Annotated in this window: 56 protein-coding genes, 1 tRNA gene and 1 rRNA gene (1 of these 58 cut by a window edge); 24 read left to right on the top strand and 34 right to left on the bottom strand. The window is 74.2% G+C overall.

The window, feature by feature from the left end; all coding sequences use genetic code 11:
- Together ACFSBI_RS03995 and ACFSBI_RS03990 are read left to right on the top strand one after the other, a co-directional pair.
- Window positions 1-33: the end of an alpha/beta fold hydrolase gene (locus ACFSBI_RS03995; RefSeq protein WP_377932273.1), read on the top strand. Its footprint begins 2,673 nt before the window's first position; only the last 33 of its 2,706 coding nucleotides appear in the window; its start codon lies beyond the left edge, outside the window; its stop codon occupies window positions 31-33.
- Window positions 30-878, top strand: coding sequence for an ABC transporter permease (locus ACFSBI_RS03990; RefSeq protein ID WP_377932271.1), 849 nt, complete (start codon window positions 30-32; stop codon window positions 876-878). The genes ACFSBI_RS03995 and ACFSBI_RS03990 overlap by 4 nt, the downstream gene beginning before the upstream one ends.
- A gap of 6 nt (window positions 879-884) precedes the next feature.
- Here the strand turns inward: ACFSBI_RS03990 and ACFSBI_RS03985 are convergent, their stop codons facing one another.
- Together ACFSBI_RS03985 and ACFSBI_RS03980 are read right to left on the bottom strand one after the other, a co-directional pair.
- On the bottom strand, window positions 885-1,898 hold the full coding sequence (locus tag ACFSBI_RS03985) for an AAA family ATPase (RefSeq protein WP_377932269.1): 1,014 nt from the start codon (window positions 1,896-1,898) through the stop codon (window positions 885-887).
- 37 nt (window positions 1,899-1,935) lie between these two features.
- Window positions 1,936-2,226: a hypothetical protein gene (locus tag ACFSBI_RS03980; RefSeq protein ID WP_377932267.1), complete on the bottom strand. Its 291-nt coding sequence runs from the start codon at window positions 2,224-2,226 to the stop codon at window positions 1,936-1,938.
- 148 nt (window positions 2,227-2,374) lie between these two features.
- On the opposite strand from ACFSBI_RS03980, the gene ACFSBI_RS03975 reads away from it, so the two are divergent.
- The 4 genes from ACFSBI_RS03975 (at window position 2,375) to ACFSBI_RS03960 (ending at window position 7,050) form a co-directional block, all read left to right on the top strand.
- Window positions 2,375-3,205, top strand: coding sequence for an oxidoreductase (locus ACFSBI_RS03975; RefSeq protein ID WP_377932265.1), 831 nt, complete (start codon window positions 2,375-2,377; stop codon window positions 3,203-3,205).
- Window positions 3,206-3,288: 83 nt separating this feature from the next.
- Entirely contained in the window at window positions 3,289-3,861 is a 573-nt protein-coding gene (locus tag ACFSBI_RS03970; RefSeq protein WP_377932263.1) for a PadR family transcriptional regulator, read from the top strand.
- Window positions 3,862-3,920: 59 nt separating this feature from the next.
- The gene (locus ACFSBI_RS03965) at window positions 3,921-5,555 is read left to right on the top strand and encodes an ABC1 kinase family protein (RefSeq protein WP_377932479.1); all 1,635 of its coding nucleotides are present in this window, start codon (window positions 3,921-3,923) and stop codon (window positions 5,553-5,555) included.
- 145 nt (window positions 5,556-5,700) lie between these two features.
- The gene (locus tag ACFSBI_RS03960) at window positions 5,701-7,050 is read left to right on the top strand and encodes a serine hydrolase domain-containing protein (RefSeq protein WP_377932261.1); all 1,350 of its coding nucleotides are present in this window, start codon (window positions 5,701-5,703) and stop codon (window positions 7,048-7,050) included.
- Window positions 7,051-7,397: 347 nt separating this feature from the next.
- On the opposite strand, the gene ACFSBI_RS03955 is transcribed toward ACFSBI_RS03960, so the two are convergent.
- Window positions 7,398-8,102, bottom strand: a complete 705-nt coding sequence (locus ACFSBI_RS03955) for a hypothetical protein (RefSeq protein WP_377932259.1) — start codon at window positions 8,100-8,102, stop codon at window positions 7,398-7,400.
- A gap of 1,117 nt (window positions 8,103-9,219) precedes the next feature.
- Window positions 9,220-9,296: transfer RNA gene (locus tag ACFSBI_RS03950), tRNA-Pro, on the bottom strand.
- A gap of 169 nt (window positions 9,297-9,465) precedes the next feature.
- Here ACFSBI_RS03950 and ACFSBI_RS03945 point away from each other — a divergent pair.
- Window positions 9,466-10,341 carry a hypothetical protein gene (locus tag ACFSBI_RS03945; protein ID WP_377932257.1) on the top strand — a complete coding sequence of 292 codons (876 nt, stop codon included), beginning with the start codon at window positions 9,466-9,468 and terminating at the stop codon, window positions 10,339-10,341.
- A 582-nt stretch (window positions 10,342-10,923) separates the two neighbouring features.
- Complete coding sequence (locus ACFSBI_RS03940; protein ID WP_377932255.1) at window positions 10,924-11,517, top strand: transglycosylase family protein; 594 nt, start codon at window positions 10,924-10,926, stop codon at window positions 11,515-11,517.
- 119 nt (window positions 11,518-11,636) lie between these two features.
- On the opposite strand, the gene ACFSBI_RS03935 is transcribed toward ACFSBI_RS03940, so the two are convergent.
- The 3 genes from ACFSBI_RS03935 to trxA form a co-directional block, all read right to left on the bottom strand.
- On the bottom strand, window positions 11,637-12,389 hold the full coding sequence (locus ACFSBI_RS03935; RefSeq protein WP_377932253.1) for a hypothetical protein: 753 nt from the start codon (window positions 12,387-12,389) through the stop codon (window positions 11,637-11,639).
- Between the two features lie 116 nt (window positions 12,390-12,505).
- The gene (locus tag ACFSBI_RS03930; protein WP_377932251.1) at window positions 12,506-13,360 is read right to left on the bottom strand and encodes an aldo/keto reductase; all 855 of its coding nucleotides are present in this window, start codon (window positions 13,358-13,360) and stop codon (window positions 12,506-12,508) included.
- Window positions 13,361-13,460: 100 nt separating this feature from the next.
- Window positions 13,461-13,841 (bottom strand): thioredoxin, encoded by a 381-nt coding sequence (gene trxA, locus ACFSBI_RS03925; protein WP_377932249.1) that lies wholly within the window; start codon window positions 13,839-13,841, stop codon window positions 13,461-13,463.
- Between the two features lie 56 nt (window positions 13,842-13,897).
- On the opposite strand from trxA, the gene ACFSBI_RS03920 reads away from it, so the two are divergent.
- Together ACFSBI_RS03920 and ACFSBI_RS03915 are read left to right on the top strand one after the other, a co-directional pair.
- On the top strand, window positions 13,898-14,554 hold the full coding sequence (locus ACFSBI_RS03920; protein ID WP_377932247.1) for an SDR family oxidoreductase: 657 nt from the start codon (window positions 13,898-13,900) through the stop codon (window positions 14,552-14,554).
- The gene (locus ACFSBI_RS03915; RefSeq protein WP_377932245.1) at window positions 14,551-15,429 is read left to right on the top strand and encodes an aldo/keto reductase; all 879 of its coding nucleotides are present in this window, start codon (window positions 14,551-14,553) and stop codon (window positions 15,427-15,429) included. The genes ACFSBI_RS03920 and ACFSBI_RS03915 overlap by 4 nt, the downstream gene beginning before the upstream one ends.
- A gap of 42 nt (window positions 15,430-15,471) precedes the next feature.
- Here ACFSBI_RS03915 and ACFSBI_RS03910 read toward each other — a convergent pair whose 3' ends face one another.
- Together ACFSBI_RS03910 and ACFSBI_RS03905 are read right to left on the bottom strand one after the other, a co-directional pair.
- Complete coding sequence (locus tag ACFSBI_RS03910; protein ID WP_377932244.1) at window positions 15,472-16,359, bottom strand: manganese catalase; 888 nt, start codon at window positions 16,357-16,359, stop codon at window positions 15,472-15,474.
- Window positions 16,360-16,503: 144 nt separating this feature from the next.
- Complete coding sequence (locus ACFSBI_RS03905) at window positions 16,504-17,499, bottom strand: EamA family transporter (RefSeq protein ID WP_377932242.1); 996 nt, start codon at window positions 17,497-17,499, stop codon at window positions 16,504-16,506.
- Between the two features lie 84 nt (window positions 17,500-17,583).
- Between ACFSBI_RS03905 and ACFSBI_RS03900 the strand changes: the two genes are divergently transcribed.
- Complete coding sequence (locus ACFSBI_RS03900; RefSeq protein WP_377932240.1) at window positions 17,584-18,138, top strand: CGNR zinc finger domain-containing protein; 555 nt, start codon at window positions 17,584-17,586, stop codon at window positions 18,136-18,138.
- Between the two features lie 14 nt (window positions 18,139-18,152).
- On the opposite strand, the gene ACFSBI_RS03895 is transcribed toward ACFSBI_RS03900, so the two are convergent.
- Window positions 18,153-19,841: an alpha-glucosidase gene (locus ACFSBI_RS03895; RefSeq protein ID WP_377932238.1), complete on the bottom strand. Its 1,689-nt coding sequence runs from the start codon at window positions 19,839-19,841 to the stop codon at window positions 18,153-18,155.
- A 35-nt stretch (window positions 19,842-19,876) separates the two neighbouring features.
- Between ACFSBI_RS03895 and ACFSBI_RS03890 the strand changes: the two genes are divergently transcribed.
- A complete protein-coding gene (locus ACFSBI_RS03890; protein WP_377932236.1) occupies window positions 19,877-20,431 on the top strand; it encodes a GNAT family N-acetyltransferase in 555 nt (184 codons plus the stop codon).
- Window positions 20,432-20,520: 89 nt separating this feature from the next.
- On the opposite strand, the gene ACFSBI_RS03885 is transcribed toward ACFSBI_RS03890, so the two are convergent.
- Together ACFSBI_RS03885 and ACFSBI_RS03880 are read right to left on the bottom strand one after the other, a co-directional pair.
- Window positions 20,521-21,048, bottom strand: coding sequence for a GNAT family N-acetyltransferase (locus tag ACFSBI_RS03885; protein ID WP_377932234.1), 528 nt, complete (start codon window positions 21,046-21,048; stop codon window positions 20,521-20,523).
- Window positions 21,045-21,617, bottom strand: a complete 573-nt coding sequence (locus ACFSBI_RS03880; RefSeq protein ID WP_377932232.1) for a GNAT family N-acetyltransferase — start codon at window positions 21,615-21,617, stop codon at window positions 21,045-21,047. The genes ACFSBI_RS03885 and ACFSBI_RS03880 overlap by 4 nt, the downstream gene beginning before the upstream one ends.
- A gap of 84 nt (window positions 21,618-21,701) precedes the next feature.
- Between ACFSBI_RS03880 and ACFSBI_RS03875 the strand changes: the two genes are divergently transcribed.
- Complete coding sequence (locus ACFSBI_RS03875) at window positions 21,702-22,448, top strand: hypothetical protein (protein WP_377932230.1); 747 nt, start codon at window positions 21,702-21,704, stop codon at window positions 22,446-22,448.
- Between the two features lie 31 nt (window positions 22,449-22,479).
- Here ACFSBI_RS03875 and ACFSBI_RS03870 read toward each other — a convergent pair whose 3' ends face one another.
- Window positions 22,480-23,970 (bottom strand): aspartate ammonia-lyase, encoded by a 1,491-nt coding sequence (locus ACFSBI_RS03870; protein WP_377932228.1) that lies wholly within the window; start codon window positions 23,968-23,970, stop codon window positions 22,480-22,482.
- Window positions 23,971-24,004: 34 nt separating this feature from the next.
- A complete protein-coding gene (locus ACFSBI_RS03865) occupies window positions 24,005-24,934 on the bottom strand; it encodes an NADP-dependent oxidoreductase (protein ID WP_377932227.1) in 930 nt (309 codons plus the stop codon).
- A gap of 73 nt (window positions 24,935-25,007) precedes the next feature.
- Here ACFSBI_RS03865 and ACFSBI_RS03860 point away from each other — a divergent pair, with 73 nt between their 5' ends.
- The 4 genes from ACFSBI_RS03860 to ACFSBI_RS03845 are packed head-to-tail and all read left to right on the top strand — an operon-like array spanning window position 25,008 to window position 28,284.
- The gene (locus ACFSBI_RS03860) at window positions 25,008-25,874 is read left to right on the top strand and encodes an LLM class F420-dependent oxidoreductase (protein WP_377932225.1); all 867 of its coding nucleotides are present in this window, start codon (window positions 25,008-25,010) and stop codon (window positions 25,872-25,874) included.
- A gap of 60 nt (window positions 25,875-25,934) precedes the next feature.
- Window positions 25,935-27,053: an alcohol dehydrogenase catalytic domain-containing protein gene (locus tag ACFSBI_RS03855; RefSeq protein ID WP_377932223.1), complete on the top strand. Its 1,119-nt coding sequence runs from the start codon at window positions 25,935-25,937 to the stop codon at window positions 27,051-27,053.
- Window positions 27,050-27,829 carry a 3-oxoacyl-ACP reductase FabG gene (gene fabG, locus ACFSBI_RS03850; protein WP_377932221.1) on the top strand — a complete coding sequence of 260 codons (780 nt, stop codon included), beginning with the start codon at window positions 27,050-27,052 and terminating at the stop codon, window positions 27,827-27,829. The genes ACFSBI_RS03855 and fabG overlap by 4 nt, the downstream gene beginning before the upstream one ends.
- Window positions 27,826-28,284 carry a MaoC family dehydratase gene (locus ACFSBI_RS03845; RefSeq protein WP_377932219.1) on the top strand — a complete coding sequence of 153 codons (459 nt, stop codon included), beginning with the start codon at window positions 27,826-27,828 and terminating at the stop codon, window positions 28,282-28,284. Before fabG ends, ACFSBI_RS03845 begins: the two co-directional genes overlap by 4 nt.
- 19 nt (window positions 28,285-28,303) lie before the next feature.
- Here ACFSBI_RS03845 and ACFSBI_RS03840 read toward each other — a convergent pair whose 3' ends face one another.
- On the bottom strand, window positions 28,304-29,536 hold the full coding sequence (locus ACFSBI_RS03840; protein ID WP_377932217.1) for an acetyl-CoA C-acetyltransferase: 1,233 nt from the start codon (window positions 29,534-29,536) through the stop codon (window positions 28,304-28,306).
- Between the two features lie 94 nt (window positions 29,537-29,630).
- Window positions 29,631-30,848 carry an acyl-CoA dehydrogenase family protein gene (locus ACFSBI_RS03835; protein WP_377932215.1) on the bottom strand — a complete coding sequence of 406 codons (1,218 nt, stop codon included), beginning with the start codon at window positions 30,846-30,848 and terminating at the stop codon, window positions 29,631-29,633.
- Between the two features lie 73 nt (window positions 30,849-30,921).
- Between ACFSBI_RS03835 and ACFSBI_RS03830 the strand changes: the two genes are divergently transcribed.
- Genes ACFSBI_RS03830 through ACFSBI_RS03820 form a run of 3 tightly spaced genes read left to right on the top strand, consistent with a single transcriptional unit; the run spans window position 30,922 to window position 33,675 of the window.
- Window positions 30,922-31,575 carry a QsdR family transcriptional regulator gene (locus ACFSBI_RS03830; RefSeq protein WP_377932213.1) on the top strand — a complete coding sequence of 218 codons (654 nt, stop codon included), beginning with the start codon at window positions 30,922-30,924 and terminating at the stop codon, window positions 31,573-31,575.
- Window positions 31,572-32,018 carry an acyl-CoA thioesterase gene (locus tag ACFSBI_RS03825; protein WP_377932211.1) on the top strand — a complete coding sequence of 149 codons (447 nt, stop codon included), beginning with the start codon at window positions 31,572-31,574 and terminating at the stop codon, window positions 32,016-32,018. Before ACFSBI_RS03830 ends, ACFSBI_RS03825 begins: the two co-directional genes overlap by 4 nt.
- Window positions 32,019-32,067: 49 nt before the next feature.
- Complete coding sequence (locus tag ACFSBI_RS03820; protein WP_377932209.1) at window positions 32,068-33,675, top strand: long-chain-fatty-acid--CoA ligase; 1,608 nt, start codon at window positions 32,068-32,070, stop codon at window positions 33,673-33,675.
- Window positions 33,676-33,721: 46 nt separating this feature from the next.
- Here the strand turns inward: ACFSBI_RS03820 and ACFSBI_RS03815 are convergent, their stop codons facing one another.
- Entirely contained in the window at window positions 33,722-34,348 is a 627-nt protein-coding gene (locus ACFSBI_RS03815; RefSeq protein WP_377932207.1) for a TetR/AcrR family transcriptional regulator, read from the bottom strand.
- A gap of 69 nt (window positions 34,349-34,417) precedes the next feature.
- Between ACFSBI_RS03815 and ACFSBI_RS03810 the strand changes: the two genes are divergently transcribed.
- From ACFSBI_RS03810 to ACFSBI_RS03795, 4 genes are all read left to right on the top strand, one after another.
- Complete coding sequence (locus ACFSBI_RS03810; protein ID WP_377932205.1) at window positions 34,418-35,917, top strand: flavin-containing monooxygenase; 1,500 nt, start codon at window positions 34,418-34,420, stop codon at window positions 35,915-35,917.
- Window positions 35,918-35,928: 11 nt separating this feature from the next.
- Complete coding sequence (locus ACFSBI_RS03805; protein ID WP_377932203.1) at window positions 35,929-36,783, top strand: 3-hydroxyacyl-CoA dehydrogenase; 855 nt, start codon at window positions 35,929-35,931, stop codon at window positions 36,781-36,783.
- A gap of 57 nt (window positions 36,784-36,840) precedes the next feature.
- Window positions 36,841-37,782 (top strand): alpha/beta hydrolase, encoded by a 942-nt coding sequence (locus ACFSBI_RS03800; RefSeq protein WP_377932201.1) that lies wholly within the window; start codon window positions 36,841-36,843, stop codon window positions 37,780-37,782.
- Window positions 37,783-37,879: 97 nt separating this feature from the next.
- Window positions 37,880-38,752, top strand: a complete 873-nt coding sequence (locus tag ACFSBI_RS03795; protein WP_377932199.1) for a Rieske (2Fe-2S) protein — start codon at window positions 37,880-37,882, stop codon at window positions 38,750-38,752.
- Window positions 38,753-38,824: 72 nt separating this feature from the next.
- On the opposite strand, the gene der is transcribed toward ACFSBI_RS03795, so the two are convergent.
- The 17 genes from der to rrf form a co-directional block, all read right to left on the bottom strand.
- Window positions 38,825-40,327: a ribosome biogenesis GTPase Der gene (gene der, locus ACFSBI_RS03790; protein WP_377932197.1), complete on the bottom strand. Its 1,503-nt coding sequence runs from the start codon at window positions 40,325-40,327 to the stop codon at window positions 38,825-38,827.
- Window positions 40,324-41,004 carry a (d)CMP kinase gene (gene cmk, locus ACFSBI_RS03785; protein WP_377932195.1) on the bottom strand — a complete coding sequence of 227 codons (681 nt, stop codon included), beginning with the start codon at window positions 41,002-41,004 and terminating at the stop codon, window positions 40,324-40,326. The genes der and cmk overlap by 4 nt, the downstream gene beginning before the upstream one ends.
- The gene (locus ACFSBI_RS03780; RefSeq protein WP_377932193.1) at window positions 41,004-42,080 is read right to left on the bottom strand and encodes a prephenate dehydrogenase; all 1,077 of its coding nucleotides are present in this window, start codon (window positions 42,078-42,080) and stop codon (window positions 41,004-41,006) included. Before ACFSBI_RS03780 ends, cmk begins: the two co-directional genes overlap by 1 nt.
- A gap of 11 nt (window positions 42,081-42,091) precedes the next feature.
- The gene (locus ACFSBI_RS03775; protein WP_377932191.1) at window positions 42,092-42,886 is read right to left on the bottom strand and encodes a pseudouridine synthase; all 795 of its coding nucleotides are present in this window, start codon (window positions 42,884-42,886) and stop codon (window positions 42,092-42,094) included.
- Entirely contained in the window at window positions 42,870-43,628 is a 759-nt protein-coding gene (gene scpB, locus ACFSBI_RS03770) for an SMC-Scp complex subunit ScpB (protein WP_377932189.1), read from the bottom strand. The genes ACFSBI_RS03775 and scpB overlap by 17 nt, the downstream gene beginning before the upstream one ends.
- Entirely contained in the window at window positions 43,618-44,436 is an 819-nt protein-coding gene (locus tag ACFSBI_RS03765; RefSeq protein WP_377932186.1) for a segregation and condensation protein A, read from the bottom strand. Before ACFSBI_RS03765 ends, scpB begins: the two co-directional genes overlap by 11 nt.
- 77 nt (window positions 44,437-44,513) lie before the next feature.
- Entirely contained in the window at window positions 44,514-45,401 is an 888-nt protein-coding gene (locus tag ACFSBI_RS03760; RefSeq protein WP_377932184.1) for a ParA family protein, read from the bottom strand.
- Between the two features lie 124 nt (window positions 45,402-45,525).
- On the bottom strand, window positions 45,526-45,924 hold the full coding sequence (locus ACFSBI_RS03755) for a RidA family protein (protein WP_377932182.1): 399 nt from the start codon (window positions 45,922-45,924) through the stop codon (window positions 45,526-45,528).
- Between the two features lie 40 nt (window positions 45,925-45,964).
- Window positions 45,965-46,888, bottom strand: a complete 924-nt coding sequence (xerD, locus tag ACFSBI_RS03750; protein WP_377932180.1) for a site-specific tyrosine recombinase XerD — start codon at window positions 46,886-46,888, stop codon at window positions 45,965-45,967.
- Between the two features lie 54 nt (window positions 46,889-46,942).
- Entirely contained in the window at window positions 46,943-47,608 is a 666-nt protein-coding gene (locus ACFSBI_RS03745) for an NUDIX domain-containing protein (protein WP_377932178.1), read from the bottom strand.
- Window positions 47,601-49,304 (bottom strand): CTP synthase, encoded by a 1,704-nt coding sequence (locus ACFSBI_RS03740; RefSeq protein WP_377932477.1) that lies wholly within the window; start codon window positions 49,302-49,304, stop codon window positions 47,601-47,603. Before ACFSBI_RS03740 ends, ACFSBI_RS03745 begins: the two co-directional genes overlap by 8 nt.
- A gap of 61 nt (window positions 49,305-49,365) precedes the next feature.
- Complete coding sequence (recN, locus tag ACFSBI_RS03735; RefSeq protein ID WP_377932176.1) at window positions 49,366-51,081, bottom strand: DNA repair protein RecN; 1,716 nt, start codon at window positions 51,079-51,081, stop codon at window positions 49,366-49,368.
- Window positions 51,078-51,992 (bottom strand): NAD kinase, encoded by a 915-nt coding sequence (locus ACFSBI_RS03730; RefSeq protein ID WP_377932174.1) that lies wholly within the window; start codon window positions 51,990-51,992, stop codon window positions 51,078-51,080. The genes recN and ACFSBI_RS03730 overlap by 4 nt, the downstream gene beginning before the upstream one ends.
- A complete protein-coding gene (locus ACFSBI_RS03725) occupies window positions 51,989-52,801 on the bottom strand; it encodes a TlyA family RNA methyltransferase (protein WP_377932172.1) in 813 nt (270 codons plus the stop codon). The genes ACFSBI_RS03730 and ACFSBI_RS03725 overlap by 4 nt, the downstream gene beginning before the upstream one ends.
- Window positions 52,802-52,919: 118 nt before the next feature.
- Entirely contained in the window at window positions 52,920-53,927 is a 1,008-nt protein-coding gene (locus ACFSBI_RS03720) for an HAD-IIA family hydrolase (protein ID WP_377932170.1), read from the bottom strand.
- Window positions 53,927-54,802, bottom strand: a complete 876-nt coding sequence (locus ACFSBI_RS03715; RefSeq protein WP_377932168.1) for a hypothetical protein — start codon at window positions 54,800-54,802, stop codon at window positions 53,927-53,929. Before ACFSBI_RS03715 ends, ACFSBI_RS03720 begins: the two co-directional genes overlap by 1 nt.
- Window positions 54,803-55,441: 639 nt before the next feature.
- Window positions 55,442-55,516: ribosomal RNA gene (gene rrf / locus ACFSBI_RS03710) — 5S ribosomal RNA — on the bottom strand; the annotation flags it as partial.

Here is a 55,516-nt window from a genome sequence, read left to right as displayed (position 1 = left end):
CTCGACCTGATCGCCGAGCCGGAGCCCGCATGACCGCCATCGCCCCGCCTCCCGCCCCGAGGCACCGCACGACGCTGCCGCTGCGGGTCGAGCTGCTGCGCCAGCTGAGCCAGTGGCGGGTGCTGGCCGCGGTCGGCGTGCTCGTGCTGCTGCCCGTCATCGTGCGGGTCGCCTTCCTGCTGGGCGGCGCCCAGCCTTCCGACACCGGCACCGACCTCGGCGCCCTCGCGCAGTCGTCGGGCGGCGGCTTCGCCGCCTTCGTGCTGCTCGTGTCCGGCGGCTACCTCGTCACGATCGTCACCGCGGTCCTGTTCGGCGACCTGATCGCCGGGGAGGCGTCGCGCTCGACGCTGAAGTACCTGCTCGCGATCCCCGTGCCGCGGCTGCGCCTGCTCGGCGTCAAGGCCGCGGCCGCCGCCGTCATCCTCGTCGGCGGCCTGGTCGGGATGGCGGCGGTCGCGCTGCTCGTCGGCGTGCTGTCCTACGGCCCGGGCGGCATGCAGGTGCCGAACGGTCCCCGGCTCGACCTGCCGGAGACCGTGCTGCGGCTCGCCCTCGCCACCGCCGTGACCCCGTTCGGGCTGCTGTGGGCCGCCTCGCTCGGGCTGCTGCTCACGGTGCTGACCGACTCGCCGCTCGCGGCCGCGGGCGGCGTGGTGGTCGTCGCGATCGTGACCCGCACCCTCGACCAGGTCGAGGCCCTCATGGACTTCCGGCTGTGGCTGCCGACCCACTACGCGTTCGCGTACCAGCAGTTCCTGCTGCAGCCGATCTCGCTCGCCACGGTCGCCGACGCGCTGATCAACGGCCTGCTCTGGGTCCTGGTCGCCGGGACGCTCGCCGCCTGGCGCTTCCAGCGCAAGGACGTCACCGGCTGACGCGCGTCAGCCCCACCAGCGGCGTCGGGGCGGCGTGTCCGAGCCGGCGTCCTCGCCGAGCAGGCGGGCGGCCTCCGTCAGGTCCTCGGCGGTCAGGCTCGTGACGGCGGGGCGGTCGAGCGCCGCGGGGTCGCCCTCCCCCGTCAGCCGCACGGCCTGCTGGTTCACCGTCTGCTCGAACAGGGTCCGGACGAAGCGCGCGTTGCCGGCGTCCTCGCCCCGCCGCGCGTTCGCGAGGATGCGGCGCAGCGTGCGGTCGGCGCCCGGGCGCAGCGTGTACTCGTGCTGCTCCGCGGTCGTGACGAAGATCGACTCCAGCTCGTCCGCGGAGTAGTCGGGGAAGCGGATCTCGCGCGCGAAGCGCGACCTGAGGCCCGGGTTCGAGGCGAGGAACGCCTCCATCAGCCGCGGGTACCCGGCGACGATCACGACGAGGCGGTGGCGGTGGTCCTCCATCCGCTTCAGCAGCACCTCGATCGCCTCGGGCCCGAAGTCCTGCCGCATCGGGCCCTCCGGCGCCAGCGCGTAGGCCTCGTCGATGAAGAGCACCCCGCCGAGCGCGCGCCGGATCACGCGGTCGGTCTTGATGGCGGTCTGGCCGACGTACTGCCCGACGAGGCCCGCCCGGTCGACCTCGACCAGGTGCCCCCGCTGCAGCAGCCCGACCGCCCGGTACATCTCGGCCAGCAGGCGGGCGACGGTCGTCTTGCCGGTGCCCGGGTTGCCGAGGAAGACGAGGTGCTGGCTCGTCGCCACCTCCGGCAGCCCGTGCTGCTGGCGCCGCGCCTGCACCTGCAGGAACGCGACGAGGGCGCGGACCTGCGCCTTCACCGTCTCGAGGCCGACCAGGGCGTCGAGGTCCGCCTGGATCTCCGGCAGCGGCCGCGCGGGCCCCGGCCGCGCCGCGAGCAGGTCGCCGACCAGGCGCTCGGCGCCCTCGAGGCCCGGCCGCTGCAGCTGCTCGCCGATGCGCCTGCCGACCTGGTCGCGCAGCTCGTGCAGCGGGTTGCGTGCGGCCATGGCTGGAGCCTAGGCGCGCGCGGCCGCGTGCCGGACCTCAGTCGAGCATGCCGACGACGCTCATCACCATCGTCGTCTGCCGCACCACCGGGTCCGGGTCGTCCTCCATCGGGTCGAGGATCATGCGCAGCTGCGTGCCGATCTCCGGCGGCAGCGGCGACAGCACGTTCACGCGGTACCAGGTGTCCTCGCGCATCGGCTTGTTGGTGCCCGACGGGTCGTCGGGACCGCCGTGGCGGAGCACGCCGAGGCGCCGGCCGGTGTCGTCGAAGTCGCGGTACTCGATGGAGTAGACGGCGCCGCCCTGCGTCCGCACGGTCATCGTCATGGAACGAGGATCACGGGCGGTTGCTGAGCGGTTGCCCGAAGTCAACCGGTTTCGCGATCCGGACGTCCCTCGTGCGCGACCCGTCCACCGGCGGCGGTCGGCCGCGCCGACTACGGTGCTGGCGCCCGACGCCCCACGAGGAGGCCCCATGTCCACCTGGTTCATCACCGGCTGCTCGACCGGCCTCGGCCGCGCCTTCGCCGAGGCCGTCCTCGCCCGCGGCCACCGCGCGGTCGTCACGGCCCGCGACGCCTCCTCGGTGCAGGACCTGGTCGACGCGCACCCGGAGACGGCGCTCGCCGCAGCGCTCGACGTCACCGACGACTGGCAGGTCGCCGCGGCGGTCGCGGCCGCGGAGGAGCGGTTCGGCGGGGTGGACGTCCTCGTGAACAACGCCGGGTACGGCTACCGCGCCGCCGTCGAGGAGGGCGAGGACGACGCCGTGCAGCGACTCTTCGACACCCAGCTCTTCGGGAGCGTCCGCCTGATCAAGGCCGTCCTGCCCGGGATGCGCGCCCGCCGCTCCGGCACGATCGTGAACCTGTCGTCGATCGGCGCCCGCCAGTCGCCCGCGGGCTCCGGGTACTACGCGGCCGTGAAGGCCGCCATCGAGGCGCTGACGCTGTCGCTGCGCCGCGAGGTCGCGCCGCTCGGGATCACCGCGATGGCCGTCGAGCCGGGCGGCTTCCGCACCGACTTCGCGGGCCGCTCCCTGACCCAGTCCGCGGAGCCGATCGCGGACTACGCGGACACGGCCGGCAAGCGGCGCATCGAGGCCGGCACGGGCCACGGGCAGCAGCCGGGCGACCCGGCCAAGGCGGCCGAGGTGCTGATCGAGGCGGTCGAGTCGAGCGACCCGCCCTTCATGCTGCTGCTCGGCGACGACGCCTCCGACGCCTTCCGCACCGCGCTCGACGACCTCCGCGCCGACGCGGACGCGTGGGAGGAGCGGAGCCGGAGCACCGGCTTCGACGAGTGAGACGCCCCCGGGGGCTTCGCACGGGCGGCCCCTGTATCGTCCGAGCCCGCTCGTAGGCAGCAGCGGGCGGAGGCGGGGAGCACGTGGTGGACGGGACGAGCGGCAACTCCGTGGTGGAGCGCGGCCTGCAGACCGCGCGCGAGGTGCTGGACCGGTTCCGGGCGGGCGCCGACGAGCGGGTGGTCGGCGACGCGCAGCGCGACGTCCGCGGCGACGTGCTGACCGTGCTCGCGGAGCAGCCGAGCAACGGCTACCGGGTCGTCCGGGTGCTCGCCGACCGCGCCGACGGCGGCTCCGCGCCCGGCGCGGGCGACGTCTACCCGGTGCTGCAGCTGCTCGCCGACGAGGGCCTCGCGACGGCCGAGGAGCTCGACGGCCGCCGCGTCTGGACCCTCACCGACGCCGGCCGGGCCGCGGCCGACGCTGCCCGCGACCGCGCCGCGGCGGGACCCGCGACCGGGACGTCGACCCGTCGGGGGCCCTTCGACGGCGCCGGCGCGGTCGCCGGCGCCGGCTCCACGGCGCGCGCCGTCGCGCAGCTCGGGCAGGCGGCCGCGCTCGCGGCGCAGACCGGCAGCCGCGACCAGGTCGCCGAGGTCGTCGCCGTGATCGACGAGGCACGACGCAGGATCGTGTCGATCCTCGCCCGGGGCTGAGCGTGGCCGACCTGCGCCGCGATCCGGATCGCGCCGGCCGGGCGCGGTACCGCCGCATCATGCGGTTCGCGACCCGGTACATGGTCGAGAACTGGTGGTTCGAGCTGGTCCTGCCGCGGTTCGGCCTCACCGCCCTCGCGCGCCGCGGCCGGACCCGGCGCTGGCGGCGGATGGCCGCGCGGTTCTTCGTGCTCGCGTCGGACCTCGGCGGCCTGATGATCAAGGTCGGCCAGTTCCTGTCGTCCCGCCTGGACGTGCTGCCGCCGGAGGTCACGAAGGAGCTGGAGGGGCTGCAGGACGCCGTCGCGCCGGAGGACTTCGCCGACATCGAGGCGCTCGCGGAGCGGGAGCTGGGCATGCCGCTCGAGGCGGCGTTCGCGGCGTTCGACCGCGAGCCGCTGGCGGCGGCGTCGCTCGGGCAGGCGCACCGGGCCCGGCTCAAGCCGGCGGGCGCGGAGGACGCGGGCTTCACCGACGTCGTGGTGAAGATCCAGCGACCCGGCATCGAGCGCATCGTCGACGTCGACCTCGCCGCGCTGCGCACGGTCGCTGCCCGCCTGAACCGGGTGCAGCTGGTCCGTCGCCGCGTCGACCTGCCCGGGCTCGCCGAGGAGTTCGCCGAGACGAGCCTCGAGGAGGTCGACTACCTGCACGAGGCCGGCAACGCGGAGCGCTTCACCGCGCAGTTCGCGGGCGACGACCGGGTGCGCACCCCGGGTGTCGCGTGGGAGCGGGCGACCCGCCGGGTGCTGACGCTCGAGGACGTGACCGCGATCAAGGTGAACGACCTGGCCGCGCTCCGCGCCGCTGGCATCGACCCGGCCGAGGTCGCCGTCGAGTTCGCGAACGTGATGTTCGACCAGCTGTTCGTCGACGGCTTCTTCCACGGCGACGCCCACCCCGGCAACATCTTCGTCACCCCGACGCCCGGCGGAGAGCGCGACTGGGTGCTCACCTTCGTCGACTTCGGGATGATGGGCTCGATCCCGGACGGCCTGCGCCGCGACCTGCGCGCGTTCCTGATCGCGGTCGCCTCCCGTGACGGCCGGCGGCTCGTCGGCAGCATGCGGGACCTCGGCGTGCTGCTGCCGAACGCCGACACCCGGGAGCTCGAGCGCGTGATGTCCGCGCTGTTCGCCCGCTTCGGCGGCATCTCCTTCACCGACCTGCAGGACGTCGACCCGCGCGAGCTGCAGGCGTTCGCCCGCGAGTTCGGCGAGACGATCCGGGTGCTGCCGTTCCAGCTGCCGGAGCACTTCCTGCTCGTCATCCGCGCCGTCTCGCTGATCTCCGGGCTCTGCAGCACGCTCGACCCCGACTTCAACATCTGGAACTCGGTCGAGCCGTACGCGGACCGGCTGCTGCGCGAGGAGCAGGGCGGGCTCGCGCGCTCCTTCGCGAACGAGGCCGTCTCGACCGTCGCGGTCGCGGCCCGGCTCCCCCGCCGGCTCGACGGCCTCGTCACGCGGCTCGAGGACGGCGAGGTCGCGGTCGAGACCCCGCGCCTCGACCGGCAGATCCGTCTGCTGGAGCGCTCCGTGCAGCGCCTGGTCTCCGCGCTGCTGTTCTTCGGCCTGCTCGTCGGCGGCGTCCTGCTGCGCCCGACGGACGCGGTGACCGGGCTGGTCCTGATGATCGCGTCCGCCGTCCCGCTGCTCCACGCCCTCGTCTCCGGATTCCGCGCCCGCCGCTGACGCCCCGCAGGTCTCGCGGATCCGCAGTTCTCCCGCCGATCCGCACCTCTGCCGCGACACGCCGCGATCGGAGCGCGAGGCGCGGCGTGTCGGGCAGGAGCTGCGGATCCGCGAACCCGGAAGGGCGGGCTCCTAGCATCGGCGGGTGCGTCACCAGCTGCTCGACTCCACCGTCCGCCGCCTCGACCGGATGGCGGTGGAGCGGCAGCGCGAGAGCCGCACGCCCGCCCTCGCGGCCGGCGTCGCGCACCGGGGCGACCTGCTCTGGTCCGCCGGCGTCGGCACCGCCGACCTGGCGGACCCGACCGTGCCGCTCGACGAGCGGACGCAGTTCCTGATCGCCTCGAATACCAAGACGTTCACCGCGGTGATGGTGCTGCAGCTGCGCGACGAGGGGCGGCTGCGGCTCGATGACCCGATCGACGACCACCTGCCCGGCAGCCGGCAGCCCGGCGTGACGATCCGGCAGCTGCTCGCGCACGCGAGCGGGATGCAGCGCGAGCCGGTGCGGCCGGAGTTCTGGGACACCCTCGCGGTGCCGCCGGCGGACCGCTTCGTCGAGGACTGGAACGCGAGCGAGCGGGTGCTCCCGCCCCACGCCGCGTGGCACTACAGCAACCTCGCGTTCATCGCGCTCGGCGAGGTGGTCGCGCACGCCGACGGCCGCTCCTGGGCGGAGAGCCTGCAGGCGCGGCTGCTCGACCCGCTCGGGCTGACCCGGACCACGCTCGCGCTGCAGCCGCCCGCTGCCGGGCTGTACTTCGTCCCGCCGTACTCCGACGTGCCGGTCGACGAGCCCGTGCTCTTCACGGGCATCCTCGCCGCGGCAGGCGGGCTCGCCAGCACCGTCGCCGACCTCGCGACCTGGCACGGCTTCCTGCTCGACCCCGACGAGTCGGTGCTGCGCCGCGACACCGCGCTCGAGATGCGGGAGCCCCACGCGGCCCGGGATCCGCGCAGCGGCACCATGCAGGGGCTCGGCCTCGCGCTCGTGCACCGCGAGGGCCGCACCTGGTTCGGCCACACGGGCGGCGCGCCGGGCGGCATCACGGGCGCGTACTCCGACCCGGAGTCGGGCCTGACCGGCGTCGTGCTCATGAACAACAGCGTCGCGAGGACCCCGGAGTCGACGGCGATCGGCTTCGCGGAGCAGGTGGCGGAGCACGATGCGCCGCTGCCCGAGCCGTGGACGCCGGGCACCGAGGCGCCCGAGGACCTGGTGCCGCTCACGGGCCTCTGGTTCTCGGAGGGCTCCGCGTTCGTGTTCCGCATCCGCGGCGGCCGCCTGGAGGCGGTGCAGCAGGGGGCGGACGACGACGCGCCGCCCGCGGTCTTCGAGCCGGAGGGCCGGGACGCGCTCCGCACGGTGTCCGGTCGCGAGCGCGGGGAGCGGCTGCTGGTCGACCGCCGCGACGACGGCTCGATCCGCCTGCTCAGCTGGGCGACCTACCGCTGCACCCGCGAGCCGCTCGGCTTCGGCGAGCCCGCGGTCTGATCCGATCGGGCGAGGTGCCGGATCGCCGCCCTCCGGTCGTTCCGCTCCATCCGGCTGCCGGTGGCTCCGGGGGCCGCGTCGCCTCCCCACCGGTCGCGTCGAGCGCTAGGCGACACGTCCTCACGGCCGCTCGGCAAGGGGCAACGGCCCCCGCCGCTGACCGTGCAGAACGGCGGGGTCGATGTGACTGAGCGTCCGAAAGGCGACCCTGTGCGGATCAGAACTTCTGCGGATCCGGCAGGCTCGAGCGGGATGGTGTACGGGGAAGAGGCCTGATCTCTACGGGGCCAAGCAGCAGGGGCCGGTCGCGGTCATCGCGACCAGCCACCTGCTGCATCACCCGGTCGCTAGTCGCCGACGGCGATGCCAGCCTTCTGGCACAGCTTCAGCGCGACCCTTTTCGCGCCCGGAGCCGCGTAGTTGTTCGGGTCAGCACTACGGAAGCACGTTGCACGCGCCTTCTTGGCGTCCGCGAGGCGGATGAAGTTGAAGTACAACTGGTAGGTCAGGTCGCTCTTCTTGTTCGACCATTTGCCGTCTATCATCGACGTCGAACCCGTGTTGACCACGACGATGTACTTCCCGTTGTGATACACGGCCGCGTAGAAGCCCTTCAGCGAACTCCATTTGAGGCCAGACTTCTTGGACAACTTCTTGTTGAAGGCCGCAGATGCGAGCGTGTAGTGGTTCTTCTCAAGCGTCTTGGAAGCGAGCGCGATTGCACTCTTGTAACTCTTCGCTTTGGTGTCTTGATTGACGAACCACATGGAGTAATCGCGGTGCACAATCAAGCCTTTGTTGAAGACCATGTTGTCGTCAGAGCTGGTCCACACTGGTGGCGTCGCACCAGTCTTCTTCTGCAACGCGGCGACGATCTTCGGCACCGGCAGCTTGGTCGGGAGCCTCCACGTTGGCGCGGTCGAACCGCTCGTCGATGAGTCCACCGATGAAGCCGACGCACTCGTCAGCGGAGCCATTGCGAGGGCAGCTGCCAGCACAGCGGCTGCGGCGACCCGTGCGCTCGAGCCACGGACCGATGTTAAGAAGTTCATAGGAGCAGGATTTCGGCGGCCGAACCCATCACGTAGTCCCCGTGCGAGTGTCCGCATGAATGAGGACAACGGCGGGCACACGATCTCCAGCTTCCCAAGGCAGGTCTCCTCGCTGACCGCAGGACGCCAAGGCGGTAACGGCTAGCGCGGTTGAGTGCAGGAACCCGACGTCGAAGTACGACGCGTGCTCGAACACGTCCTCCCCGAAATCGAGCTCGCGTGGGGTCTCATCCGGAGATCCGGTTGAGTGGCAGCAGCCCGCTTCCTCGAAGTCGCCGAGGTCGCGGCGTTGATCATGCGCGACGCAGGGGCACGCGAACGCGCCCCATCTCGTCGCGGAAACCGGGCGGCGGAGAAGCGAAGCGTCGGCCCTGCATCGGTACGACATCGACGCCGACCGAGGTCTACTCCGCGACCGGCAGACCGTCGGCCCTCGCACGAAAGGCTGACCTCCGCAGCCCCAGGTCCGCGCAACTCCTATCGTAGCTGTCATTGGTGCGCGCTGAGACCGAAGGCGTTCTGCACACGCTCAAGCAGCAGAGTGAGCACCTGCTTCAGGCCTTTCACGCGGATGCAATCGCGGTAGACCAGCTCAAGCACGAGCACTTCCGCATCAGCGTCCTCGCACTGAGGCCGAAGCGGACCTGGAACGCTCACATGCGAACCGCGAACTGGTCGTCGAGAAGCTCCACGACTTCTGCACTCTGCTGCGGAAGGCGCAGGCCTACTACCTCAGCGCACCAGACCTGATGCGCCGCGAAGTTAACCAGAGCGTCTCCACGTGGCTCTACGTCGAGGACGACGAGATTGTGGCGAGCGACCTGGACTAGGTCTACGCGAACCTGCTGTCGTCGGAGTTGGAGACGAAGCTCGCGAGCGAGCGGAAGTCGACTCAAACGGCTGGTTTGAGAACCAGCCGGCTCTACGCGGTCCCCCAGCCCGAAGAACACTCCACTTTGGCGCTGCAGAAGAGCGGCGACCTTCGGCCGCGCGCTGTTCGGAAGCAGGATCAGGCGCGGATCAAGAGCCTGCTGACGATCGAGCGCCCGAGGGTCGGTCCCCTGGGAACAGAAGAACCCCGAACCTTGTGCGGTCCGGGGTTCTAATGAACAACTTCTGGTCGGGCTGACAGGATTTGAACCTGCGACCCCCTGACCCCCAGTCAGGTGCGCTACCAAGCTGCGCCACAGCCCGTGGCGACACGCGGCGGGTGGAGCCGCCGCGAGCCGTCGGCAAGTGTAGCGGGAGCGAGCACCCCCTGTTCGAGGTGCACCCGGAGTGGGAGACGCGCGGCCGATGCCGGTGGGCCTTTGATCGGGCGACCCTCCGTCGGCGCACGCGCGCCCCGTTGCTCTGGAGCCCCGTGAACCTCGTCCCGCTGCGCGCCGCCGCCGTCGCCGGCACCTGCGCGATCGCGCTCTCGTTCGTCTCGCTGCCCGCGCAGGCGGCTCCCCTGGTCGCCGCCCCGGCCAGCGGCTCCGCGGCCGCGCAGATGTCGTCCTCGGGCGGCGACGACCACGCCGACGAGCAGGGCGACGACAGCACCTCCGAGGAGAGCGGCGACAGCCCCTCGGAGCAGGAGTCCGACGACGCCTCGGAGCAGGAGTCGGACGATTCCGCCGACGAGACCCCCGCGACGCTGCCCGCGGAGCAGGGCACGCCGAAGCAGGACTTCCGCTCGACGGTACTGCTGCCGAAGGAGGTCGCGACCCGCGGCATCAAGGTCCGCTACTCCGGCCTGACCCCGAAGGCCAATTACCAGCCGTACTGGTCCGGCGGCGAGATGGGCGGCGAGCTGACCAAGCTGAAGAAGGCGAACGGGAAGGGCGTCATCGTCCTCACGATCCGTCCCGGCAAGGACCTCGTCTGGATGAAGCAGCTCGGCTCGGAGTTCACCGTCGGTCTGATCGGGCAGGACACGGAGTTGAACCTGTCGCAGCAGATCCAGATCAAGTACGACTCCGACGTCGCGCTGACCACGAAGCGCCACGGCAAGAAGGTCCTCCTCGCGGTCACGGCCGAGCGCGAGACCACCTCGGGCCACCAGGCGCCCTGGAAGAAGGTCCGCGTCCTCCTGCAGAAGAAGACCGATGCGGGCTGGAAGACCGTCAGGACGCTCCGGACGAACAGCCACGGCCTCGCAACCGCGAAGGTGAAGTCGGGCAAGACGCTGTGGCGCGCCGTCGCGGCCTCGACGAAGCACATCGCAGGCGCGACCACCAAGGGGCACCGCCGCTGACGTCCGCTCCCCATCGCCTCGAGGGCGTCGCCGGTCCGCCGGCGGCGCCCTCGTCGTCTTCGCGGGCTGAGGAGTGGTCTCGAGGCTCCTCCGTCGCACCTCGACCAGCGGATCTGCGGAGGCAGAGTGGTCTCGAGGCTCCTCCGTCGCACCTCGACCGGCGGGTGCGCGGGTGCGAAGTGGTCTCGAGGCTCGCTGCGCTCGCACCTCGACCGGCGGGTGCGCGACCGGCGGGTGCGCGGGACGGAGCGCGTCCCATGACGCGGCGGTGGGGACCGCGGGGATCAATGGTCCGCCCGCTCCGCACGGCGGGCGCGGGGGCGCGCCGCCGACACGCGCGGTCTCGGGGACGCGGTTGACCGCTCCCCCGAGGCATGGCACCGTCGCTGCCGCCTCGGCGGGCGGTCGCGATCAGGAACGGCGACCGATGAGATCCCCGCCCTCGGCATGCCGGGTCCGGACACGCCATGCGTCGCCCCCAGACCGGACCGACATCGAACCCTTCGAACCACTTCAGGGCGGGCGACGACGTGTCGAGCCTCGAGGCAACGGGCGAGCGGCGGCGGTCCGTGGAGCAGTGCATTGACGATCCTGAACCGAACCCGCGCCGTCCTCGCCGGGGTCACCACCGCCGGTCTCGCCGCGGCGGGCCTCGCCTTCGGCGCCGCCCCCGCGCAGGCCGCCTCCGACAGCACCTGGGACGCCATCGCCCAGTGCGAGTCCAGCGGCAACTGGCACATCAACACCGGCAACGGCTACTACGGCGGCCTCCAGTTCCTGCCCGCCACCTGGCGCGCCTACGGCGGCACGGGCAACCCGGCGAACGCCAGCCGCGCCACCCAGATCGCGGTCGCCGAGCGCGTGCTCGCCGGCCAGGGCTGGGGCGCCTGGCCCGAGTGCTCCGCGCGGCTCGGCCTGCACGGCAAGGTCGGCGCGTCGGTCTCCTCCGGCTCCTCCGCCCCGGTGTCCTCCTCGCACTCGTCGGGCTCCTCGTCGCACCGCTCCTCGAGCAGCGCGACCAGCGGCGGCTACACCGTGCGCTCCGGTGACACGCTCGTGAAGCTCGCGGCGCGCCACGGCGTCTCCGGCGGCTGGCGGGCCATCGCCTCGGCGAACCCGGCCATCGGGAACCCGAACCTGATCTACGTCGGGCAGCACCTCACGATCCCGTCCTGATCGCGTGACACCGCAGAGGGCCCGCTCCGATCCGTCGGGGCGGGCCCTCTGCGGTCCTCAGGTGCAGTTGCGGGGCACCGTGCCGCCGCAACTGCACCTGGAAGCCGCAGGAGCGGCGGTCAGGCGCGGCGCTCGAGCCACTCGTCGAACGTCGGGCCCGTCCCCGGGACGTCGGCGGGCGGCAGCAGCTCGCCCGCCTCGAACAGCCGTCCGGCGCCGGGGACGCGGAACGCGACGACGACGCGGGGTGCGCCCCGCCGGGCCGCGATCCGCTTCGCGAGGTCGGCGAGGTCGTGCTCCGCAGGGCCCGCGAGCCGGCGCTCCTCGCCGCCGCGGAACCCGTCCTCGACCGCGTCCGCCAGCTCCCGCGCGGCCTCGGCCGCCGCGATCGGCCGCGAGCGCATCCGGGGCACCAGCGCGACCGGCCCGACGCGACCGGTGAGGAAGGTCTCCGCCAGCTCGAACCACTGCGGCGTGCGCACCAGGGTGACCGGGGCCGCGGAGTCGGCGAGCACGCGCTCCTGCTCCGCCTTGCCGCGGTAGTAGCCGTTGCGGCGCTGCATCGCCTCGCCGTGGACGCCGTACATCGTCACCGCGACGAGGTGCGGCACCGCCGCCGACAGGACCGCGCCCGTCAGGTGCCGGGCGATCGCCCCGAAGCCGGCGACGGCGCGGCCCCCGCTCGCGGTCTGCACGTTGGTGGCGTCGACCACGGCGTCCGCGCCGCGCACCGCGGGCAGCACGCCCGCGCCGGTGACCGCGTCGACGCCGGTGGACAGGGAGGCGACCACCACGTCGTGGGCCCCCCGCTGCAGCTCGCCGACCACCAGTCGGCCGAGCACTCCCCCACCGCCGAACACGACCACCCGCATGCGGACACTCTGCCGCGCGGACGCCCGCGTGCACGACCCCGCGGGGCCGGCTCGGCCGGTGTCCTGCACGGCGCCATCCCACCTGCGCAGCGCCGGACACCGGCCGAGGTCGATGGTCAGACGGCGCGCTCGAGCTCCGCGACCTCGTCGTCCGACAGCTCGAGCGCCGCCGCCCTCATGTTGTCCTCGAGGTGCGCGACGGAGGAGGTCCCCGGAATCGGCAGCATGACCGGCGAGCGCTTCAGCAGCCAGGCGAGGGCCAGCTGGGACGGGGAGGCGTCGTGCTCCTTCGCGAGCTCGTCCAGCTTGCCGCCGGGCTTCGCGAGGCCGCCCGTGGCGAGCGGGAACCACGGGATGAAGGCGATGCCCTCGTCCGTGGCGACGTCGAGCAGGTCCTCCGCGTCGCGCTTCGCCAGGTTGTAGAGGTTCTGCACGCTCACGATCTCGGCGATCTGCTGCGCCTGCCGCAGCTGGTCGACGGAGACCTCGGACAGGCCGATGTGCCGGATCTTGCCCTCGTCCTGCAGCTTCTTGAACTCGCCGACCTGGTCCTCGAGCGGCACCTTCTCGTCGATGCGGTGCAGCTGGAACAGGTCGATCGTCTCGAGCTTCAGGCGGCGGAGGCTCATCTCGCACTCCTGCCGCAGGTACTCCGGGCGGCCGACCGGCGGCCAGACGCCCGGGCCGGTGCGGGTCAGGCCGGCCTTCGTCGCGATCACGAGGTCCTCGGCATACGGGTGCAGCGCCTCCGCGATCAGGTCCTCGGCGACGTAGGGGCCGTAGCTGTCGGCGGTGTCGATGAAGTCGACGCCCAGCTCGACTGCGCGCTTCAGCACCCGGATCGCCTCGTCGTGGTCCTTCGGCGGCCCCCACACGCCCTCCCCGGTCAGCTGCATGCTGCCGAAGCCGAGGCGGTGGACGGTGCGGTCGCCCAGGGTGAAGGTGTCGGAGGTGGTCGTCGTGTCGGTCACGGGTGAGGAGCGTGCGCGCGCTGCCTGAACGCCGCCCCCAGGAACGACGCGAGGGCCCGCTCCCCCTGTAGGAACGGGCCCTCGCGGAGGGGATTCGAGATCAGGCCTGCGCGGGCGCCTGCTGGGCCTGCTGCGCGGCCCACTGCTTGCGGACGTCGTCCATGTCGAGGCCCTGCACCTGCTCGATGAGGGACTCGAGCGCCTGCCCGGGCAGCGCGCCCGGCTGGCCGAAGACCGGGATGCCGTCGCGGTAGACGACGAGGGTCGGGATGGAGGTGATGCCGTACATGCCGGCGAGCTGCTGCTGGTCCTCCGTGTCCACCTTCGCGTAGGTGATGTCGGGGTGCTGCTCGCTCGACTGCTCGAAGACGGGCGCGAACTGCTTGCAGGGGCCGCACCAGTCGGCCCAGAAGTCGATGAGGACGGTGCCGCTCTCGACCGTCTCGTTGTGGTTCTCGATGGTGAGGGTCTTGGTCGCCATGTCGTCATCCAACCGCGTTCGGCCCGCGTCCATTCCCGCCCGCCTACGGTCGGGGCATGAGCACCGTCGTGATCGTCGGCGGCCACGGGAAGGTCGCGCTGCTGGCAGCGCAGGCCCTCTCGGGGCAGGGACACGCCGTCCGCAGCACCATCCGGGACGAGGCGCAGGGCGCGGACGTGGAGGCCGCCGGAGCGGTCCCCTGGACGCTCGACCTCGAGGCCGCGGACACCGGCGACGTCGCCGAGGCGCTGCGCGGCGCCGACGCCGTCGTCTTCAGCGCCGGCGCGGGCGGCAAGGGCGGGCCGGAGCGCACGCGCGCCGTCGACCTCGAGGGCGCGCGGAGGACGATCGCGGCCGCGGAGCAGGCGGGCGTGCGGCGCTTCGTCATGGTGTCGGCGATCGGCGTCGACGAGCCGCTGCCGGACGACACCGCCGACGGCTGGCGCGCCTACGTCGAGTCGAAGCGGGAGGCGGACGCGACGCTCCGCGGCTCCGGGCTCGACTACACGATCGTGCGGCCCGGCCGGCTGACCGACGGCCCGGCGACGAACTCGGTGCGGATCGGCCGCGGGATCGAGGGCGGCGAGGTGCCGCGCGCGGACGTCGCCGCGGTGATCGCCGCCGTGCTGGCGGACGACTCGACGATCGGTGCGCAGTTCGACCTGGTGAGCGGCGACGCCGCGATCTCCGACGCGCTGGCGGCGCTTCAGTGAACGCCGTCCCGACCACCCCGGTGACGATCGGCGCGGCGTCGCTCGGCACCCGCCCCGGCGCTTCCGAGCTGGCCGCGGCGCTCGTCGCGTCGCCCGTCGGCGGCGTCGACACCAGCAACGCCTACGCGAAGGGCGAGAGCGAGCGGCTGCTCGGCGAGGCGCTCCGCGACACCGAAGGGGTCCTCGCGGGCGGGGCGCTGTACTCGAAGGCCGACGCCGACCCGGAGACGGGCGCGTTCGACGGCGAGCGGGTGCGGCGGTCGCTGGACGAGTCGCTGACGCGGCTCGGGGTCGACCACCTGGCGCTGTACCAGCTGCACGACCCGTACGGGATCACCTTCGAGGAGGCGATGGGCGACGGCGGGGCCGTCCCGGCCCTCCTCGCCCTGCGCGACGAGGGCATGATCGACGCGATCGGCATCGCGTCGGGCACGATCAGCCAGGTGCACCGGTACGTCGAGACCGGCGTCTTCGACGTCGTGCTGTCGCACAACCGCCTCACGCTCGTCGACCGGTCCGCCCTGCCGACCTTCGAGCTCGCGCGGTCGCTCGAGATGACCGTGTTCAACGCCGCGCCCTTCGGCGGCGGGACGCTCGCCAACGGCTCCTCCGCCTACGGGTACCAGGGGATGCCGGCCGACTTCGCCGCGCACGTCGAGCGCGTGCGCGCCCTCGCCCGCGAGCACGGGGTCGACCTCGCCGCGGCGGCGCTGCAGTTCTCGCTGCGGCACCCGCTCGTCGACACGACGGTCGTCGGCATCAGCTCGATCGAGCGGCTCGAGGCGCTGCCGGGCCTCGTTGCCGCGAGGGTGCCCGAGGAGTTCTTCGCCGCGGTCGAGGACCTCGGCGCACCGCCCGCGAGCGGCATCGACTGAGCCGTACCCCGGTCCGCCCCGTCGGGCGGACCGGGTGTCGCCCTACTTCCGCGAGACCGCGTCCTTCACCGCGCCCGCCGCCTTCTCGACCAGGTTCGGCTTCTCCGACGTGCCGAAGAAGCGCGGGTCCGGCTGCGTCGGCGGCGGGAACACGGCCGGCGAGGTGGGGAAGGGCGCCTCCTCGTAGGAGAACTCCCCCTCGCCGTCGGGCGTCGGGCCCTTCGCCCATGCGCCGTCCTTCGCCTCCGCGCCGTCGGAGAAGTTGATGAACTGGTACTCGACGTCCCGGTTCTCCCGCGAGCGCGGGAAGTTCGACGGCACCGGCAGCTGCTCGACGCCCTCCGCCTGCAGCTCGGCGGCCGCGGCGGTCCACTGCTGCTGGTGGACGGTGTCGCGGGCGATCAGGAACGAGAGCATGTCGCGCACGCCCGGGTCGTCGGTCATCTCGTAGATGCGGGCGACCTGCACGCGGCCCTGCATCTCGGCGTTCGCGTTCGCGGTGAAGTCGGCGAGCAGGTTGCCGCTCGCGGTGATGTACGAGGCCTGCCACGGGTTGCCGTTGCTGTCGACGGGACGGACCCCCGCGCCGGCGACGATCGCCGACTGCACGTCCGTGCCGCCGAGTATCGCCCCGACCGTCGGGTCAGCCTGGATCGCGGCCTCCGACTGCTCCACGGGCAGCTTCTCGAGCAGCTGGGCGATCATCGTCGCGATCATCTCGACGTGGCTGAACTCCTCCGCCGCGATGCCGAACAGCAGGTCCCGGTACTTGCCCGGCAGGTGCGCGTTCCAGGCCTGGAAGCTGTACTGCATCGCCACGGTGATCTCGCCGTACTGGCCGCCCAGGATCTCCTGCATGCGCCGGGCGTAGACGGCGTCCGGCTGCTTCGGCTTCGCGGTGTACTGCAGCTCCTGCTTGTGGAAGAACACGTCGCATCCCCTCGTCGCCACGACCGGCGTGCCCGGCCGTGGCGGGCGACGCTAGGCACGGCCCCTGGAGGGCGACCTGGTCGCGGGAGGGGGTTGACGTCGGCAGCCCGGCCGGCGCACCATGCGCGCGCCGGGCGACGCTCGTCAGCGCGCTCCGGCCCCCGTGCGACGCCTCGCGACCGGCCAGCGGCGCCGCCGGACGGGCACGACGTGCGGGTCGGCGGCGAGCGCCGGGGAGTCGCGCTGCAGCTTGACGAGCACGACCCCGGCGAGGATCAGCGTGCCGCCGGCGAGCTGCACCGGGGTCGGCAGGTCGCCGAGCAGCACCCAGGCCGCCAGCACGGCGAACAGCACCTCGAAGAGGCCGACGAACGAGCCGACGCGGCTGCCGAGCCGGCGCCCGCCGGCGATCCCCAGCAGGTAGGCGGCGAGCGTCGACACGAGCACCATGACCCCGGCGCTCAGCCACCAGGGCACGGTGGCGCCGGCGAGCGCCACCGGGGTGAACGCCACCCGCAGCGGCATCGCCCCGACCGCGCCGAGCACGAGCAGCAGCACGCTGCCGGCCGCCATCGACGCCGCCAGCAGCACGATCGGGTGCAGCTCGGGGTCGAGCCGGGCGTTGATGACGTAGTAGACGGCCACGCCGATCGCCGCGAGCAGGGCCATCCCGGGGCCCAGCAGGTCGGCGCCGCCGATGCCCGCGAGGTCGACGACGAGCAGGAGACCTGCGACGGCGAGCGCCGCGCCCGTCAGGGTGAGCCCGCCCGGGCGGCGGCGCGTACGGGCCCAGCCCCACAGCACGAGCAGCACCGGTGCCAGGTACTCGATGAGCAGGGCGACGCCGACGGGGATGCGCTGGATGGCGGAGTAGAAGAGCAGCTGCACGCCGACGACGGCGAAGAGCCCGTACGCGGCGATCGTGCCGGCGTTGCGGGCGAGCACGTGCCAGCGGCCGCGGAGCAGGAGCGCCGCGGGGATCGCGAGCGCGACGGCGGTGCCGGCGCAGCGGGCGAGCACCGCCGCCGACGGGCTCCAACCGGCGTCGAGCAGCGGCCGCACGAAGGGGCCGCCGATGCCGAAGGCGAAGGCGGCGCCGATGGCCAGCGGCAGCCCGACCGCTGTGCTCCGAGCCTGCACGACCCCTCCCCTCGTCATGAGTCAAATGACGTACACTCATGACAACGGAGCAGAGCCTAGCGGTCCGAGGTCAGGAGTCAACACGTGTTCACCCATGACGTCGAGCTCAGCCTGCAGGCCGCCACGACGCTCGTGAACACGCTGCCGGACGCGTCCCCGAGCGGCGAGGACGAGCTGACGACCGTCGAGCAGCTGAGCACCTGGTTCGAGCGCGAGGGCTTCACCGGGGACCGGCAGGGCAGCACCGCCGAGCTCGAGTCGCTGCGGGCGCTGCGGCTGCCGCTGCGAGCGCTCTGGGCGGCGCCCACCGACCGGGACGCCGTCGCGCTCGTGAACGCGATGCTCGCCGACGGCGGCGCGCTGCCCCGGCTGGTCGACCACGACGGGCTCGGCTGGCACATCCACGCGAACGCGCCGGACGCGCCGCTCGCCGACCGGGTCATGGTCGAGATCGCGATGGCGTGGGTCGACGTGCTGCGGCAGCGCGAGCGGGAGCGCATGAAGACCTGCGCCGCGGACGACTGCGGCGCCGTGCTCGTCGACTTCAGCCGCAACCGCTCCAAGCGGTTCTGCGACACCGGCAACTGCGGCAACCGCATGCACGTGCGCGCGTTCCGCGCGCGGCAGGCCGACGCCTGATCCGCGGCCCGCGTCTACTCCGCGAGGTAGACGCGGCTCTCCCACCCCGCGAGCGTCAGCCGGCCGGAGCCGAGGCGCTCGGCCCGGTCCGGCTCGTTCGACAGCAGCAGGCGGGTACCGGCCCAGCCGTCGCCGAGCTCCAGCTCGCGCGGGCTGCGGCCGCAGTTCGCGACGACCAGCAGGCGCTTCGCGCCGAGGGTGCGGACGTACGCCCATACATCCGGGTCGTTCTCCATCACGGCCGTGAAGTCACCGTCCGCGATCACCTCGTGCTCGTGCCGCAGGCGGATCAGGGCGCGGTGGTGCTCGAACACGCTGCCCTCGACGCCGACCTGCGCGGCCGCGTTCAGCCAGGACCGGTTCGGGTTCACCGGCAGCCACGGCTCCCCCGTCGTGAAGCCCGCGGTCGGCCCCGCGTCCCACTGCACCGGCGTGCGGGCGTTGTCCCGGCCCACCTTCGCCATCCCGGTCAGCGCCGCCTGCTGGTCGAGCCCCTCCGCGAGCACGCGCTTCCAGTGGTTCACGGCCTCGACGTCGCGGTGCTCGGAGGCGTCGCGGAAGGGGTAGTTCGTCATCCCGAGCTCCTCCCCCTGGTACACGTACGGGGTGCCGCGCATGCAGTGGAGGATCGTCGCGAGCGCCTTCGCGGACGCGGCCCAGTAGGCGGGGTCGTCGTCGCCGAAGCGGCTGACCGCGCGGGGCTGGTCGTGGTTGTCCCAGTACAGCGAGTTCCAGCCGCGCTCGGCGAGCGCGACCTGCCACCGGTGCAGCGACCGCTTCAGCGCCACCCGGTCGACGCCGATCCAGTCCCACTTGGAGGCCGGCCCCTGGTCGATCGACACGTGCTCGAACTGGAACACCATGTCGACCTCGGCGCGCTCCGGGTCCGTGTACCGGATCGCCTCGTCCGTCGTGACGCCCGGCATCTCGCCGACCGTCAGGAACGCGCCGTCGCGGCCGGCGAAGACCTGCTCGTGCATCTCGGCGAGGAACTCGTGGATTCGCGGGCCGTCCGCGAACATCGAGAACGCGTTCACGTACGGCTGGCCCGCGACCGGCGGCGCGTCCGCGAACGACTGCTCCTTCGAGATGAAGTTGATGACGTCCATGCGGAAGCCGTCGACCCCCCGGTCGAGCCACCAGCGCATCATGGCGTGGACGGCCTCGCGCACCTCCTCGTTCTCCCAGTTCAGGTCCGGCTGCTTCCGGTCGAACAGGTGCAGGTAGTACTGGTCGGTCGCCTCGTCCCGCTGCCACGCGCTGCCGGAGAAGAAGGAGCCCCAGTTGTTCGGCTCCGCGCCGTCCTTCCCGTCGCGCCAGACGTACCAGTCGCGCTTCGGGGAGTCCTTCGACGTGCGGCTCTCCACGAACCAGGGGTGCTCGTCGCTCGTGTGGTTCACGACGAGGTCCATCACCAGCTTGATGCCGCGCTCGTGCAGCCCGGCGATCAGCTCGTCCAGCTGCTCGAGCGTGCCGAAGAGCGGGTCGACGTCCTGGTAGTCGCTGATGTCGTAGCCGTTGTCCGCCTGCGGCGAGCGGTAGATCGGCGACAGCCAGACGACGTCGACGCCGAGCGCCTCGAAGTGGTCGAGATGCGCGAGGATCCCGCCCAGGTCGCCGATGCCGTCGCCGTCCGAGTCCGCGAAGCTGCGCGGGTAGACCTGGTAGACGACGGCGCTCTTGAACCACTCGCGATCCTGCACGGCGCCATCCTGCCGCGCCCCGCCAGGATGGGCACGTGGAGGTGCGCGCGGCGACCGAGGTGCCCTGGTCGGACGTCGAGGGCCTCTTCGCGGACGGCGGCGACCCCTCGACGTGCTCCTGCCAGTGGTTCCGGATGAGCGGACCGGCGTTCGAGGCGCTGTCGGACAGCGAGCGCCGGGATCGGCTGCGGGCCGAGTGCGCCGGTCCGGAGCCCGGGCCGGGCGTCGTGGCGCTGCGGGACGACGTCCCGGTCGGCTGGTGCGGCGTCGGCCCCATGAGCGGCTACCCGCGGCTGGGGCGCTCCCCGCTGCTGCGCGGGACCTCGGCGGACTGGGCCGTCACCTGCTTCGTCGTGCCGGAGCGCTTCCGGCGGCAGGGCATCGCCCGGGCGCTGATCGCCGGCGCGGTGGACCACGCGCGAGCATCCGGCGCTGACTCGCTCGTGGCGGTGCCGGTCGACGTCGCGGCGCGTCCCGCGGCGACGGCGGCCGAGCTCTACCACGGCCCGCTCGCCCTCTTCCTCGAGGCGGGCTTCACCGAGGTCGCCCGTCCCTCCGCGGCGCGGGCGGTCGTCCGGCTCGACCTCTGAGCGCTTCCGCTTCCCGAGACGTGCGGGGCTCAGGTGCAGTTGCGGCGCGCCGGGGCACCGCAACTGCACCTCGGGACCGCACGGCGCGATCAGAGCGCGCGCTCGTAGACGAAGTCGTCCTCGTCGCGGTCGCCGAGGCGGAAGCGCTTGACGCCGACCCGCTCGAACCCGTGCTTCGCGTAGAAGCGCTGCGCCCGCAGGTTCTCCTGGTTCGTGCCGAGCCAGACCCCTGCCGCCCCGCGGTCCCGCGCCGCCTCGAGCGTGCGCTCCAGCAGCGCCGCCGCCGCACCGCGCCCGTGCCGGCCCGGCCGCACGTAGATCTTCGACAGCTCCGCCGTGGGCCGGATCCGCACGGCCCGCGCGACGCCCGGGTCGCCCGGCTCGGCGACCACGAGCATCGTGTAGCCGTCGAGCGGGCCGTCCGCCGGGTCGTCGACCAGCAGGACCCGGTCCGGGTCGGCGAGGTGGCGGCCGAACGCCGCGGGCGACAGGGCCGTGGCGATGAAGTCCGCGATCGCCGCCTGCGTGGTGCTCGGCGGGCACGCGAGCGGGAAGGTGAGGGCCGCGACCTCGGCGAGCGCGTCGGCGTCGGCGGGCAGCGCCGGGCGGACGGTCACGGCGTCCACTCCCGACGCAGGATCGACATGATCACCTCGTCGGCGAAGCCGCCGTCGATCCACACCGCCTCGCGGCGCACGCCCTCCTCGACGAAGCCGGCCCGCGCATAGGCGCGTCGCGCGCGGTCGTTGAACGAGAAGGTCTCGAGCTGGATCCGGTTCAGCCCCATCGCGAGGAAGCCGTAGCGGACCATCAGGCGCACGGCCTCGGTGCCGTACCCGCGCCCCTGGTGGCCGGCCCCGATCAGCGCGCCCAGGTGCGCGTCCCGCTCCGGCAGCTTCGCGCCCCACAGCGCCATGTGCCCGACGAGGAGCCCGTCGTGCGTCTCGACGCTGAACCCGGCCGCCGACGCATCGGCGTTCGCGCTCCATCGGCGGTGCGTCTCCGCGTTCGAGCCCGCCGGCCGCGGCCGGACGGCGAGCTGCTGCAGCGCCTGCTGCTCCGGGTCCTCCCACCACGCGTCGAGCAGCGGCAGGTCGTCGTCGCGCAGGGCGCGCAGCCGCACCCGGTCGCCGACCAGCAGCGTCCTCCCGTAGGCGTGCGCCTGATCGGCGGTCTCGACGGTCACCGCGACATCATCGCGCGCTGTCGGAGGCCCGCGCTTCACTGCCCCGCGATCGCCCGTGCCGCTGGATCGATCGGAGGGGCCTTCATGGCCGAGAGCATGACGGTGGAGGCGCGCATCGCGCACTTCCTGAGGGTGTCGGAGGACGCGGGGGCGACGCAGGCGGAGCGGGACACCGCGGGGCGGGAGGCGGAGCGGCTGCTCGCGAAGCACGCGATCGACCGCCTGACGCTGCCCGCGGACGGCGCGACCCGCGCCGCGCGGGAGACGATCGAGCGCCGCACCCTGCTCGCGCGCGGCGGGAAGGGCACGATCGCCCTCGACGTCGTGGTCGGGCTGATCGCGGCGGCGGAGGCGCTGGGCCTCGTCGCGCACTACCGGGACCGGCGCATCCCGATCTGGGACGCACCGGCGGAGGAGCCCGGCGTCGAGCTGGTCGTCACCGGCTTCGCGAGCGACCTCGACCTGGCGCTGCCGCTGCTCGAGTCGCTGCGGACGCAGGCGACCGTCGCGATGTGGGCGTGGTGGCGGGCCGAGCCGATGCACCGCCGCATCCCCCGCTACGACGCGCTGCTCGCCCGGTGCGACTTCGCCCGATCGTTCGGGCTCGGCGCCGCGGAGCGCCTGCGCACCACCCGGGCGGCGGCCGTCGAATCGACCGGCACCGCCCTCGTCGTGGCCTCCCGCGAGTCGGCCGTGCGCGACTGGGTCGCCGCCAACCTCCGCACCCGGCGGGTCACCGACCGGCGGTCGTTCTCCGGCTACGGGCGCGGCCAGGGCTTCACGGCCGGGCTGCGCTCGACCGGGACCGCGCAGCGTGCGCTCGGCCGCTGAGCCGTCGACGTCGCGCGGTCGTCCCGGCCGGTCAGATCGAGTCGGCCTCGGTCGGCTGGGCGAGCGCGATCGCCGCCGTGTCCGGCCCGACCACGGGCACGGATCCGGTCACGGGGGCCGCACCGGTGAGGCGCTCGGGCGAGGTCAGCTGCCGCACGCGCTCGCGGTCCATCAGCCCGGCCTCCACGACGAGGTCCGCGACGTCGCGCCCGGTCAGCAGCGCCGCCTTCGCGAGCGCGGAGGCGGCGGCGTAGCCGATGTAGGGCGTCAGCGCCGTCACGACGCCGACGGAGGTGCGCACCATCGAGTCGAGGCGGTCGACGTTCGCGCGGATGCCCTCGACGCAGTGGACGCGGAGGGTGCGGCAGGCGGCGGCGAGCCAGCCGACGTTCGTGAGGATCGAGTGGACGATGATCGGCTCGAAGGCGTTCAGCTGCAGCTGCCCCGCCTCCGCCGCCATCGTGACGGTGACGTCGTGCCCGACCACCGCGAAGGCCACCTGGTTCACGACCTCGGGGATGACGGGGTTGACCTTGCCCGGCATGATCGAGGAGCCCGCCTGGCGCGGCGGCAGCACGATCTCGCCGAGGCCCGCCTGCGGCCCGGACGACAGCAGCCGCAGGTCGTTGCAGATCTTCGACAGCTTCACGGCGGCGCGCTTCAGCACCCCGGACATCTGCATGAAGACGCCGGTGTCGCTCGTGGCCTCGATCAGGTCGCCGGCCGTCACGTACTGCTCGCCCCGCAGGTCGGACAGGTGCGCGGCGACCGTCGCCGCGTACCGCGGGTCGGCGGTGATCCCGGTGCCGATCGCCGTGGCGCCGAGGTTGATCTCCCGCAGCAGCGGCAGCACCTCGCGGATCCGGTCCTCGTCCTCCCCCAGCGTCGTCGCGAAGCCGTGGAACTCCTGGCCGAGCGTCATCGGCACCGCGTCCTGCAGCTGGGTGCGCCCGACCTTCAGCACGTCGTGGAACTCGCGGCCCTTGTCCGCGAACGCGCGCTTCAGGGCGACGTGCTCGACGAGCAGGTCCTCGAGCGCCATCGCGATCGCGACCTTCGCCGCGGTCGGGTAGACGTCGTTCGTGCTCTGGCTGCGGTTGACGTCGTCGATCGGGTTCAGGAGCGCGTAGTCGCCGAGCCCGTGCCCCGCGAGGTGCAGCGCCACGTTCGCGACGACCTCGTTCGCGTTCATGTTCGTCGAGGTGCCGGCCCCGCCCTGGATCACGTCGACGACGAACTGGTCGTGGTACTCGCCCTCGCGGATCGCGACGCACGCGCGCTCGATCAGCGCGGCCTTGTGCGGCTCGATGCTGCCGAGCTCGCGGTTCGTCCGCGCCGCCGCCTGCTTCACGATCGCCAGGGCGTCGACGAGCCGGGGGTGGGAGGAGATCGGCCGTCCCGAGATCGGGAAGTTCTCGAGCGCCCGCGCGGTGTGCGCGCCCCAGAACGCGCCGGCCGGGATCTCGACCTCGCCGAGGCTGTCGGTCTCCGTGCGGAAGGGGGCGTGCGCGCCGTCGGTCACGGAGCCCGAGGCTACGCCCGGTCCACCCACGCGCTCAGAAGGCGAGCACGAGGCGTCCGCGCACCCCGCCCGCCTCCATCCGGCGATGCGCGTCGGCAGCCCGCTCGGCCGGCAGCACCTCGGCCACGCGGGGCACGAGCACGCCCTGCTCCGCGAGCCGCCCCAGCCGGTCGAGGTCGTCGTGCGACCGGTACTCGCTGAACACCCGTGCGGCCACGAACTCCACGTCGCGGCCCGGCTCGCCCTGCCAGCCGCGCACCGATGCGAAGCGACCGCCGTCGCGCACGGCGGGGAGGACCTCCGCCTGCTGCACCGAGAGGTCCGCGAGGCCGTCGACGCCGTCCGGGTATGCCGCGCGCACGCGGTCCGCGAAGCCCGAACCGCGCTCGAGCACGAGGTCCGCGCCGAGACCCGTCACGAGCGCCCGGTCCTCGGCCTTCGCGTCCGCCACGACGATCAGCCCGTCCCGCTTCGCGAGGGGCACGAGCAGGTTGCCGAGCCATCCGGCCGCCCCGGTCACGGCGAGCACGGCCCCCTCGGGCAGGGCGAGCAGCCGCAGCAGCTGCACCGCCGTGAGCCCGTTCATCGGCAGCGTCGACGCCTCCTCGAGCGATGCCCCCGCCGGGACCCGCGCCATGGACTCCCAGGGCCCGACCAGCAGCTCGACGTCCGCGCCGCCGTGCTCGGACAGCGGCAGCGCGATCGCCATCAGGCGATCGCCGACCTCGTAGGGAGCGCCCTCGCCGACCTCGTCGACGACGCCGGCCGCGTCCATCCCCGCCACCCACGGCGGCGGCGCGTCCCCGGCGTCCCGCATGCCCCCGCGCACGCCCGCGTCGGTCGGGTTCACCGCCGCGGCGGCGACCCGGATCCGCACCTCCCCGGGCCCGGCGTGCGGATCCCGCACCTCGTGCACCCCCAGCCGCTCCGGCCCGCCGAACTCCGTCACTCCCACCACGCGCATGCGCCCGACGCTGCCACCGAAGACCTGGGTCGCGGCTCGGCGACCGCTCAGCGCACGGGCGGACGATCGCGCCATGCGGCTCGCGGTGCACTACTGGAACTTCTCGACCCCCGGCGGCGCGGCGGGCATCGCGGCGCACCTGCGCGACACCGCGCGGGCCGCCGACGACGGCGGCGTGACCGCGATGACGGTCATGGACCACTGGTTCCAGATGGAGGCGCGGGCGCCCGCGGAGGAGCCGATGCTCGAGGCGTACACGACGCTCGGCTTCCTCGCCGCCGCGACCGAGCGGCTGCGCCTCGGCACGCTGGTCACCGGCGTCACCTACCGGCACCCGGGGCTGCTCGCGAAGACGGTCGCCACCCTCGACGTGCTGAGCGGCGGCCGCGCCTTCCTCGGGATCGGCGCCGCCTGGTACGAGCGGGAGCACCGGGGGCTCGGCGTGCCCTTCCCGCCGCTCAAGGAGCGCTTCGATCGGCTCGAGGAGACGCTCCGGATCTGCCGGCAGGTGTGGGGCGACGACGACGGAGCGTTCGAGGGCCGGCACTTCCGCCTCGAGGAGACGCTCGGCCGGCCCCGGCCGATCCAGCCGCACCTGCCGATCCTGATCGGCGGCGGAGGCGAGAAGCGGACGCTGCGCCTCGTCGCGGAGCACGGCGACGCGTGCAACCTCTTCGACCTCGGCCCCGACGAGGTCGCGCGCAAGCTCGACGTGCTGCGGGGGCACTGCGCCGACGTGGGGCGCGACCCCGCCGGGATCGACGTGACGATCACCTCCGCGGCCGACCCGCTGGCGGACCCGGACGGCTTCCTCGACCGGATGCGCGCCTACGCCGCGGTCGGGGTGCAGCAGGTGTGGCTCAGCCTGCCGCCCGAGGACCCGGCGGGCTTCGTCGGTCGCATGTGCGCGGAGGTGCTGCCGGCGCTGTCGGAGCTCTGAGCGCCTGCAACACCTCGGGAAGTGTTGCGTAGGCTGCCTCCGACGACGAGGAGGTCGCACGTGCGGATCACCGGGGCGGTGCTCGAGGAGTCCGGTCGGCCGGCGCCGTTCGGGGCGAGCCGCCCGCTGCGCGTCGGCCCGCTCGAGCTCGCGCCGCCGGGCCCGACCGAGCTGCTCGTGCGGATCGAGGTCGCCGGCGTGTGCCACTCCGACCTCTCCGTGGTGAACGGCGACCGGCCGCGACCGACGCCGATGCTGCTCGGCCACGAGGCCGCGGGCGTCGTCGAGGTCGTCGGCGACGCCGTGGACGACGTCGCGGTCGGCGACCGGGTCGTGCTCACCTTCCTGCCGCGGTGCGGGGTCTGCGCCGCCTGCGCCACCGACGGGCGGCTGCCCTGCGAGCGCGGCGGCGCCGCGAACGCCGCCGGCGAGCTGCTGGCCGGCGGGTCGCGGCTGCACCGCGACGGCGCGTCCGTCGCGCACCACCTGGGCGCGTCCGCGTTCGCCGACCACGCGGTCGTCGACCGCCGCTCGGTCGTGCCCGTGACCGCGGACGTGCCGCCCGAGGTCGCCGCGCTGCTCGGCTGCGCGGTGCTCACGGGCGGCGGCGCGGTGCTGAACGCCTCCGGCGTGCGCGACGGGGAGCCCGTGCTCATGGTCGGGCTCGGCGGCGTCGGCTTCGTGGCGCTCCTCGTCGCGAAGGCGACCGGGCACCCGGTGATCGCGGTGGACGCCGTGGCGTCGAAGCGGGACGCCGCCCTCGCGAACGGCGCCGACGAGGCGTGGAGCCCGGAGGAGGCCGCGTCGACCGGGGTGCGCGCACCCGTCGTGATCGAGGCGGCCGGGCACCCGGCCGCCTTCGAGACCGCGTTCGCGGCGACCGCGCCGGGCGGCACGACCGTCACGGTGGGCCTGCCCCGCGCGGACGCGGTGAGCCGGATCCCGCCGCTGACCCTCACTGCCGAGGCCCGCACGGTCGTCGGCAGCTACCTCGGCTCGTCCGTGCCCGCCCGCGACGTGCCGCGGTACGTCGACCTGTGGCGGGACGGCCGGCTGCCGGTGGAGCGGCTCGTGTCCGGGCGGGTGCCGCTCGCCCGCGTGAACGAGGCGATGGACGCGCTCGCCGGGGGCGGCGCGCTGCGACAGCTGATCGTGTTCGACGGAGAGGAGCAGGGATGACGGACGGGGCAGCAGGCGGGGGCGCGCAGGAGCGGGTCGCGATCGTGACCGGTGGCGCGCGGGGCATCGGCGCCGCGATCGCGCGTCGCCTCGCGGCCCAGGGCCGCGCGGTCGCGGTCGTGGACCTCGACGAGGCGTCGACCGCCGAGACGGTGCAGGCGGTGCGCGACGCCGGCGGCCGGGCGACCGGCATCGGCGCGGACGTCTCGCGGACCGAGGATGTGGAGGCCGCGGTGGCCCGCACCGCCGACGAGCTCGGCGCGCCGACGATCCTCGTGAACAACGCCGGGATCCTCCGCGACAACCTGCTGTTCAAGATGACCGACGACGACTGGGACGCGGTCGTCGCGGTGCACCTGCGCGGCGCGTTCCTCATGAGCCGCGCGGTGCAGCGGCACCAGGTCGAGGCGGGCTGGGGCCGGATCGTCTCCCTGTCGTCCACGAGCGCCCTCGGCAACCGGGGTCAGGCGAACTACGCCGCGGTGAAGGCGGGGCTGCAGGGCTTCACGAAGACGCTCGCGATCGAGCTCGGCCGCTACGGCGTGACCGCGAACGCCATCGCGCCGGGCTTCATCGCGACCGACATGCTGCGCGCGACGGCTGCGCGGATGAAGGTGTCCTACGAGGACTTCCTCGCGGGCGCCGCGAAGGAGATCCCGGTCGCGCGCGTCGGGCAGCCCGAGGACGTCGCGGCCGCGGCCGCGTTCTTCACCTCCGACGAAGCGGCCTTCGTCTCCGGCCAGGTGCTCTACGTGGCGGGCGGGCCGAAGGCGTGACCACGACGTTCCCCTCCCCGGAGGCGCTGCTGGACGCGGCGGGCACGGACCTCGGCGCGAGCGACTGGCTCGTCGTCGACCAGGCGCGGATCGACGGGTTCGCGGACGCGACCGGCGACCACCAGTGGATCCACGTCGACCCCGACCGCGCCGCGAGCGGGCCGTTCGGCGGCACGATCGCGCACGGCTACCTGTCGCTGTCGCTGCTCGCGCCGCTGATGTTCGACGCGCTGCACGTCGAGGCGTGCGCCCTCGTGGTGAACGCCGGCTCGGAGCGGGTGCGCTTCCTGACCCCGGTGCGCGCCGGGTCGCGGGTGCGTGCGCACGCCGTGCTCGTGTCCGCGGAGCGCATCCCGACCGGGGTCCGCGCGCGGACCGCGGTGACCCTGGAGCTCGAGGGCGCCGAGAAGCCGGCGCTGGTGGCGGAGACGCTGACGGTCTTCGTCCCCGCCTGAGCCGGCCCCGCGGCGCGTCTCAGGCGAGGCGCTCGACGACCATCGCCATGCCCTGGCCGCCGCCGACGCACATCGTCTCGAGCCCGATCGTCCTGTCGCGGGTGGTCAGCGCGTTCAGCAGCGTCGTCGTGATGCGGGCGCCGGTCATGCCGAAGGGGTGGCCGAGCGCGATCGCGCCGCCGTGCACGTTCAGGCGGTCCCACTCGACGCCGAGCTCGTCGGCGGACGGGATCACCTGCGCGGCGAACGCCTCGTTGATCTCGACGAGGTCGACGTCGTCGATCGTCATCCCGGCCCGGGCGAGGGCCCGGCGGCTCGCCTCGACGGGCCCGAGCCCCATGATCTCCGGCGACAGCGCCGACACCCCGGTGGCCACGATGCGGGCGAGCGGCGTCAGCCCGAGGTCCGCCGCGAGCGCGTCGGAGACCACGACGAGCGCGGCGGCGCCGTCGTTCAGCGGGCAGGCGTTGCCGGCGGTGACGGTGCCGTCCGGCCGGAACACCGGCTGCAGCCCGGCGAGGGTCTCGACCGTGACGCCCGGACGCGGCCCGTCGTCCGCCGACACCACCCGCCCGTCCGGCATCGTGACGGGCGTGATCTCGCGCGCGAAGACCCCGGCGGCGATCGCCGCCTCCGCCCGGTTCTGGCTGAGCGCGGCGTACTCGTCCTGCCGCTGCCTGCTCACGCCCTTCAGACCAGCCACGTTCTCCGCGGTCTGCCCCATCGCGATGTAGGCGTCGGGCAGCAGCCCGTCCTCGCGGGGGTCGTGCCACTGCCCGCCCTGCTCCGCCCGAAGCCTCGTCCGCGCGGCCGCGTCCGCGAAGCGCGGGTTCAGGATGCGGGCCGGGTCCTGCCCGGGGATGAAGTCGCTGCTGCCGTTCGCGAAGTGCGTCACGGACTCGACCCCGGCGGAGACGAACGCGTCGCCCTCCCCCGCCTTGATCGCGTGGAACGCCATCCGGGTCGACTGCACGCTGGAGGCGCAGTAGCGGGTCACCGTGGTGCCCGGCAGGCCGTCGTGCCCGAGCGCGACGGCGACGATCCGCGCCATGTTCATGCCCTGCTCGCCGCCCGGCAGCCCGCAGCCGAGGATCAGGTCGTCGAGGCGGGCCGGGTCCAGCTCGGGCACCGCGGCGAGCGCCTCGCCGACGATGAACGCGGCCAGCTCGTCGGGCCGCATCCCGATCAGCGAGCCCTTGTTCGCGCGCCCGATCGGCGTGCGCTTCGCGGCGACGATGACGGCTTCGGGCACGGCTGCTCCTTTGCAGGTGGTGGGGATGCGACGGGGATCTTCCGTTTTGAAGGTGATTCTGCTGCGCGAAATCACCTTCAAAACGGAAAGGCGATCAGACGAAGGCCTGCTGGCCCGTGATCGCGCGACCCACGATGAGCGTGTTCATCTCGCGCGTGCCCTCGTAGGAGTAGATGGCCTCGGCGTCGGCGAAGAACCGGGCGACGCCCTTGTCGAGCACGATGCCGTTGCCGCCCATGATCTCCCGCGCGTGCGCGACCGTCTCGCGCATGCGGGCGGTCGCGAACGCCTTCGCGAGCGCCGAGTGCTCGTCCGCCTGCAGGCCCTGGTCCTGCAGCTGCGAGGCGCGGACGCACATCGCGATGGATGCGGTGATGTTGCCGAGTCCGCGCACGAGCAGGTCCTGGATCAGCTGGTGGCTCGCGATCGGCTTGCCGAACTGCTGCCGCTCCTTCGCGTAGGCCAGCGCCGCCTCCCACGCGCCGACCGCGACGCCGACGGCCTGCCACGCGACCTCGCAGCGGGTGAGGCGCAGCACCGTCGCGACGTCCTTGAACGAGCGGATGCCGGGCAGCCGCGACGACTCCGCCACGCGCACGTCGACCATGGTGATGTCGGCGTTCTGCACGCTGCGCAGCGCGATCTTGTCCTCGATCTTGTCGGCGCGGAAGCCGGCGGCGTCCGTCGGCACGACGAAGCCCTTCACCTGCCCGTCGGCCTCGTCCTTCGCGAAGATCACGACGACGTCGGAGAACGTCGCGTTGCCGATCCAGCGCTTCGCGCCGTTCAGCACCCACTCGTCGCCCTCGCGGCGGGCGGTGGTGCGCAGGCCGCGCGCCGAGTCGGAGCCGGACAGCGGCTCCGTCAGGCCGAAGGCGCCGAGCAGCTCGCCGCGCGCCATCCGCGGCAGCAGGTCCGCCTGCTGCTGAATCGAGCCCCCGACGTGGATCGCGCCCATCGCGAGGCCCGACTGGACCCCGACGAAGGTGGCGACGGAGGCGTCGACGCGCCCCATCTCGAGCGCGACCCAGCCCCGGTAGAGGGCGCTGTTCTCGAACTGGCGGACCTCGGGCACGAACGGGCCGAGCGTGCCCAGCTCGGCGAGCCACGGGATCACCTGCTTCGGGAACTCCGCCCGCGCCCAGTACTCGTTCGCGATCGGCTTCACGCGCGTCTCGAACATCTCCCGGATCCGGCCGACCTGCTCGGCCTCCCGGGGCGTCAGCAGGTCCTGGTACCGGTAGAAGTCGCTGACCAGGTGGTCGAGCGTCGGCTCCGCCGCGTCCGCGCGGGTCTCGTCGGTGATCGTCATCGCATCCCTCTTACGCCGTCGATCGCAGTGTACGCATCACTTCTCGAAGTGTTGCAGGCCTACGATCCTCAGCATGTCGACGACGGCGACGCCGCTGCCGGCGACGGGGCTCGGCGGCCTCGGCGCCCGGCTCGTGCCGAGCGCGCTCGCGGAGCGGCTCGAGGTGCACGAGGACGCCGCGCGCGCCTTCCGCGCCGCGCGGCACCGCTTCATCGCCGGGGACCGGATCGACATGTCGGCCCTGGCGGCGGACCTCGGCGTCGACCGCACCTCGCTGTTCCGCTGGGTCGGCAACCGCGACGCGCTGCTCGGCGAGATCCTCTGGAGCCTCGCCGTGCCGACCTTCGACGCCGCCGACGCGGCGACGGCCGGCAGCGGAGCCGACCGCGTCGAGGGCGCCCTCACCCGGTTCGTGCGCGACCTCATCTCGGCCGAGTACTTCCGCGGCTGGCTGACCCGTGAGCCCTCGCGCGCACTCCGGATCCTCACTGGCGGGGCCTCCCCCGTGCACCGGCGGTTCGTCGCGGTCGTCGAGCGGCTGCTGCAGGAGGAGCTGGCCGCCGGCGCGATGACGACCCCGCTGCCGCCGCACGACCTCGCGACGGTGCTCGTGCGGGTCGCGGAGTCGTACGCCTACGCCGACCTGATCGCCGGCGAGCGCCCGGACGCGGACCGTGCGGCCGGCGCCTTCGCGCTGGTCCTCGCCGCGACGAGGACGCCGCGATGACGAAGGAGCGGCCGAGCCTCGGCGACTACCGGTTCCGGCGCGCCTTCCCGACCCGCTGGAACGACGACGACGTCTTCGGGCACGTGAACAACTCCGTCCACTACTCCGCGATGGACACCACCGTCACGGCCTGGCTGCTCGGCGACGGCGGCCAGGGGTACGCGATGCGCGGCGACGCGGACCCGGCGTTCGTCGTCGCGTCCTCCTGCCGCTACTTCGCGTCCGCCGCCTTCCCGGACGTGCTCGTGGTCGGGCTGCGCGCGGACCGGATCGGCACGACCAGCGTCGCGTGGGGCCTCGGCATCTTCCGCGAGGCGGATCAGGCCCTGATCGCCACCGGCACCTTCGTGCACGTCTTCGTCGACCGGGACGACCACCGGCCGATCCCCGTGCCGGCGGAGCTCCGCGAGCGGATCGATCACGAGCTCGGAGCGCCCGCATAGCGCGGACGCGGCATCCTGCAACTACGACTTCGAAGGAGAAGCACCCGACATGGACGACGACGTTCTCACCGGCCCCGGCTACGCGACGCTCTCGGTCGCCACGATCCTCGCGGAGGCCGCGCACCGCTACCCGGACAAGACCGCGGTGATCTGGGCCGGCCAGACCGGCCCTCAGGCCCGCGCGACCTACGCGGAGCTGTGGCGGGACGCGAAGGCGATGGCCGGGGCGCTCAAGGCGCGGGGCGTGGGGCGCGGCGACCGCGTCGCGATGCTCGTGCCGAACGTGCCCGACTTCCCGCGGGTCTACTTCGCGATCCTCGCCATCGGTGCCGTCGCGGTGCCGATCCACCTGCTGTTCAAGCGCGACGAGATCGCGCACGTGCTCCGCGACAGCGGCGCGAAGCTGGTCGTGATCGGCGCGCCCAGCCTCGGCGAGGCGCTGCCGGCGGCGATGGCGGCCGGCGTCGACGCCGTGTCCGTCCTGCTGCCGGAGGCCGCGAAGGACCTCGCGCCGATCCCGCGCCTCGAGGCCCTCGCCGCGGAGGTCGAGCCGATCGTGCGGCAGGAGGCGATGAACCCGCTCGAGCCCGCGACGCTGCTCTACACGAGCGGCACGACCGGGACGCCGAAGGGCGCGGTCGGCTCGCACCTCTCGCTCGTCGAGCAGGTGAACGTCTCGCTGATCGACCTGTTCGAGATGCGTCACGACGACGTGGTGTTCGGCGGCCTGCCGCTGTTCCACACCTTCGGGCAGACCTGCGTGCTGAACACGGCCTTCCGGCGCGGCGCGACGATCGTGATGCTGCCGAAGTTCGAGCCCGCCGCCGCGCTGACCGCGATGGCGGAGCACGGGGCGACCGTCTTCACCGCGGTGCCGACGATGTACGTCGGCCTGCTCGCCGGCGCCCGGGCCGGCGCGCCGAAGCCGCAGCTGCGCTACGCGGTGTCCGGCGGCGCGCCGCTGCCGCTCGCGGTGCTCGAGGAGTTCTCCGAGGTCTTCGGCGCCACCGTCTACGAGGGCTACGGGCTGACCGAGACCTCCCCCGTCGTGTCGTTCAACCCGGTCGGCCGCGACATCCGGCCCGGCACGATCGGGGTGCCGATCTGGGGCTCCGACGTGCTCATCGCGGAGGCGGACCGGGAGGACGCGATCGTGGAGCTGCCGCGCGGCGAGCTCGGCGAGCTCTGCGTGCGCGGCCACAACCTGTTCAAGGGCTACCTCGGGCGCCCGGAGGCGAACGCCTCGGCGGTCGTCGACGGCTGGTTCCGCACCGGCGACCTCGCGACGATGGGCGAGGACGACTACCTCACGATCGTCGACCGCAAGAAGGACATGATCCTGCGCAACGGCTACAACGTGTACCCGACGGAGGTCGAGGCCGTCATGATGCGGCATCCCGCGGTGCAGGCCGCCGCCGTGTTCGGGACCCCGCACCCGAAGCACGGGCAAGAGGTCGAGGCGGCGGTCGTGCTCCGCGAGGGCGCGTCGGCGACGGAGGACGAGCTGCGCGACTTCACGAAGGCGAAGGTCGCCGCCTACAAGTTCCCGCGGGTCGTCCACCTGGTCGACGAGCTGCCGCTCGGCCCGTCCGGCAAGGTCCTGAAGCGCGAGCTGACGCGCGTGTGGTCGGAGGAGCAGGCCCCGACCCCCGCCTGACCCCGTTCATCTTGTAGGCAGATCCCGGTGCGCAGCCCGGATCTGCCTACAAGATGGAACGGCCGTAGATGGCCGCGAGCCAGACGTCGACGAGCACGTCGAGCAGCTCGCCGGGCGGCACCGCGGGCGCGCCGCCGGCGAAGGACGCCGCGATCGCCTGCTCGTTCATCGCGTTCAAGGCGGTGCTCGTCGCCCGCGGGTCCACGATCTCGCGGGCGCGTCCACGCCGCCGCTCCGCGACGATGACCGCGGCGGTCTGCTCCACCCAGCGCCCGGACCGCCTCGCCCACTCGTTCCGCACCTCCGGGACGACCGCCCGCGCCTCGGCGAGGGTCTGCGTCACCGCCCGGTGCCGGCCGAACACGTCGACGAAGACCCCGATGGCGTCCCGCCACCACGTGATCGGCTCGTCACCGGGACCGCCGAGCTCGGCCAGCCGGCCGTCCACCTCCGCCACCATCCGGTCGAGCAGCTCGAGCAGGACGGCGTGCTTGGAGGCGAAGTAGAAGTAGAACGCGCTGCGCGAGAGCCCCGCGCCCGCCGCGATCTCGTCGATGGCGATGTCCGCCATCGCCCGGGTCTGCAGCAGCGCCTCGAACGCGTCGACCAGGGCGCGCTCGCGCTCGTCCCCCGAGGCGCGCGCCGCCCGCCTCCCCCGCGTCGCCGTGCTCACGCCCCTCAGCCTACCGGCGTTCGACAAGGTGTCAGGTTGTTCGACACCGTGTCGACTAACGTGGCCGGCATGGCGACGGAGCACGTGGACGTGGTGGTCGTGGGCGCGGGGCTGTCCGGTGTGGGCGCGGCCGCCACCCTGCTGAGGCGCACGCCGGACCGCAGCGTGGCGGTGCTGGAGTCGCGGGACGTGATCGGCGGCACCTGGGACCTGTTCCGCTACCCGGGCGTCCGGTCGGACTCGGACATGTACACGCTCGGCTACGCGAGCCGGCCTTGGGGCGGCGACAAGGCGATCGCCGACGGAGACGACATCCGCGAGTACGTGCGCCGCACCGCGGCCGAGACCGGGGTCGAGCGCCGCGTCCGCTTCCGGCAGCGGGTCGTCGCCGCCTCGTGGCGCAGCGACCGCGCGCACTGGGAGCTGACCGTCCTGCACCGCGACCCGGCGGCGACCGGCGAGTGGCGCGACGGCGAGCAGGGCACGACGACGACGCTGACCTGCTCCTTCCTCTTCGCCTGCACGGGCTACTACCGCTACGACGAGGGCTACTCCCCCGACATCCCCGGCCTCGCCGAGTTCGAGGGCCCCGTGGTGCACCCGCAGCACTGGCCGGCCGACCTCGACCCCGCCGGCAAGCGGTTCGTCGTCATCGGCAGCGGGGCCACCGCGGTGACGCTCGTCCCGGCGCTCGCGAAGCGCGGCGCCCACGCGACGATGCTGCAGCGCTCGCCCACCTACGTCGCTGCCGTGCCGTCGCGGGACCGGCTCGCGCTCAGGCTGCGCGGCCGGCTGCCGGCGGGGCTCGCCTACCGGATCGTCCGGACCAAGCACATCCTCGGCTCGATCGCCCTGTACCAGTACGCCCGGCGCCGGCCGCAGGCCATGCGAGCGCTGCTGCAGCGCTCCGCGAAGGAGAAGCTGCCGGAGTCCTTCGACGTCGGCACCCACTTCGCGCCGCGGTACGACCCGTGGGACCAGCGGCTCTGCGCCGTGCCCGGCGGCGACCTGTTCCGCGCGATCTCCTCGGGAGACGCGGACGTCGTCACGGACCGCATCGACCGCGTGGAGCCGCACGGCGTCCGACTGTCGGGCGGCGGACGCCTCGACGCCGACGTCGTCGTCACCGCGACGGGCCTGAACGTGCTGATGCTCGGCGGCATGCGCGTCGACGTGGACGGCGTCCCCGTCGACCCCGGCACCTCCATCGCCTACAAGGGGATGATGCTGTCGGGCGTCCCGAACCTGGCCTACACGATCGGGTACACCAACTCCTCCTGGACGCTGCGCGCCGATCTCGTCGCCGACGCGGTCGCCTCGCTGCTGATCCGGATGCGTCGCCACCGCCGGGCGGTCGTCGTCCCGCACGCGCCCGCCGGCGAGGCCACCGCCGCCCCGGTGATCGACCTCGCCGCCGGCTACATCCGCCGCGGCCTGCACCTGATGCCGCGCCAGGGCCGTCACGACCCGTGGCGCGTGCACCAGAACTACCTGCACGACCTGCTGCTGTTCCGCGGGGCGGCCGGCCGCCGCGCCCTGCGCTTCTCCCCCGCCCCGACCCGACCCTGAGACGAGGAACCATGAGCACCACCTCCCCCTTCAAGACCGTCACCGTGCTGGGCCTCGGCGTCCTCGGCGCCCAGATCGCGCTGCAGACCGCCGCGCACGGCGTGGAGGTCGTCGCCTACGACGTCGACGAGGCCGCGCTGGAGGCCGGCCGCGGCCGGCTGGAGGCCTTCGCCCGGGCCGCGGCGAGCGAGGTCGCCGACGGCGACGCCTACCGCGCGGCTCCTGGCCGGATCCGGCTCACGGCCGACCTCGCCGACGCGGTCGGGGCCGCCGACCTCGTGATCGAGGCCGTCCCCGAGCAGCTCGAGCTGAAGCGGGACGTGTGGGCCCGCGTCGGCGACGCGGCGCCCGAGGCGACCGTCTTCGCGACGAACTCCTCCAGCCTGCTGCCGAGCGCCATCGCCGACGCGACCGGGCGCCCCGACCGGTTCCTCGCACTGCACTTCGCGAACCGGATCTGGGCGCAGAACACCGCCGAGATCATGGGGCACCCCGGCACGGACAGCGAGGTCGCCGACCGCGTGGAGGCGTTCGCCGGCGCCATCGGCATGGTGCCGATCCGCCTGCACCGGGAGCAGCCCGGCTACGTGCTGAACTCGCTGCTCATCCCGCTGCTGAGCGCCGCCGCCGAGCTGCTGATCAAGGGCGTCGCCACCCCGGAGACCATCGACGCGACCTGGCGCACCGCCACCGGCGCTCCGAGCGGACCGTTCCAGATCTACGACGTCGTGGGCCTGCGCACCGCCTACGCCATCGCGAGCGCCGACCCGCGCGCCGCCGCCTGGGCGGCGTACCTGAAGGAGCACTACCTCGACAAGGGCAAGTTCGGCGTCGAGTCCGGCGAGGGCTTCTACACCTACCGCTGACCCCGGCGTCCTCGCCGCTCGCACCCGTCACGCCCGCACCCCGTCAAGGAGGACCCGATGCCGCTCGACCCCGACGTGAAGGCCATGCTGCAGCAGATGCAGGCCCGCGGCCTGCCCCCGATGTCCGCCGGGACGCCGGAGCAGGGCCGCGCGCTGCTCCGCGCCTTCTCCGGCGTCGACCGCCGGGACCCGGCCGAGCTGCCGCCGGTGGCGGAGGTCACCGAGGCCTCCTTCGGCGGCGTCCGCGCGCGGGTGTACCGCGCGCGGACGGACGGCCCCGCGCCGACGGTCGTCTTCCTCCACGGCGGCGGGTTCGTCATCGGCGACCTCGACACGCACGATCTCGCGGTGCGGCTCCTCGCCCGGAGCCTCGGCGCCGTCGTCGTGAGCGTCGACTACGCCCTCGCGCCCGAGCGCCCCTTCCCGGCCGCCGTCGACGACGCGTGGAGCGCGTTCCGCGACGTCGTCGACCGCGTCGACGAGCTCGGCGGCGACGCCGGCCGGGTCGTCGTCGCCGGGGACAGCGCCGGCGCGAACCTCGCCGCCGTGACGGCCATCCGCGCCCGCGACGAGGGGATCCCGCTCGCGGCGCAGCTGCTCGCGTACCCGGCGGTCGACCCGGGCGGCGAGTACGCGTCCCGCACCGAGAACGCGGACGGCTACTTCCTCACCGCGCGGGACATGGCGTGGTTCATCGAGCAGTACCTCGGGGTGGGCGCCGACTCGCCCGAGGCGCGGGAGCGCGCGCGGGACTGGCGCATCGCCCCGCTGCTCGCGCCGACGCTCGCGGGCGTCGCGTCGGCCGTCGTCGCGACGGCCGAGTTCGACCCGCTGCGGGACGAGGGCGTCGCCTACGCGGCAGCCCTCGAGGCGGCCGGGGTCCGCGTCTGGCACCGCACCTTCCCCGGCATGATCCACGGCTTCTACGGCACGCCCCTCCCGGGCCCGCTCGCAGCGACGCGCGAGATCGACGCCGCGCTGGCCGCGCTGCTCGGCTGACCCGCGGGGTGGGAAGCAGCGGTGCGCCGGCTGCGCATCCACTGCGCGCCGCGTCCCCGGCTTGCGCCCGAGCCCCGCTGGGCGTCGGCTGGTCCCCGTGCGTGAACTCCCCTTCCTGAAGCCCGTGGCACGACTCGAGGACCTGCATCTGCTCGACCCGGTGATCGGCCACCTGAAGCCGCTGCTGCTGAAGGTGATGAAGCCGCGCGGGCTGGAGGACCTGCTCCACGGGGTGCCCGCCGGCCACCCGGTCCACCCGGTGCTGGTGCAGATCCCGATCGGCACCTGGGCGAGCGCCGCGCTGCTCGACGCCCTGCCGGGCACGGCGCGCACCTCGCGGCTGCTCGTCGGCACCGGGATCCTCGCCGCGGCGCCCGCGATCCTCACGGGCTGGGCGGACTGGGCGCGATCCGGCACGCGGTCGCAGCGCGTCGGCCTCGTGCACGCCGCGTCGAACGAGATCGGCTGGATCGTCTACGTGCTGTCGTACGCCGACCGGCGCTGGGGCAGCGAGCCCCGCGGCCGGCTGCTCGGCTGGGCCGCGTTCACCCTGATCGGCGTCGGCGGCTACCTGGGCGGCCACCTCGCGTACCGCCAGGCCGTCGGCGCGAACCACGCGCAGGCGGTCCTCGAGCGCTTCCCCGCGGGCTGGCACTCCATCGGCCCGCTCGCGGACCTGCCCGAGGAGCGGCCCGTCCGTCGCGAGGTCGAGGGCGAGAGCCTCTTCGTGCTCCGCCGCGGCGGGCGCGTCGACGTGCTCTCGGACGTCTCCACGCACCTCGGCGAGCCGCTGACCGGCGGCGTCCTGACCGACCCGGGCGCCGGCGCGGCGACGATCGAGACGGCGGGCGGCAGCGTCTTCGAGGTCGAGACGGGCGAGGTCGTCCACGGTCCGGCGACCGCGCCGGCGATCGTGCTCGAGTCCCGCGTCGAGGGCGAGCTCGTCGAGGTCCGCCTCCCGCGGCCCTGAGCCGAGCATCCCGACGCCCCCCGTCGGTCAATGTGAGCACCTCGACCGACGGCAGGAGCGGCCCGACCCATGTCAGGAGCGGCTGCGCCGCTCCCTCACGCGCATGTTCACGACGATCGGCGTCCCCACGAACCCGTACAGGTCGCGGAGGCGGCGCTGCACGAAGCGGCGGTACTGCGGGTCGAGGAACCCGGTCGTGAACAGCACGAAGGTCGGCGGCCGGCTGCCCGCCTGCGTCCCGAACAGGATCCGCGGCTGCTTCCCGCCCCGCACCGGGTGCGGGTGCGCCGCCGTCAGCTCCGCCAGGAACGCGTTGAAGCGGCCCGTCGGGATGCGGGTGTCCCAGCCGTCGAGCGCCGCCTCGAGCGCCGGCACCAGGCGCTCCAGGTGGCGGCCGGTGCGCGCCGACAGGTTGACGCGCGGCGCCCACGCCACGTGCGCGAGGTCCTGCTCGATCTCGCGCTCCAGGTAGCGGCGGCGCTCGTCGTCGAGCAGGTCCCACTTGTTGAACGCCAGCACCAGGGCCCGGCCGGACTCCAGCACCATGTCGACGATGCGGATGTCCGCCTCGCTGATCGGCTCGGTCACGTCGAACAGCACGACCGCGACCTCGGCACGCTCGAGCGCGGCCTGCGTGCGCAGCGACGCGTAGAAGTCGGCGCCCTGGCTGAGGTGCGTGCGGCGGCGGATGCCCGCGGTGTCGACGAAGCGCCAGGTGCGGCCCTTGATCTCGATCTGCTCGTCCACCGGGTCGCGGGTCGTGCCGGCCGTGTCCGAGACGACGACCCGCTCCTCGCCGGCCGCCTTGTTCAGCAGGCTGGACTTGCCGACGTTCGGCCGGCCGAGCAGCGCGACGCGGCGCGGTCCGCCGAGCTCCGGCTTCGCGACGGCCGACTCCTTCGGCAGGACCCGCATCACCTCGTCGAGCAGGTCGGCGACGCCGCGGCCGTGCAGCGCCGACACCGGCCACGGCTCCCCGAGCCCCAGGCCCCAGAGCTCGCCGGTGTACGCCTCCTGCCGCTCCCCGTCGACCTTGTTCGCGACGAGGCGCACCGGCTTGCCGGACCCGCGGAGCATCCGCACGACCTGCTCGTCGGTGCTCGTCGCGCCGACGACGGCGTCGACGACGAAGAGCACGGCGTCCGCCAGGTCGACCGCGACCTCCGCCTGCGCCGCGACGGCGGCGTCGAGCCCCGACGCGTCCGGCTCCCAGCCGCCGGTGTCGACCAGGGTGAACGCGCGCCCCTCCCACTCGCCGCGGTAGGTCACGCGGTCGCGCGTCACGCCCGGGGTGTCCTGCACGACCGCGGCGCGGCGGCCGAGGATGCGGTTGACGAGCGCCGACTTGCCGACGTTCGGCCGTCCGACGATCGCGAGCACCGGCAGCGCGGCGCCGGGCCCCGCGTCGTCGAGGTCCGCCTCGCCGGCCTCGAGCAGCAGGCGGTCCTCGTCGTCCAGCTCGTAGTCCGCGAGCCCGGCGCGCAGGGTCTCGGCCCGCCGCTCCGCCGCCGCCTCGTCGAGCCCGGTCAGGTGCTCCGCGACCTCGTCCGGGCCGTCGTAGTCCTCGTCGCTCATCGCACCGGCTCCAGCCCGCGGTCGGGGGCGCGGCGCACGAGGGCGACCAGCGCCTCCACCGTCCCGTCGAAGTCGAGGTCGGACGAGTCGAGCGTGGTCACGCCCTCCGCCGCCTCGAGGAAGTCGACGACGCGCGAGTCCCGCGCGTCGCGCTCGGCGATCGCGGCCGCGACCTTGCCGTGGTCCTGGTCCGGCAGCTCGCGCGCCCGACGGGCGGCACGGACCTCGGGCCGGGCGGTGAGGAGGACGCGCACGTCGGCGTCTGGTGCCACGACCGTCGTGATGTCGCGCCCCTCGACGACGACGCCCGGGGACGCCGCGGCGAGCCGTGCGCGGAAGCCGTCGTTCAACGTGCTCCGCACCGCCGGCACCCGCGCGACGCCGCTGACGGCCGCCGACACCTCGGGCGCGCGGATCGCCTCCGTCACGTCGACGTCGCCGACGCGCACCCAGCGCTCGGCGGGGTCGTCGGCGGAGTGCAGCGCGAACCCGTCGAGCACGGCCTCGACGTCGTGCGTGGACTCCGGGTCCAGCCCCGCCCGCAGGACCGCCCAGGCCAGCGCCCGGTACGCCGCTCCCGTGTCGAGGAAGGCGTACCCGAGCCGCACGGCGGCCTCCCGGGACACGCTCGACTTGCCGCTGCCGGCCGGTCCGTCGACCGCCACCACCACACCCATCAGGCCACCCGCCATCCGCGTCGAACAAGATCCGTCTCGAGGCCCGCCGCCGCCTCCGGCAGCACCGACACCTCGACGATGCCGATCGGCGCCCCGGGCGAGTGCTCGAGCCGCATGTCCTCGAGGTTCACCGCCATCTCGCCGATCTCCGTCAGCAGCCGCGCCAGCTGGCCGGGCCGGTCGTCGATCAGCACCGTCAGCGTCGTCGTGCGCAGGTCGACGCCGTGCTTGCCCGGGATGCGGGCGACGCCGCTGTTGCCCGCGGCGAGCGCGTCGGCGAGCGCCCGCTGCGCGCCGGGCGCCGCCGGGTCCTGAAGGGCCCCGAGCACCGCGTCGAGGTCGTCGCGGAGCGCGGCGAGCACCGGGGCGACCCGGGCGGCGTTCGCGCTGAGGATCTGCAGCCACAGGGCGGGGTCGCTCGCGGCGATGCGGGTCGTGTCCCGCAGCCCCTGGCCGGCCAGGTCGGTCGCGTGCTCCGGCGCGTCGACGAGGCGGGCGGCGAGCAGGCTCGACACGAGCTGCGGCGCGTGGGACACGACGGCGACGGCGGCGTCGTGGCGGTCGGCGGCGAGCGTGGTCGGCACGGCGCCCAGGTCGCGAGCGAGCGCCTCGAGCGCGGCCACCTGCTCGGTGGCGGAGGCGACGTGGGGTGCGATCACCCAGGGGCGGCCGAGGAACAGGTCGGCCCGCGCGGCGATCGGCCCGCTGCGCTCCCGCCCGGCCATCGGGTGCGACCCGACGTAGCGCTCGAGCGGGGCGCCGCCCGCCCGCAGGGCGTCGAGCACGCCGGCCTTCACGCTCGCGACGTCGGTGACGAGCGACGAGGGCGAGGCAGCGAGCTCCGCGGCCACCACCTCGGCGGTCCGGTCCGGCGGCACGGCGACGACGAGCAGCGCGGGCTCGTCATCGGGGCGTGCCCGGCGGCCGGCGCCGTAGTCCACCGCGAGCGCGAGGGTCGACGGCGAGACGTCGTGCAGCACGACGTCGACGTCGAGGGCGGAGAGGCCGAGCCCGATGCTCGTGCCGAGCAGCCCGGTGCCGACGACCCGGACCTGCCCCAGGGTGCGGGCGGACACGGGCGGACAGCCTAGCGGGCGGGCGGCCCGTCGCCCCCGTCGGCGGGCACGTGGTCACGGGCGAGCCCGAGCAGGGCGCCGAGCTCCGCGGCGGTCAGGTCCCGCGTCGCGCCGCTGGCGAGGTCGCCGAGCGCGATCGGCCCGAACCGCCGCCGCACCAGCTCCTGCACCGGGTGGCCGACCGCGTCGAGCATGCGCCGCACGATCCGGTTCCGCCCGCTGTGCAGCGTCAGCTCGACGAGCGTCGCGTCGCCCCTGGCCCCGCCGGGGACGACGCGCGCCCGGTCGGCCGCGATGGGACCGTCCTCGAGGTCGATGCCGGCCGTGAGCCGCCCGAGCGTCCGCGCGTGCACGCGCCCGGCGACGAGCGCCACGTAGGTCTTCTCGACGCCGAAGGACGGGTGGGCGAGCACGTGCGCCATCGCGCCGTCGTTCGTCAGCAGCAGCAGGCCCGAGGTGTCCGTGTCGAGGCGGCCGACGTTGTAGAGGCGCTCCTCGTACCGCTCGGTGAAGCGGCGCAGATCGGGTCTCCCCCGCTCGTCGCGCATCGTGCTGACGACCCCGGTCGGCTTGTTCAGCACCACGGTGCGTCGCGTCGGGTCGACCTGGACGTCGACCCCGTCGACCGCGACGCGGTCGCGCTGCGCGTCGACCCGGCTGCCGGGCTCGGTGACGACGCGGCCGTTCACCGCGACGCGTCCTGCGGCGATCAGCTCCTCGGAGGCGCGGCGGGAGGCGACGCCGGCGGCGGCGAGCACCTTCTGCAGGCGCTCGCCATCGGTCCTCGGCTCAGCGGGCGACGGCACGGGCGTCCTCCGCGTCCTCGAGCAGCGGCGCGAGCGGCGGCAGCTCGTCGATGGAACGGATGCCGAGCGCGGCGAGCAGGTCCTCCGTCGTGCCGTAGAGCGTCGCCCCCGTCTCCTCCGACCGGCCGACCTCCTCCACGAGCCCGCGCGCGACCAGCGTCTTCAGCACGGAGTCCACGGACACCGCGCGGATGGCACCGATCTGCCCGCGGCTGACCGGCTGCCGGTACGCGACGACGGCGAGCGTCTCGAGCGCGGCCTGGCTGAGCCGGCCGGCGGTCTCGATCTCGAGCAGCGACCGCACGACGGCGTCGTGCGCGGGCCGGGCGTAGAGCCGCCAGCCGGTCGCGACCTCGCGCAGCTCGAAGCCGCGTCGCCTCCCGCCGCGGACGCCGTCGAGGTCGTCGCGGATCCGCTGGACGGCGCGCCGCACCTGCCCGACCGGCCGCTCGACGGTCGAGGCGACGGTGAGCAGGTCGAGCGGCCGGTCGGCCGCGACGAAGAGCGCCTCCAGCGCCTCGTCGAGCGCCGCGTCCGCCCCGGGCTCCGGCGATCGCGGCGGGGCGACGGGAAGGGGCTCGGGCCCGGGCTCGAGGACGGGCTCGGCAGGCGCTGCGGTCGCGCGGCGGGGCGGCGAGAACAGCCCCGGGACGGCCTCCTCGACCGGCGCCGCGAGGCCGGCGAGCAGCAGCGCGACGGGCTCCTGCGGGGTGCGCCGCGCCGGGCGTGCGTCATCCGTCATCCGCGTCGCCTCCCAGTGACTCGAGCCGCGTGTCGTCCCAGTCTGTCGCGGTCCAGCGCACCACGAGCGCACCGAGCGGGTCGACCTGCTCCAGCACGATCGCGCTCTGCCGGTGCAGCTCGAGCACGGCGAGGAACCGGGCGACGACGACGGCGCGGGTCGCGTCCGGTCCGGTCAGCTCGAGGAAGGCGCGCGGCCGGCCGTCGCGCAGCAGCGCGACGACCTCCGCGGCGTGCAGACGCACGCGCTCCGGCGGCGCGTGCAGGTGGTCGGTGCCGACGGTCGGGACCGGCCGCGGCGTCAGCGCGCTCGCGGCGAGCAGCGCGAACGCGGCGAGATCGAGCGGAACCTCGGCGGGCGGCGCCGCGGGTCGCACCCGGTCCTCGAGGGATCCCGGGTGCGCGTGCCGCGACGCCTCCGTCTCGAACGCGTCGCCGAACCACGCGGACGCCTCGCGGTAGGCGCGGTACTGCAGCAGCCGGGCGAACAGCAGGTCCCGCGCCTCGAGCACGGCCACAGCCTCCGGGTCGACCGCCTCGCCCTGCGGCAGCAGACCGGCGATCTTCGCGTCGAGCAGCGTCGTGCCGACGACGAGGAACGAGCTCTGCGTCTCGAGCCCGACGGCGTCGCCGAGGCGGCCCAGGTGCGCGAGGAACTCGTCGGTCACGGCGGACAGCGACAGCGCGGTCACCTCGAGCTCGTGCCGGCCGATCAGGTCGAGCAGCAGGTCGAAGGGGCCGTCGAACCCGCCGACCCGCACCCGGAAGACCTCGGCCGCGGGCTCGACGCTCCTCTCCGGCGCGCTCATATCGCGATGATCGCCGCTTCCGAGGCTCAGAGGCGGCAACTATCGCGATACGGGAACGGCGGTGCTTCGAGCCGTGGTCACGCGATGGCGCCGCGCGCCACGAGCTCGCAGGCGAGCTGGCGGTAGGCCGTCGCCGCGCGGTGCTCGGGCGCGTACTCCATGATCGGCTCGCGCGCGACGGAGGCGTCCGGGAACTTCACCGTGCGGCTGATGACGGTCTCCAGCACGTCCGCGTCGAACGCCTCGACCACCCGCTCCAGCACCTCGCGGCTGTGCAGGGTGCGGGAGTCGTACATCGTGCCGACGATGCCGTCGAGCGCGATGTCGGGGTTCAGCCGGTCGCGCACCTTCTCGATCGTCTCCACCAGCAGCGCGACGCCGCGCAGCGCGAAGTACTCGCAGGCGAGCGGGATGACGACGCCGTGCGCGGCCGTCAGCGCGTTCACCGTCAGCAGCCCGAGGGAGGGCTGGCAGTCGATCAGCACGACGTCGTAGTCCCGTACGACGCGGCGCAGCACGCGGGCGAGGCTCTGCTCGCGGGCCACCTCGTTCACGAGGTGCACCTCCGCGGCGGACAGGTCGATGTTCGCCGGGATGATGTCGAGGCCCTCGATCTGCGTGTGCTGGATCGCGATGCGCGGGTCGACGGTGGACGAGCCGAGCAGCAGCTCGTAGATCGTCGGGACGTCCTCGGCCTGCACCTTGAAGTTCGCGGACAGCGCGCCCTGCGGGTCGAAGTCGATCAGCAGCACGCGGCGGCCGAGCGCGGCGAGCGAGGCGCCGAGGTTCACGGTCGTGGTCGTCTTGCCGACCCCGCCCTTCTGGTTGCAGAGCGCGATCACCCGGGCGGGTCCGTGCTGCGTCAGCGGCGCCGGGATCGCGAACTCGCGCAGCGGGCGGCCAGTCGGGCCGAGCACCCCCTCGGCGAGCACGTCGGGGCGGTCGTCCAGCATCGTCTGCGTCATCTGCGTCCTCACGCGGGCCTCGAGAAGTCGTCCCGTCCACGGTAGGCACGGCTGTCCCCCGTTCTGGGGAGACGCGCCGCGCCTCGACCATTCCCCGAGGTCGCCGGCGTCCCCGCCCGGGCGGTCAGCCAGGGAGGCCGACGACCAGGTCGATCTCGACCGAGGCCCCGACGGCGAGCCCGGTCACCCCGACGCAGGTGCGGCTCGGCAGCGGCCCCGCGAACCAGGTGCGGTACTCGGCGTTGAACGCCTCGAAGTCGCCGAAGTCGGTCAGGTAGGCGCGCACCATCAGCGCGGCGTCGAGCGTCGCGTCGAACCGCGCGAGGACCGCGCGGAGGTTCCGCAGCACCTGGGCCGTCTGCGGCACGATCCCGCCCTCGACGAGCTCGCCCGTCGCCGGGTCGGTGGGCATCTGCCCGGTGACGTACAGCGTGTCGCCCCAGCGCACGGCGTGCGCGAAGGGCCCGACCTGCGGCGGCACGCCGTGCTCGGGTCCGAAGACGTGGACGCTCCGCTCGCTCATCGGCTCACCGTAGCCGCGGCTCCGCGCGGGCGGTCAGCGGTCAGCGGGCGCGGGGATGCGCGGTCGTGTACACGTCGCGGAGCGCGTCCGCGGTGACCAGCGTGTAGAGCTGGGTCGTCGCCACCGAGCTGTGGCCGAGCAGCTCCTGCACGACCCGGACGTCCGCGCCGCCGGTCAGCAGGTGCGTGGCGAAGCTGTGGCGGAAGGTGTGGGGCGACACGTGCGCGGCGAGGCCCGCGCGCTCCGCCGCGGCCTGGATCACGAGCCACGCGCCCTGCCGCGAGAGCCGCGCACCCCGCGGCCCGAGGAAGAGCGCCGGTGTCGCGGTGCCGCGCACGGCGAAGACCGGGCGCACCCGCGTCAGGTACGCCTCCACCGCCTCCCTGGCGTAGCTGCCCACCGGGACCAGCCGCTGCTTGCCGCCCTTGCCGAGCACCCGGACCATCGAGCCCGCGCCCTCCGCCCCGTCGGGCACGTGCGCCCAGTCGTCGACGTCGAGCCCGACCGCCTCGCTCACCCGGGTGCCGGTCGCGTAGAGCACCTCGAGCAGCGCCCGGTCGCGCACCCGCACCGGGTCGTCGCCCTCGGTGGCGGCGAGCAGCCGCGCCATCTCGTCGATGCCGATCGCCTTCGGCAGCCGCATCGGCAGCTTCGGCGGCGTCACCTCGTGCGCCGGGTCGTCCGGCACGACGCCGTCCTCCGCGAGGAACCGGTGCAGGCCGCGCACGCTCGAGAGCATCCGGGCCGCGGACGACGCGGCCGCCCCGTCCTCCTCCCGGATCCGCAAGAGGAACGCGTGCACGTCGGCGGTGGTCACGTCCTCGATCGCGCCGCGCCCGGACGCGGCGAGGTGGTCGCCGTAGCGGGCGAGGTCGCGGCGGTACGCAGCGAGCGTGTTGTCGGACAGCCCGCGCTCGACGGCGACGTGGCGGAGGAAGCGGTCGACCGCGCGCTCCACCTCCACGCCTCCAGCGTCACACGTCCCCCGCGCATCGGCGGCGCGGGCGCGCGAGGCGCCTCAGCGGTGGTACTGGTGCGGGCCCCACGGCGCGGAGCCGATCGCGGGGTGGCGCTCCCACGGCTCGTCCGCGGGGGCGAGCGTCGCCCAGCCGCGCGACCTGGCCGCCTGCGCGGCGAGCGCCCCGAACACGAGCGACGGGCTCTGCACCCGGCGGGCGAGCACGGCGTCGACGACCTCGTCGAGCGGCACCCACCGCACCTCGATGTCCGCCTCCTCGTCGTGCCGCTCGAAGGCCGGCAGCGCCGACACGTCGCGGGCGAGGTAGATCCGGATCGTCTCGTCGCTGCCGCCAGGGGTGTTCGCGAACTCGGCGAGCACGTGCCAGGTGGCCGCGGCGAGGTCCGCCTCCTCCCCCAGCTCGCGCTGCGCGCCGGCGAGCGGCGACTCCCCGGCCATGTCCATCAGGCCGGCCGGGATCTCCCACATGCGGGAGCGCTGCGGGTGCCGGTACTGGCGGATCAGCAGCACCCGGTCCTCGTCGTCGAGCGCGAGGATCGCGACCGCGCCCGGGTGGAGGATCACCTCCCGCGTGATGGAGGTGCCGTCGTAGTCGAAGGTCTCGCTCGCGACGTCCCACACCCGCCCGTGGAAGACCTCGGTGCGGGCGGTGACGGGATGCGTCTCCGGCACGTCGGCGATCGGCCCGGCCTGCGACTCAGGCACGTGAGCCGACCTCCTCCTGCTCGTCCTCGAACAGGCGGCTCGCCTGCTGCCGCTCGAGCGCGGCGCCGACCAGCCCGCGGAACAGCGGGTGCGGCCGCGTCGGGCGGGAGCGCAGCTCGGGGTGCGCCTGCGTGCCGATGTAGAAGGGGTGCTGGTCGCGCGGCAGCTCGACGAACTCGACCAGCCGGTGGTCCGGAGAGGTGCCGCTGAACACGAGGCCCGCCGCCGCGAGCCGCTCCCGGTAGTGGTTGTTCACCTCGTAGCGGTGCCGGTGCCGCTCGCTCACCTCGGCGCGCCCGTACACCTCGCGGGCGATCGACCCCTCCTCGAGGTCCGCCCGGTAGAGGCCGAGCCGCATCGTGCCGCCGAGGTCGCCGCCCGCGATGATCGCGACCTGCTCCGCCATCGTCGCGATCACGGGGAACGGGGTGTCCGGGTCGAACTCCGTGGAGGACGCCTCGGGCAGCCCCGCCACGTTGCGGGCGTGCTCGATCACCATGCACTGCAGGCCGAGGCACAGGCCGAGCGCCGGGATGCCGTTCTCGCGGGCGAAGCGCAGCGCGCCCAGCTTGCCCTCGATTCCGCGGACGCCGAACCCGCCCGGCACGCAGATGCCGTCGAGGTCCGCGAGGTGCTCGGCCGCGCCCTCCGGCGTCTCGCACTCGTCGCTCGGCACCCAGCGCAGCAGCACCCGCGTCTCGTGCGCGAACCCGCCGGCGCGCAGCGCCTCCGTCACCGACAGGTAGGCGTCGGGCAGGTCGATGTACTTGCCGACGAGCCCGATCGTCACCTCGTGCCGCGGCTCGTGCACCGCCTTCAGCACGGTGTTCCAGCGGGTCCAGTCGACGGGCCCGACGTCGAGCCGCAGCACCTCGGCGATCGTGTCGTCGAGCCCCTGGTCGTGCAGCATCCGCGGGATGTCGTAGATCGACGGCGCGTCGACCGCGTTCACGACCGCCGACTCGTCGACGTCGCACATCAGCGCGATCTTGCGCTTGTTCGCCTCGGACACCGGACGGTCGCTGCGGAGCACGAGCGCGTCCGGCTGGATGCCGATGGAGCGCAGCGCCGCAACGGAGTGCTGCGTCGGCTTCGACTTCTGCTCCCCCGAGGTCGGCAGGTACGGCACGAGCGACACGTGGACGAAGAAGACGTTGCCGCGACCCAGCTCGTGACGCACCTGGCGGGCCGACTCGAGGAACGGCTGGCTCTCGATGTCGCCGACGGTGCCGCCGATCTCGGTGATGATCACGTCCGGCTGCGGGTCGTCGGAGGCCTGCAGGCGCATCCGGCGCTTGATCTCGTCGGTGATGTGCGGGATCACCTGCACGGTGTCGCCCAGGTACTCGCCGCGCCGCTCGCGCGCGATCACGGCGGAGTAGATCTGCCCGGTGGTGACGTTCGCGGCCTGGTTCAGGTCGATGTCGAGGAACCGCTCGTAGTGGCCGATGTCGAGGTCCGTCTCGGCGCCGTCGTCGGTGACGAAGACCTCGCCGTGCTGGAACGGGTTCATCGTGCCCGGGTCCACGTTGAGGTACGGGTCGAGCTTCTGCATGACGACCCGCAGCCCGCGGGAGGTCAGCAGGTTGCCGAGGCTCGCGGCCGTGAGTCCCTTGCCGAGGGAGGAGACCACACCCCCTGTGACGAAGATGTGCTTCGTCGTCCGCGCCGGGCCTGGTCCTGTCGGGGCGTCCACCACGGGGTTCCATCGTAACGGGATCCCGGGCACCGGGTCGGACGCGGGGCCGCGCGACGGGTCAGCGGGCGGTCGCGAGGTCCAGCAGCTCCTGCGCGTGCGCGAGCGCGCTGTCGCTCGTCGTGAGGCCCGACAGCAGGCGCGCCATCTCGGCGACCCGCTCGTCGCCGGTCAGCCGCTGCACGGTGGAGGTGGTCACCTCGCCGCTCACGTCCTTCAGCACCTTCAGGTGGTTCGTCGCGAACGCCGCGACCTGCGCCAGGTGGGTCACCGCGATCACCTGGGACGAGTCCGCGAGCCGCGCCAGCCGCTTGCCGACCTCGATCGCCGCCGCGCCGCCGATGCCCGCGTCCACCTCGTCGAAGACGAACGTCGGCACCGGGTCGCTGCCCGCCAGCACCACCTCGAGCGCCAGCATCACGCGCGACAGCTCGCCGCCTGACGCGCCGCGGGCGATCGGCCGGGGCTCCGCGCCCGCGTACGACTGCAGCAGCAGCTGCACGGCGTCGCGCCCCGTGGAGGTCAGCTCGTCGCGGCTCGCGACGTCGACCAGCACCGCCGACGCCCCCATCGCGAGGTCCGCGAGCTCGGCGGTGACCGCGGCGCCGAGCCGCTCCGCGGCGGAGCGGCGCAGCTCCGAGAGCTCGTCCGCCAGCTGCACCGCGAGCCGCTCCGACTCCGCGACCTGCTCGCCGAGCGACTCGATGCGGTCCGGGTCCGCGTCCAGCTCGAGCAGCCGCCGCCCGCTCGACTCCGCAAGGGCCAGCACGTCGTCGAGCCCCGGCCCGTAGCGGCGCATCAGCACCGCGAGCTCGTTGATCCGCTGCTGCACGACCTCGAGCCGGCCGGGCGCGTCGGGATCCAGCCCGGCGACGTAGCTGGCGAGGTCCGCCGAGGCGTCGGCGGCCAGCGACGCGACGGACGCGACGGACTCCGCGAGCGCCGCGAGCGCGGGGTCGAGCGGGGCGGCCCGCTCGAGCGCGCGGCGCGCCTCGACGAGCAGCGTGAGCGCGTCGAGGCCGCCGACGTCCTCGGTCGACAGCGCCTCGTGCGCGGTGGCGGCCGCGACCCGCAGCTCGTCCTGCGCGCCGAGCCGCTCGGCCAGCGCCGCCAGCTCGACGTCCTCGCCCGGCTGCGGGGCGACGCCCTCGATCTCCGCGACCGCGGTCCGCAGCTCGCCGGCCTCCGCGGCCCGAGCGTCGTGGTCGGCGGAGAGGCGCTCCAGCTCGGCCCGGTCGGCCAGCCAGCGCCGGTGCACCGCCTGGTACCGCTCGAGCAGCGCGGCGAGCGGCGCGCCCGCGTACCGGTCGAGCATCTCGCGCTGCGCGACGGGCGACTTCAGCCGCAGCTGCTCGGACTGCCCGTGCACCGCGACGAGATCGGCGCCGAGCTCCTGCAGCAGCCCGACCGGGACGGACCGTCCGCCGACGCTGGTGCGGCTGCGCCCCTCCGCGGAGACCGACCGGCTGACGAGCAGCTCGGCGACGCCGTCGCCTGCGGGGTCGAGTTCGCCGCCCGCCTCGTCGACCCGGTCGGCGACGGGCCCGTCGGCGGCCACCAGCCACCGACCCTCCGCCACGGCGCGCGTCGCGCCGGTGCGCAGCACGCCGGAGTCGGCGCGGCCGCCGAGCAGCAGCCCGAGCGCCGTCACGACCATCGTCTTGCCGGCGCCCGTCTCGCCGGTCAGCGCGGTGAACCCGGGACCGAGCGGCAGCACCGCGTCCTCGATGACCCCGATGCCCCGGATCGCGATCTCCTCGATCCCGGGGCGGGTCACGGTCTCGGCCCCCGCCAGCCGGCCACCGGCAGGTCGAACTTCTTGACGAGCCGGTCCCCGAACCGGTCGCGGTCCGAGTGCAGGCGCGCGAGCCGCACGGGCTCCGCCGACGCCGTCACCTCGATGCGGCTGCCCTCGGGCAGCTCGACCATGCGGCGGCCGTCGCACCAGAGCACCCCGCGGGCGGGCGTGCGCCGCAGCAGCTCGACGGCCACCGTGGACGCGGGCGGCAGCACGAGCGGGCGGGCGAACAGCGCGTGCGCCGACAGCGGCACCACGAGCATCGCGTCGAGCGTCGGCCAGACGACCGGTCCGCCAGCGGAGAAGGCGTAGGCGGTGGAGCCGGTCGGGGTCGCGACGACGAGGCCGTCGGCGCCGAACGTGGACAGGGGGCGGCCGTCGACCTCGAGCACCAGCTCGAGCATCCGCTCCCGCGCCGCCTTCTCGACGGTGACCTCGTTCAGCGCCCAGTCGCGCCGGAGCGTCCGCCCGTCGGCGACGACGGCGACCTCGACCGTCAGCCGCTCCTCCACGTCCCAGTCCCGGGCGACGACGCGGCGGATCGTGTCGCCGAGGTCGTCCCGCTCGGCCTCGGCGAGGAAGCCGACGTGGCCGAGGTTCACCCCGAGCAGCGGGACCCCGGTCCCCCGCGTCAGCTCGGCCGCGCGGAGGATGGTGCCGTCGCCGCCGAGGACGACGACGAGCTCGAGGTCGGCGACCTCGACGCCCTCGCCGAGCACCGGGAGGCCGTCGACCGCGCAGCCGTTGGCCGCCAGGTCGTCGACCTCGCTGCGGCGCAGGACCGGCGTCACGTCCCCGTCCTGCAGCAGGGACAGCACGCTCGACGCGGCCTCCACGGTCTCGTCCCGGCCGGTGTGCGCGAGCAGCAGGACGAGACGGCGCGACGTCATCCGGCCTCCCTCGGTCCCCGGACGACCTGTCGGAGGATCTGGTCCCATTCTGCGGGGTCCGACCCGCGCGCCGCGTGCAGGTGCACCAGCACCTCCCGGTTGCCCTCCTGCCCGGATACGGTCGATCCGACGACGCCCGCGGTGCGCAGCCCGACCGCCGCGGCCGCGTCGAGCACGCCGCGCACCGCCTCCTCGCGGTCCGCCGGGTCGGTCACCACGCCGCCGTGCACCCGCGATCGGCCGACCTCGAACTGCGGCTTCACCAGCAGGACCACGTCCGCGTCGGCCGCCGCGACGGCGGCGATCTCCGGCAGCACGAGCCGCAGCGAGATGAAGGACAGGTCGGCGACGACGACGCCGGGCGGCTCGTCCGAGCCGGTCAGTGCGGCCAGCCGCGCCGCGGTCAGGGTCCTCGCGTTCTCGCCCTCGACGACGACGACGCGGGCGTCGTCGCGCAGCTCGGGGACGAGCTGGTCGTGGCCGACGTCGAGCGCGACCACCCGCGCCGCGCCGCGCCGCAGCAGCACCTGGGTGAACCCGCCGGTGCTGGCGCCGAGATCGAGCGCATCCTTCCCGCCGACCTGGACCCCGAACGCCTCGAGGGCGGCGTCCAGCTTGCCGGCGGCGCGGCCGACCCAGCCCGCGTCGGGCTCGACCAGCACCTCGTCCTCGTCGGACACACGCCGGGAGGGCCGGCCCTCGGCGCGGCCGTCGACCCGAACACGACCCGCGGCGATGGCGGCCGCGGCGGCGGTGCGCGACCGGGCGAGGCCCCGCTCGACCAGCGCGACGTCGAGCCGCGACGTCACGACGCCGTGAGCCCGAGCCGCTCCTGCAGCGCCCGGTGCGCCTCGGCGTAGCCGGCGGGTCGCTCCTCGAGCGGCAGCCGGTCGACGTCGACCGGGCGCGCAGGCATGTCCACGCCGGTCAGCGTAACGACGCCCGAAGCCCCAGGACGGCGTCGGGGATGCGCAGCGCGTAGGCGCCGACCCCGGACGTCCAGACGGCGTGGGCGGCGGCCCGCAGCAGGTCGATCGGCTCGCCCGCGCGGACCACCCGCAGCTCGGCGCCCTCGACCCGGGCGACGGCCCGGCCGACGTGGGTCCCGGAGCCCTTCACGACGGTCTCCGGGTACGGCTCGAGCAGGCCGCGCAGGTCGCGGAGCAGGTACGGCGGCCGCGCCTTCTCCGGTGCCGCCAGCACCTCCTTCGGCCCGTCGACACCCGTCAGCACGAGCGCCGACGGCATCCCGGCGGCGTTCGCGCCGGCGATGTCGGTGTCGAGCCGGTCGCCGACGAAGAACGGCCTGCCGGCGTCGAAGCGCGAGACGGCGGTCGTGAACAGCGGGGTCTCGGGCTTGCCGGCGACGAGCGGCAGGCGGCCGACCGCGGCGTGCACGGCCGACACGAGCGTGCCGTTGCCCGGCGCGAGCCCGCGATCGACCGGGATCGTCCAGTCGGTGTTCGTGGCGACCCACAGCCGGTCCGGATCGGCGAGCGCGAACGACGCCTCGGCGATGTCCCGCCAGCCGAGCTCGGGCGAGAAGCCCTGCACGACGGCGTCCGGCCCGTCGTCGGCGCTCCGGACCACCTCGAAGCCGGCGGCGGCGACCACGGAGGTGAGGCCCTCGCCGCCGATGACGAGCACCCGGGCACCCGCCGGCAGGCGCTCCGCGAGCAGCACGACGGCGGCCTGCGGCGAGGTGACGACGTCGTCCGGACCGGCAGGCAGCCCCAGCTCGCCGAGGTGGGCCGCGACCGCGGCCGCCGTGCGCGAGGCGTTGTTGGTGATGTAGCCGATGCGCACCCCGCGGGCGCGCACGTCGGCCAGGGCGTCCAGCGCGTGCGGCACCGCGTCCCGGCCCTTGTAGACGACGCCGTCGAGGTCGAGCAGCAGGACGTCCGCGTCGGTCAGCGGTGCGGCGCCGCTGCGCATCAGCCGCCGACCCCGTCCGGACCCTGCGGGCCCTCCGGCGCCGTCGTCGCGACCGAACCGTCGTCGTCGGTCCCGCCCTGCGCAGACGAGGGCTCGACCTCGGCCTCGGCCTCGGCCTCGGCCTCGGTGTCCACGACGACGCTCGAGGCCTCCTCGTCCACCTCCGACAGCAGCGCCCCGGCCCGCTCGGCACGACGCGCCCACAGCGCGGCGGCGTCCGCGTCGCCCAGGTCCTCGTGCACCGCCGACAGGGCCTCGAACAGCACCGGCGACCAGGGGTGGACCCGCTGGAGGTCGACCTCGACCCGCTCGAGCTCGTCGAGGGCGCCCTGCGGGTCCTCGAGGTCGAGCCGGGCACCGGACATCGCGATCGCCAGGGCGACCTGCGCCTCGACGGGCAGCGTCGCACGGTCGACGCCGCGTCCGACCTCGAGCGCGCGGTCCGGCCGGCCGACGCCCCGCTCGCTGTCGACCATCAGCCCGATCTGGTCGTCGGAGCCGGAGATGCGGCGGAAGGTGCGCAGCTCGCGCAGCGCGAGGGCGAAGTCGCCGTTGGCGTAGGCGGTGATGGCGACGCTCTCGCGGACGACCGCGACCCGTCCCGCTCGCCGGGCGGCCGCGAGCGCGTGGCGGTGGGCCTCGGCGGGGTCGTCCTCGATGAGGCGTCCGGCCATCACCAGGTGCCTGGCGACGGCGTCCGCGTTCTCCTTCGACAGGGTTCGCAGCTCCGCCCGGGCCGCACGGTCCAGGTCGCCGGGCCGCACGTCCTCCGGCAGCACCGGCTCGTCGACGTGACGGCCGGGGCCGGGCTCGCGATCGGCGCCGACGCCCCGCCGCGGTCCCCCGTCGCGGAACGGGCGATCGGATCCCGCCACCCGTCCGCCGCGGTCCGCCGAACGGCGTCCGGGGCTCCGGTCGCCGTCGGCGCGGAACCCTCCGGTTCGCCGCTCGCGGCCGGGGTGCTCCCCCTCGACGCGCGGGCGACGCCCCTCCTGCCCGAACCGGGGACGACGCTCGTCCTGACCGGGCCGGGAGCGACGCTCGTCGTGGCCGGCACGCGGCCGACGCTCGTCATGCGCGGGACGCGGCCGACGCTCGCCGTCCGTGGAACGCGGGCGACGCTCGTCGTCCGACCGGCGCGGGCGGAAGCCCTCACCGCTCGAGGCGCCACCCGCACGACGAGGACGGGGGGCACCGTCGCGCCTGGGACGCGCGTCCCCCGAGCGGTCGCCACCGGAGCCGCGCCCCTCGGCGCCGCGCCCCCGGGCACCGCCCGGTCGGCGTTCGTCGTCGGGCCGGCCCTCCCGCCGGCGGCTCCTACGGGTGTCGTCCTCGTCGCCGCTGTCGGTCACGATCGTCCTCTGCTCTGATGAAGGCTGCTCTGCTGCGCACGCCCGTGCGATCGAGATCGCGCTCCGGCGCAGCAGGACCGTTCGGAGCAGGCGGTGGGTAATCGGGCCCGGAAACGACGAAAGGGGCCGCCCGGCATCGGGAGGCCCCTTTCGTGACAAGGTGTCCGGCGGTGTCCTACTCTCCCACGAGGTCGCCCTCGCAGTACCATCGGCGCTGAGAGTCTTAGCTTCCGGGTT

The sequence above is a fragment of the Amnibacterium endophyticum genome, assembly GCF_042680685.1.
Lineage (GTDB): Bacteria > Actinomycetota > Actinomycetes > Actinomycetales > Microbacteriaceae > Amnibacterium > Amnibacterium endophyticum.
Note: the sequence above shows the minus strand (reverse complement) of the source record. Positions and strands in the feature narration are given on the sequence as shown.

What these genes read in the sequence shown, in the direction of transcription:
- ACFSBI_RS03990 (WP_377932271.1), top strand. Translation starts at nt 30, where the DNA reads ATGACCGCCATCGCCCCGCCTCCCGCCCCGAGGCACCGCACGACGCTG.
- ACFSBI_RS03985 (WP_377932269.1), bottom strand. Translation starts at nt 1,898, where the DNA reads ATGGCCGCACGCAACCCGCTGCACGAGCTGCGCGACCAGGTCGGCAGG.
- ACFSBI_RS03980 (WP_377932267.1), bottom strand. Translation starts at nt 2,226, where the DNA reads ATGACGATGACCGTGCGGACGCAGGGCGGCGCCGTCTACTCCATCGAG.
- ACFSBI_RS03975 (WP_377932265.1), top strand. Translation starts at nt 2,375, where the DNA reads ATGTCCACCTGGTTCATCACCGGCTGCTCGACCGGCCTCGGCCGCGCC.
- ACFSBI_RS03965 (WP_377932479.1), top strand. Translation starts at nt 3,921, where the DNA reads ATGCGGTTCGCGACCCGGTACATGGTCGAGAACTGGTGGTTCGAGCTG.
- ACFSBI_RS03955 (WP_377932259.1), bottom strand. Translation starts at nt 8,102, where the DNA reads ATGAACTTCTTAACATCGGTCCGTGGCTCGAGCGCACGGGTCGCCGCA.
- ACFSBI_RS03935 (WP_377932253.1), bottom strand. Translation starts at nt 12,389, where the DNA reads ATGCGGGTGGTCGTGTTCGGCGGTGGGGGAGTGCTCGGCCGACTGGTG.
- trxA (WP_377932249.1), bottom strand. Translation starts at nt 13,841, where the DNA reads ATGGCGACCAAGACCCTCACCATCGAGAACCACAACGAGACGGTCGAG.
- ACFSBI_RS03920 (WP_377932247.1), top strand. Translation starts at nt 13,898, where the DNA reads ATGAGCACCGTCGTGATCGTCGGCGGCCACGGGAAGGTCGCGCTGCTG.
- ACFSBI_RS03875 (WP_377932230.1), top strand. Translation starts at nt 21,702, where the DNA reads ATGGCCGAGAGCATGACGGTGGAGGCGCGCATCGCGCACTTCCTGAGG.
- ACFSBI_RS03865 (WP_377932227.1), bottom strand. Translation starts at nt 24,934, where the DNA reads ATGCGCGTGGTGGGAGTGACGGAGTTCGGCGGGCCGGAGCGGCTGGGG.
- ACFSBI_RS03860 (WP_377932225.1), top strand. Translation starts at nt 25,008, where the DNA reads ATGCGGCTCGCGGTGCACTACTGGAACTTCTCGACCCCCGGCGGCGCG.
- fabG (WP_377932221.1), top strand. Translation starts at nt 27,050, where the DNA reads ATGACGGACGGGGCAGCAGGCGGGGGCGCGCAGGAGCGGGTCGCGATC.
- ACFSBI_RS03835 (WP_377932215.1), bottom strand. Translation starts at nt 30,848, where the DNA reads ATGACGATCACCGACGAGACCCGCGCGGACGCGGCGGAGCCGACGCTC.
- ACFSBI_RS03830 (WP_377932213.1), top strand. Translation starts at nt 30,922, where the DNA reads ATGTCGACGACGGCGACGCCGCTGCCGGCGACGGGGCTCGGCGGCCTC.
- ACFSBI_RS03825 (WP_377932211.1), top strand. Translation starts at nt 31,572, where the DNA reads ATGACGAAGGAGCGGCCGAGCCTCGGCGACTACCGGTTCCGGCGCGCC.
- ACFSBI_RS03820 (WP_377932209.1), top strand. Translation starts at nt 32,068, where the DNA reads ATGGACGACGACGTTCTCACCGGCCCCGGCTACGCGACGCTCTCGGTC.
- ACFSBI_RS03810 (WP_377932205.1), top strand. Translation starts at nt 34,418, where the DNA reads ATGGCGACGGAGCACGTGGACGTGGTGGTCGTGGGCGCGGGGCTGTCC.
- ACFSBI_RS03805 (WP_377932203.1), top strand. Translation starts at nt 35,929, where the DNA reads ATGAGCACCACCTCCCCCTTCAAGACCGTCACCGTGCTGGGCCTCGGC.
- ACFSBI_RS03800 (WP_377932201.1), top strand. Translation starts at nt 36,841, where the DNA reads ATGCCGCTCGACCCCGACGTGAAGGCCATGCTGCAGCAGATGCAGGCC.
- der (WP_377932197.1), bottom strand. Translation starts at nt 40,327, where the DNA reads ATGAGCGACGAGGACTACGACGGCCCGGACGAGGTCGCGGAGCACCTG.
- cmk (WP_377932195.1), bottom strand. Translation starts at nt 41,004, where the DNA reads ATGGGTGTGGTGGTGGCGGTCGACGGACCGGCCGGCAGCGGCAAGTCG.
- scpB (WP_377932189.1), bottom strand. Translation starts at nt 43,628, where the DNA reads ATGACGGATGACGCACGCCCGGCGCGGCGCACCCCGCAGGAGCCCGTC.
- ACFSBI_RS03765 (WP_377932186.1), bottom strand. Translation starts at nt 44,436, where the DNA reads ATGAGCGCGCCGGAGAGGAGCGTCGAGCCCGCGGCCGAGGTCTTCCGG.
- ACFSBI_RS03760 (WP_377932184.1), bottom strand. Translation starts at nt 45,401, where the DNA reads ATGACGCAGACGATGCTGGACGACCGCCCCGACGTGCTCGCCGAGGGG.
- ACFSBI_RS03755 (WP_377932182.1), bottom strand. Translation starts at nt 45,924, where the DNA reads ATGAGCGAGCGGAGCGTCCACGTCTTCGGACCCGAGCACGGCGTGCCG.
- ACFSBI_RS03730 (WP_377932174.1), bottom strand. Translation starts at nt 51,992, where the DNA reads ATGACGTCGCGCCGTCTCGTCCTGCTGCTCGCGCACACCGGCCGGGAC.
- ACFSBI_RS03720 (WP_377932170.1), bottom strand. Translation starts at nt 53,927, where the DNA reads ATGCGCAGCGGCGCCGCACCGCTGACCGACGCGGACGTCCTGCTGCTC.